The following is a 56,365-nucleotide window of genomic DNA, read 5'->3' as shown; positions in this document are numbered from 1 at the left end:
CGCGTGGAGACAGGCAATCGAAGACCAGAAAGCGGAATATGCGTCCCGGATTGCCGTTCAGGAGACCTGAGAAAGCAGCAGCAACCAGTTAAACGAGCGGGATGCGGGTGTTTGTAAGAATCTCACCCGCATCTTGCGCGAAATGCGATTTCCGCGCGTATGAAGCGTCATTTTCTTCTGCTACCATTTCATTGAGGCCCTTTAGCTCCTGTATAATTATTTTTATTTCGGCAACTTTCTCTCTTGCGTTGATGATGTAGCGAGTGTCATCAGGCGTTCTTAGTTTCATAAGAGCAGCCTCATCGTGGCAAAGGGCCGCTAGCCGCTGCTCCAGCCGGGCCATCACACGAAGCTCACTGCCTTCGTTGAGGAATAGTTGCTGAGGGTCAAGATGATAAACCAGAGCGGCTATATCGTAGCTGCTTAACAAGCGTATATCACCTTTAGCATCTGAATCTGCCCGCAAGTTTTTTAGAAGACGAATTGACGATTTAATGCCCCCATTTGATTGGTCATCAACGGATTTTACTTCGCGCATATATCGAAATGGATAATTCGTCACGGTCTTGTGCTCATTTAGAACGTAAATGCTGACCCCTTTATCGCTTTCATCTTTGGACCTCTGGTACTCTACGCCATGGTACCAGTGAGCCGGGACGACATCTACTTTAACCGAAAAGCTAGGACCTGATAAGCCAATCGACTTATTTGATTTTGTATTTACGCTACTTTCTCCGTAGCATTCAACGAGGTGACGCTCGGCATCAGCCCGAAGCTCTAAAAGCCAGTCCGCAGGTTCGACGCCTTCGAGTTCAGCTGGCCAACTTCCATACTTTCCGGCTTTTGCGCTCTCACCTTTTGGTGAGTATGTTCGATAATCGGTTCGCAAGCACAATAGGTCTACGTCGCTGATGCCTTCTATATGTAGGTTCATTGGCACCGACCCTTGAAGCTCGAATTCTGCTTTTAACCGACTCCTGAGCTTCCCTTGGAGATATCGCTTTACTCGGTCGGCCTCGGCCAGCGCAGCATCTGTAAATCGTTTTTCAACCTCCTGCATTGCCCCCAATGCAAAGCTGGTCGCAGATTTGTTTCCAGCTCTTACTTGATAACTTTCGGTAGCAAGGCTGTCACGAGTTGACACCGAATCTGCGTAAACCCTGCTATCCATTGCCATGTGTTTGGAAAGCAATCTGGCGCCACCTGTGCCACCGGTTCGACGCGCTTGGAGGCTGTGTAGTTTATTGGCATAGTTGGTACTCATTGGAATAACCTCTTCACTACCATCCCCCCCGAACTCGCGCGTTCTTTTGTGAAGTAATGTCCGCTTGCATTCAGAATATCTTTGTCGAAAAGCAATTCACAACAGCCAATATGATAATATATTTCGCCACTTCCGGGCTTAGGTGTATTTTCGTAAATATACTGTAAGCGCAATTGTCCGGACGGGAGCAGGAACATCGATGCGGCGCTACTAAACGAATTGCTGTTACCTGCCTCCAGTGCGATGGATATTTTTTCGTAATCCTGAGTTATTGTAATAATTCCAGACCAATCCTCATTTTTTTCGCTTAAGGCAGAGCCTTTTACTTCCCATCGTCCATTGAGATTTGCCATCTTTAGGATTCCCGGAACCCTTTTCCACTTCCAGGCAAAATTTCTGAAAATCCAGCTAACTATTGAGTAAATAAGAGCAGCTGTAATTAATGTTGCGGCGCGCTGGATATTTTGGCTAATCTTCGGGAAAATCGGGTCGAGAAAAAGCTCCAAGAGACCGAGTACTGTAAATATCGTCACGGTCAACGCGGTCACTGGTATACCAAGCCGGTAGCCCACATCCGTGCGGCTAGTATTTATTATCGCGTATTCATGTGCTTGCATGAGTGCTCCTGTATGCCGTGAGCTACCTGTAACAGAAAAACATAGAAAGGGAGAGACCTTGGTTCCCTCTAAGTCTCCCAGCCACATAGGTATGGACCAAATGTGGATAACTCATAGAACCAATCAATTTGCAAGATTCAATAATAAAATTCATGAATGTCAAAATAAATATCAGTACTAATTTGATGTAATCGTACCAATTTCTATAGAATTTGGTATAATGATATCAAGTCAGAGGGAAATTGTCGTCTGGCGTATCGTTTTCTGTACCGTAACTTCAGGGGGCAATATGGCTATTTACGGATACGTTCGCGGCATGGCGGGCGCAGGCGCATGGAAACTTCATCAGGAGATGAGCCGCGAGGGTTGTGACATCATCACCTTTGTTTCGGACGACGACGTACCCACCGACATTGAGAGCGAGCCGCATCTGGCAAACATGGTCAGCCAGATGGAACCGGGGGATATCCTTGTCATCCCGGACATCCATCACGTCGCGTGTGATTTCGATGAATGCGCCGGTGATGAAGCCCGGCAGGCCGTTGGCTTGCGTGGCGCTTCCCTTCGCGTTCTCCAGGAGGTCGCCTGATGACCGTTTACGGATACGCCCGCGTTTCGACGCCCCGGCAAAATATTGCGCCGCAGGTGAAAGCCCTGCGTGCAGCAGGAATCCCGAAAGACAGGATTTTTCAGGATAAATCGACCGGTCGCATTGTGGACCGGCCCGGCCTGAATGCGCTCCTGTCCGCAATCCAGCCGGGCGACACGGTGACGTGCTGGAAAGTCGACCGTCTGGGTCGGTCGTTCCTTGAATGTGCCCAGATTGCCGCGAGGCTTCGGGCTGACTACGACGCGCACATCACGACGATAACCGGCGGCGTGGACACTCGGACAACCGAAGGCCGGTTCCTGTTCTCGGCACTTCTCGCCGTGGCGGAACTGGAAACTGAACTCAGGGCCGAGCGGCAGGCGGCAGGGCTGGAAGACGCACGCGAGAAGCGCAAGCAGACCGGGCGTCAGGGCGTCGGTGGTGGTCGCCGACCAACACTGACCAGCCGCCAGCGTGAGCACGCGCGCCAGATGAAAGTCGAGGGCAAATCCATCACGGAAATCCAGCGGCTTTTTAACGTCAGCCGGGGTGTTGCTCAGAGAGCAGCGGCGGGCCGGGAGGCAGTGCTGGATGATTTCGATTTCAAAAAGCCGGAAGACCGGGAGCGCCTGCGGAGGGCGAATGAAATGATGGCGGCGCTGGAATCCCGGCAGGCAGCCTGACGCAATCACACGGAACAAATCATAAACACAGGAGGCCACCAATGGCTACGGTCTACGGAACATGCAAACTCGACAACGGAAACATCATTCAAGTTGTATCAACATCGTCATCCGGTGGCGGCCGGTGGAGAAGGCCGCAAACCATCCGGGTTGTCGAAACGACAGACGGAAAATTCGTCACGGCAAGGGGGAGGAACATCATTGAGATTCACGAGGAGTATTACGAAGACCTGAACTCAAGGGGCGAGGAAACAAGGAGGTTCAAGCGGGCTGTCAGGGACGCGGTCGAACTGATGAAAAAAATAGTGGAGGCCCGCAGAGGAGAAAAGCCAGTAGAAAAGGTGGTTGAACAGAAAAGGCAGGTGAAGCCAAACCTTGATGCACGTATCGGGCGCGTCCGGCTTATTAAAGGAGAGGTTCCGGCGGATTGGTTCGCAAGGGATGTTTTGGCCGCAAGGCACTATGTCGTGTGGTCAGAACGTGTTTACTTTGCGCCGGTTGTCCGTAAGTACGCGGCCGATGAGGGGCGGGTCCGGGTGATTGTGAATCTAATTAGAGCGCACGACGAACTGATGAAAAAACTTGGCCTTGACGATGCCGAGTTCCTTGCGGCCCTGAATCATGCCATTCGCCCTATCGGCTTGGACGAACTTATGTCCTTGAGCGCGGACCCAGAGCCGACACCAGAGCAGGTGGAAATCCGGCGCTATCTGGATAGTCAGGAGCGCGCCTTGGACGATATTGCCCTGTTTTATTACCAGTGCAGCCAGACAGCCGGAAAAGAGCAGACAGTTTTTTAGGTAGAAAAAGTTTGAATAATTAATTCATAGATGCGGGGCGAAGGCTGGCTTTTGTACTAGGCCTTCGCCCGGCAGCTATACTACCCATTTAGAGGTCAGAATATCACGGTTTACGCCATTTGTCGGGCGAGCCGTTCTCAGTATGCCGCACGCGCTCTACGTGGACAGTGCCACCATTCGAATGACCTTGTGCCCATTCGATTGCTTCTCCTTGTGAGGACGTGACCACACTAGCTCTCTCGGAATTGGGGCGGCGTACAGCAAAATCGCCCTCAGGGCGGCGTTCAACAAACAAGTCATCTTTGTTCGACATAACCATCACCTATAAATCAATATGTTGTGCCTGAACACGCAGGCAGGCCCAACATATTGATGTAAATCCGAGTCCTGCAACAAAAATATTAACATGGCATTAACTGGTGATTCTAAGATGCCCGCCGACGGCGTTACCCCCGCATCCAGCGTCCGCAGCACATCTGCCAGCATTTCCGCCCCTCCCGCCGGGGGACGGCAGAAAATGAAAGCAGTAACTGAAGCAAGTGTTTGCTCCCCTGAGATAATCCCATATCGTTCTAGTGCATCATTACGATTGGACAATCGAGACCATGGGTGAAGCCAAACGCACGCAGATGGGCAAGAAGGCGTTTCTTGCTCTGCCCGAAAACCAGCGCTGCGTTTATTGTGGCAGTGCGGAGTCTTTGACAGTAGACCACTTCCCGCCACGGGATTTTTTCCTAAAACGACAGTTCCCAGAAGGCTATATGTATCCTGCTTGCTCTGCATGTAATGCGGGCAAGAGCTCTGATGAGCAGGCCCTTGGCTTTCTGGTTAGTATGCTCGATTGGGAAGTTGATGGCGAAAATTCAGAATTCCGAAGACATTTACGGGCGGCACGAAACAATCATCCGCAGCTTCTTCATGAACTGGAGGCGCTTTCTCCCACCCGCTCAAAACGCTTTCTGAGGCAGGCGCTAGGCGGCTCAGATGCAGTCTGGGCCAATGGTATGAATGGGTGGCAGGCTGTCGAATTCGGTCCAGAAGCCATGAGGCTGCTTAACAAAATGTGCGTCTGGTTCGGACAGACGCTCTACTTTAAGCACAATCACCAAGTGTTCAGCGGTGAGGTGTTCGCGAATAGGCTCCCTCATGCTGCCATTAGAGAAGAAAAATTTCATGGAATAATTTCTAGGTTGAGCGGTATACCTGAAATAAAGCAGACAGGCCATAATATTTCTAATCAGTTTTTTTATAGATACTATGCCGTAGATGGCGGGTTTTATGGAATTCTACAGTTCAATAAGCCGCAGATATTTTTCGTCATATGTGCAATGACGAATGAGCACATTCCAAAAAATCTATCTTTAGATAATGGCTGGTTTCGGTCTGGCCCTGTTGGCCCGCAGTGAAACTGCAAAGATTGACCGCGTTACCCCCGCATACGCACATATCCCCAGCGGCTTCCTTGGCTCGACCCTGAAGCCGCCCTTCCGCCGCTGGGGATATGCTCCGCTTCGCTACGGCCCTTGCGGGCTGGAATGCAGGGATAACGCTACCGCCTGAGCCTACGACAGCAGGTCAGCCAGTTCGTCCAGTTCCACAGGAAAATCACCATCTTCCGGCGGCAGGTCTTCCCCAGCTTCTTCCCGCGCTACTGCATCCAGAGCCCGCAGCACGTCCGCAATCAGGTCGCGGGCTGTCCGCTCGACCGCTGTCCTGACGGACTTGGGTGTCTTCATTTCGACCTGACCGCCGCCTGATATCGTGAGCAGAGCGGGGAGGACTTCAGGGTCATCACCCGGCCAGCCTTTGCCGACGCTGACAGCGCAATCACCGGAATCGCGGTGGAACAGAACACCGATGGCGTGCGGCCTGCACATCACATCGTCAGCCCAGATTTCGAGATATAGCACTCCGGACCCGGCAGGAATCCGCCATTCATGCCGGGTCCGCCCCGTCCCCCGCACCCTGCCCACGGCCTCACGGTCGAATGTGCGGGATGCAGATGCCATCCGGGCTGCCTTCTGGACGGCCTCGACCATCCCCGGCATGGCGCACGGATACAGCAGCGGCAGCGGGCCATTTTTCAGTGAATCAAGCATACGATTTCCCCCCAGCCGCCGGGATGCTCAACAATCATGAATTGTGACGGGTCCGCCATGGCTCGCAGAAGTTGGCGCGCCCTCGCCACCATGCTCGGCCTGTCTAATGCTCCCGCCCGCCATGTGGCTTCCGTGCTTGCAGCCGACAGTCCGCCGCCCGGCTTGATGGCAATCTGGTCAGCAACAAGGCCGATGTCACCCGCCCCGGTGTCGTGAAACAGGCGCGGCGCAATCCAGCTTTCGCCGGTTGAAGCGCGGCACTGGACGAGCAGGAGCGCGGCCTTCTCAGAGGAAAACTCAAACCACACGTCTCCCGGCTGCTCTGCATAGAAATCACCGGGAGCGACAGACTCAATCCGAGCCAGAGCGTCCGACCCGACCAGAATGCGCCGGGCGGTCAGGGGCACATAGGGCGCGAGGACGTAACTTCCAGTCGCCGCATCGAACAGATTTCGCGGTCTCCGAATACGTGATGAAAGAGGCCGCCCGCGTGCAGGCTTCATTTCGTATTTTTGGGTCATGACGCCCCCTTTTTCCTTGGTTTTCCCAAGGGAATTGTACCCTCGCAGGCCGGTCATCCGTATGGGAAATCATCATTTTATCGGGGAGTGATACCGTCATCATCACGGTATCAAGCCGGTATCGGCTCGCCCTGTCGCCTTGGTCTAAATCGACCAGGACGCAGGTCTCGCGAGGGCACCATCAGGACGGCAAACCGCCCCGCGTGGCACAGGTCAGGACGCGGGCTTTTCGGTTGTCGGCGCGATATCCCCGCCAGCCTGCCCGGACATGCTGCCCCCGGCGTCAGGGGGCTTCGCCTCTTTCCCGGCTTTCTGGCTTGCCTTGGCAGCGGACTGGCCGACGCCGCCGGTAGTTTTGGATACGACCCCGCCGACGAAATGGGACGGGCCATCAGTCCGCAGACTGTCCAACGTCCAGCCGAGCATTTTAGCCGCCAGTTCGGGTGTCGTCGTCATCAAGCGCAGGCTTGCAGTCGTGATTTTCCACACCATCCACGCTTCAATGACCAGCATCACGACCGCACCAATCGGCCCGGCTCCACTATCCGCAGTTCCCGATAGAGCAGCGACAGAAAACGTCCGGGACACCAGCCAGACACCGGCGTTCATGACAGACAGCGACAGGACGAGACCGAAAATAGTGAGCGGAATCCGCAAAAACAGGGACAGTAGCAGCAGATAACCGGAGCGCTGTTCCTGATTCACGAACTCGCCGCCGTCCATCCTGATGTGTTGAAAGCCCCAAACCGGCAGCACCACAAACGCTTCCGCGACGGTAATCAGAATCCCGATTGCGGCGAACGTGAACTCAATGAATGGCATCATCGGAATCAGATAAGCGTGCTCAATGCCGACCAGAAGCAGCATTCCGACGATAATCCCGAGCCATGACAGCGGCCCCGATGCGACCGCAGACGCCAGAGCCGCAGCACCAGCAGGGCCACCCAGCATCGTGCCCGCAGCCGCGCCCCCAAGGACAACGAGGGAAATCAGGTTCAGCAAATCGTTCCCGAAATTCGTGAGTTGCTGGATGGGCGACCCGTTCGCCGGGTTGATGCCGACGAGATATTTGTCACCAAGACTGAAAACTTTGGAAAACAGCCATTTCTGGACACCGTGCAGGCTTGCCGTGCTGCCCTGAGTGCTGCCAGCCAGAGCGGCATTCCTCAGGTCCGCAGTGTCGTCCGTGGCGTTCCACTGGACCGTCAACGGCTGAAGAACGGCTTCACCGGCCCTGACGTAATCCCCGGCGTATCCCCAAGTTTTCAGGTCAATGTGACCGCTTTTGTCAGTGTCGGCCATCGGCGGGAGGCTGACTTGCGGGATATCAGACGCCAGCATGGACGCCGCAGACTGAAGCCGGGCCGAGGCCATATAAAACATGCCTGCCGTAAGCCATCCGTATTTGTTCGTATCATTCAGGAATGAGGCGACAGCACTGTCAGACCCACCCTGAACGTCCACGAGAACCTGAGCCGCCGCCGTGAACTCCGTATCCAGAGCGGACTTCGCGTCACTGATTGATTTCGTGAACGCTGCCCCGGAAACCTGTGGAATCCCTGCTTTGATGTCGCCCTGATGATTTACCGGGTTCGTCCGGTAATCAAGGAAATCCGCCACGCCCGTGCTGATGGCGTCGCGGGCTTCTTCAATTGCCGCAAGCCGCGCCTTGTCGAACTGCGTTGCTTTGTCGTCACCGCCGGAGCCAATGGCAAACGTCCCGGAAATCTGCCCACAGACACCGTAATTCCATGTGACAATATGGCGATTTGTTTGAGACGATGAGGTCAGGTTTCCGCCAGTAAAGCGGGCGCTGATTGCGTTATACAGATTGCCAAGGCTGACGGAGATATTCTCACCAGTCGTGCCGCCGACCGTCGCACTCGGCATCGACGCAGGCAGGTTGAACAGTGGCCCCGCCAGACTGTTGTTTGCAAGCAGTGACTGACGGCACAACTCCGCTTCCGTGAAATCACGCACCAGAGCGCCAGTCGCAGGCAGGGGCGGCGCGTTCAGGGTAGGTGTTACAAGCCCGGTTGCGTATGAAGTCCAGACGAGATTTCCCAGACTTCCGCCATACAGGGCGACATACACAACAAGGATTTGCGCCAGACACACGCCTTTTGCAGTCGGGGCGAGCATGCCGAAACCGAAGCACAGGCGCAGGGGTGCCCAGACCGTATGCCATTTCTGTCCCAGAATAACGCCTTCATGAGCGGTCGCCACGGTCCCGGAAATCGCGTGCCATGAAAGCGCGCCGACAGCCACGGCAGCGAGTACGGCAAGGAAAGACCCCGAGGCAGCAAACAGACCCTGAGCGGCTTGCGACGTGCCGGACGACGAGAGAGGACCGACGCCCGGAAACAGGAGTTCCAGACTTTGCCGCCACCAGTCCGATGCGCAGGGCACGGCAAGGGTTTGCGTAATTACAGAACCCGACGCGCTGCATGTCGCCTCGTCTGCCGTTATTGTGGTTGCATGAGCAAGCGCCGGGAAGACGAGCAGGAGCGCAGCAAGGAAGAGGATTTTCTTCATGACCTGTCACTCCTGAATCTCGGCAGCAAATCGGTGCGCCAGTAGTCCCGGAATGACGACAGGGTGCGGGTCCGGAACTGGTAGTTTGCAAGCCCACATTTCAGAGCCTGCGACGTGCATGCGAGCGCACAGGACGCACACAGCAGAGCGGCACTATAAATATGCTCCGTAAGCGCAAAAGTGAGAGTGCCGACCGCGAGCGGCAAAGACGGCAAAAAAGCCAGCCAGAAGCACGCCGCTGTCACACGCACCCGGCGGTCAATTTCCACACCGCTGACACGGTAGAAATCAGCGACAGCCCGGAACCGTTCCGCTGGGTCCGTGATGGTGCTGGAAATGGGCGCTTTCTTGCCGTCGCCACGCCAGAGCGTCCGCAGCCGGAAAACAGGACCTGTCACTTGCCTTTTTAGTGCACCCAGTGACGCTGAAATATCGTCCGCGCCGGTAAGAAATCCGAGATTGAATCGCATGTCGTCACTCCCTTTCAGCCCACAACTTCAACAGGTGGGAAGGCAGGCTCAGGCGCACGGAAGGCCGCAGAAATCCGCTTGCCTTCGAGCGTGGAAATAATGGCGTCTTGGTCACTGGCGCGGGTCACATACGAGAGCAGGAAATCCACCAGAGCGGTCCGCGCGTCCGGGCTGCCGTTTTCTTCACAAAACGCGACAACGCCCCGGCCCAGAGCACACAGGGCCTGAGCCTCGATTTTCCGTTTTTCGGCAGTCTCCCTGCGGGCCATCGCACGCTTGATTTTCTGGACCGCCAGCCGCTCCCGCCTGATGCGTTCCTGCGCTCTTTTGAGTTCGTTTTCGAGTGAATTTGTGTCAGTCATTTTGACCCCCTGAAATGTTGCATTTTCAGGGTCAATGGTAGGCTAACTACCTGAAAGAAATCACGATTTTCGGAAGAAATCTTTCACAGTATGTGACCGCATGTGCTATAAGAAGGTCATCTATTCCATGCCCTGACGGCATGGATATGCTCGTATATACACTCACTGCGTGAGCGTTACTCGTAAGAGGTCTGCAATGTCCCAATATCGCCTTCGCAATCCCGCCATCGTCGCTGAATTCCGTGAGCCCATGCGCGTTAAAGTGCTGAAAGTGCTCTCATGGCTCCCGGCGGCGTTCGTTCTGATGGGGCTTTGCGCTGGCGTTGCATCAGGCACGGCGCTCATTGGTGCTCTGGCCCTTCCGATGGGCGTTTATGGCGGCACTGCCATTCTGAGCTATCAAGTCCGGCGCGGGCACATTGTGCAGGGCTAATGGTGATGACCCATGGAAGCCGTTTTTGCATCAGCAACGCAGGAGGTTGACGACAGGCGGATTGCTCTGAATTTCGGTATCGCGTCGGTCGGTGCGGTGTTGAAATGCGCGGCATATAATCTATGCGGGCGGATACCCGACCGGCTGACAGACCAGACGTTTGATTTCACGCGCAAACGGGCCGAGCATTATGACCATTTTTCTCTATTTCCTGAGCACGTCACACCCACCGAAAACCTGACCGACCCGGCGCAATTTTGGCGTGAAGCCGAGGCCATGGAGCGGCAGGCAAATGGGCAGGTTGCAAGGCAGGTTCTCTTTGGCATTCCACGCGGTCTGCCGGTTCAATATCACCGCAAATATATTGCCCACGTTTTCAAGCCGCTGATTGATACCGGAATGGCGGTTCACTTCGACTGTCACAACGCCATTTCACGAGATGGCGGCGAGAACAGGCATGTCCACGCTTTGCTGACTATGCGCCGGATGAATCCGGACGGTACGTTTGACCGGAAAAAGGCGCGGGACTGGAACGCCCTTTTCATGGCTGGCAAGGGCAGGGTTATGCGTGCCCAATTTGAAGACCGGGGCAACAAATGGCTTGAAGAAAACGGGTACAATATCCGCTTGCGCATCAGGTCAAATGAAGAACTTGACGGACCCGACGCGCTGCCACCGGAGCCGACCGTCAGCCGGGCGGATATCGAGCACACCAGACGCCATCCCGAGGCACCCGCGCCCGGCATAATTTCTCTCGATAATCACCGTGCCTTGCATCGTCAGGCACGAGAATCACAGAGAGCCGTTGACGGGCTGTCTGCCGAGATTGTGCGCCTTGAAGCGCTCATTGCAGAGGAGGCCCGCCAGCGGCTCCCAGAGAGAGGAGCGCACACGATGGCGAGAAAGAAAACTGGATGGATGGCAGGCGCGGACGGATACGCAGCATTGCCCGACCACCTGAAAGCATCGGCCCGAAGGTCTTACGACCGCTGGAAAGCCCGGCAGGTCGAAGAAGGCAAGAAGGCCGGGGACATTTTCAGCCTTCATGATTACATTGATTACGTCCAAGGCCGCAGACGAGATGACAGGGGATGGAGGTTTGAGCGTCCTGACGACGAGGCAAACGCCATTCGCTGGGCACCGGAGCCGACGCCGGAAATCGCTGACAGTGACGCCCCGCCTGCACCTGATGCACCGCAGGACGACCCGGACGACATGCCGGAAAGTGACGGCTGGGACAGGGAGAGCCGGTTCCGTGCCCGTCTTCTCGCAGGCCACTATAAGATTTCTGAATCGTCACTGACGCCTGAACAGGTCGCGGCCATTTCGAAAATCCGTATCGACCGCAACCGTGGCGTGGCGACGATAGAACTGCATACGGGCGACGTTTTTGAGGATTTCGGGGACCGGATTGTCAGCCCCCGCGACCCATCCCCGGAGACGGCGGCACAGTTGGCGCAGGCCGCTGTCCTTCATGGCTGGTCGAATGTTCAGTTGACCGGAACCCCGGCTTACCGCGATGAAGTGGCTATTGCCCTGAGTCTTCTGGAACCGCCCGTTTCTCATGACTGGAAACTGTCGCGTGAGGCCCAGAAGCGGCTTGACGCTGCACTTGCCGAGCGTCTGGCGACATTCGAGAATACGAACGCCATCAGGCCCATTGAAGCCCCGGTGAATGAGATAGTGCCGGAAATCAAGGCCCCGGTCGAGGAAATCACGGAACCAGAAGTCCCGGACAGTCCGTCTAGGGCTGTCGCCCTGGACGAACCGGAAGACCCGAGGCCCGCGGACACAGATGATGGTTATGAGCCGGACGCAGACCCTGATTTCCTGAAGCGCCATGCAGAAGATGTCGCGGCGGATGAAGTGCTCATGAGGCATGAGCAGGCAGAGGAAATCACAACGGAAGACCTATTGAGACTTGCGCCAGATTCACCGCCGCCGACCTTCCGCGTTCCGGCTGTAGTCCTGAAAACGGGCGATGCGGTGTCAGTAGAGTGGTTGCAGGCGAACCGTGATGCGTTTGCAGGGCGGTCCGAGGCTGAAATCATGGCGCGGTTCCCGTCTTTTGTCGGCGAGCAGGTGAACCCAGCGGCCTATGCTGACGACCCGTCCGGCGGTGAGGACTTTGACCACGCCGTGCAGATGGCGAAAGGCGCTTGGGATGCCTGCGGTGCGGCAGTCAGCATCGCGTGGATATCAGAAAACGGGCCGCTCGATAGTCTGCCAGACGTAGCACCCCGCACCGTCTTCATCACGGACCCAGCCGACCCGTCGCAGGACCTCGACGCCGCCGATATGCGGACCCGCCCGGAACTGGCGAGGGTGGCCGACAGGCTGGAAAAACTGACGAATGAACAACTGGAAAAGGCGCTTTCGGGCACGTTCCCGCACTACAATCCTGATGACGGCAATCCCGGAGCGCGGGAAGAGGCCATCGCCGAATGGAAGGCCCGCAGGGCGGCACGAAAGGAAATCAGCAATGCGCAGAATCAGGAAAATCAGAACAGTCATGGGGCTCGTGTTCCCGGTCATGATGAGCCTCTCGGTGGTCCTGCCAGTGGTCCTGCATCCGGCCCAGACGGCGGCAATGCTGGCCGGAACGTGGCAGACGTTCGAGAGGGCACATCTCCCGGAAATGGCCCTGATGATGTTCGGGATAGCCGCCCTGTTCCACTTCGCCCGGCACCGGCTGAACAGTCTGGCGAGCAGGTAATCAGGCAGGCGCTTGCGGAAATCCGGGAACGCTACGCACATGAAGCCGCGCGGCTGGACGTTCCGGGCCTGCCTGCGCTTCTTGAACCCCGGCAGGCCGCTGTAGATGCCGCCATCCGGGCAGCGGAGAAGGTGGCAGCGCGGGCAGCGAAAGAGGCCAAGACCGCCAGAGGCAACGCCTCTTTCCTGTCACCCGGCACCCGGAAGGCCGCAGACGACGCCGAGAAGCGGGCGCAGGCGCTGAAAGCCGAGGCCGACCGCCTGAAAGAAAGCCGTCAGGACGCCATGATGCAGGCTCGCAAAGGTGCCGAAGCCGAGCGCAAGGAACTGGTTGCGGAATCAGAGCGTCAGGCCCGGTCGCCAGATTACCAGAAAGCAGAGCGGGCGCTCAGGGATGCAAACCTGATTGAGCTTGCGCTGGACAGCCGGGACGCGGGCACGCTTGAGGCCCTGAAAACCAGGGATTTCTCGGCAGTCCGTGCAGCAGCTCAGGACTGGCAGCGTGAGCAGCAAGCGCAGGCCGACGCGCTGGAAGTGGCACGTCTCAAGGCAGGTCCGAAGTCCAAGCAGACCCAGAAGACCGGGCTTTCTGTCGTCCCGGAGTGACCTTTTCACCTTACGAGGATTAAATCTGGTTCAGGAAGGGGGCGTTCATAAATGAACGCCCCCTTTTTTGTGTTCATGAATTCATGACCTCATTCATAAATGGACATGAAAATTCATGACGTTGTTCATAAATATAAAATGGAATCCATTCTGGTTTGTAATGTTGTCATTCGAGCTATACTTTTAGATAACTTGCCGTCTTTGCCGTGCAGGCATATCGTATATCTGTATTCAACGAGCGGATAACAGAACAATGATTGATAACGGCTTCACGGCACAGGTAATTCACTGTTACCCCGGTGCGTATGGTATGGTATTTACAGAGTTCAGCCATCCCCGGATGGAGGCTGCACTTGAGGAATGGGCGGCATCTGGCATGACGCCGCAGGCCATCAAGTCGGCGTTGTATCGGGAGATTCTGGGCGCTCGGTCGGCGTCAGGGGTTCACATTGAGGTAGAACCGGAGCCGTCCATGGGCGGACACACCGTGACGGCATTTATCGTCAACGACCACAAGCCGCGCCGTCACATGACGCCGGACGAGAAGAGAGAAATCGCAGAATGGCACCGGGCGGGCTTCAAATGCGGGGAAATCGCGGAAGCGGTCGGTCGGCAGTATAGCACGGTTGATAAATACCTACGGCGTGCTGGACTGACGGGGAGAGCCGGGGCTTAGTGCCCCAGCCCGAAGAAGGCGGCACTAGGCCGCCTTCTCTCGCGCTTTTCTCTCTGCCCGCCGCCGCCTGAGTTCGGCAGCTTGGTCTAGCGGGGTCGGGTTATAGTACGTCTCCGTCAGGACACGGAGCGTCTTGTGTCCTGTCAGTTTGGCAAGCTCCATCGCCCCCGCATGGTCTTTCGCCAGTTCAGTAATCGCGATGTGTCGCAGGTCATGGAACCTGACCGATTTCGTCAGCCCCGCCCCACGCGCACGCTTCACGGCGGCGGCAAACGCATTGCTTAACATGCTCTCAGTGAAGCCGCCGTCTTCACCCCGTTTCTCTGGGTCGCCGAACAGCCAATCATCAGGGCGGTGCGGGAGAACCTTCACGGCGTCAGAAATAACGCCCTCGGCCTCTTCTGTCAGTGGCACGTCACGAGCACGGACCACACCGCCGCGACTGTTCTTTGTCTTCGGGAGGTGAATGTGCGTCTTGTAGATGTGTGACCTTTGTATGCGCCGGATTTCCCCGGCGCGCATTGCTGTCTCAATCGCAATCAGGACGCAATGAATCAGGTAATCCGGCCCCTCACGGCACGCCGCAAGGAGAGCCACTGCATCACTTGCGGGGAGTGTGACGTGTCGCGGCGGAGGCGGTGGCGGCAGAGAGACCAAGAGGCAGGGATTCGGGATATCGAGATGGAGCCGGGACCGGCAGTTTCTGAACGCAGCAGACAGGACAGCAACACAGTTCCGGATGGTCGAGGCACCGGACCCGGCGCGCAGTCGCTCGTCAATAAACGCCTGAATCTGGTCCGGCATGATGGACGACATAGGATATTGCAGCCAGTCCCCTCCCCGGCCCTTTACTCCACCGTGCCATTCACGCCACGTCTTCAGGCGCGACCGCTCTTTGTCGCCCCCCTCTTTGTGCGGGAGGACGTGCTCTTCATAGTAATCAAGTCCCCTTGCGAGCGTGAACGACCTGAGCCGCTGCCCGTCATCCCACGTCCCGGCGTTGATGCGCTGCCTTGCATCTTCACGAGCAGCAACGGCTGCTTCGAGCGTGTCCTTGACGCCATTTGCGTAAACACCACGCGCGCGGACGCGCCACTGATACTGTAGCGGCCCGCGATAAGTGATTCCCTTTGGGAGGCTCTGTGCCATTCCTTGTGCCAGTCTCTCAGTCGATAACTGACCAGCCTTGGCACAAATTGGCACAGAAATTAAGAGGCATTTCCTGCCCCTTATTCTGTGGACCCCCTGAAAGTCGCAGTTTTCTGCGGTTTTCAGATGGTGGAGAGAGTTGGATTCGAACCAACGTAGGCGTACGCCAGCGGATTTACAGTCCGCCCCCTTTAGCCACTCGGGCACCTCTCCGGGTCGGCGGTTGGGATATGGCGGATTGACGGCTATGTCAATCGCCTGTTGTCGATTATATGCTTTTTTATGGCCAGAAGATCTCCCTCCCGTTCCGCCCCCGATCGTATCACGGATCGCTCCGCTCCTCCCGCCGGCACTGCCGATCACAGCTCTTCCCAGTCTGGTGGTCGCACCAGAGAACGGGGTGGCCGTTCCGGTCGTGGCCATGCCGCCAGTTCCGGCCCCGGCTACTGGATTTACGGACATCATGCCGTACAGGCCGCGCTCGCCAATCCCGAGCGCGTCATCCATGACTTTCTGGCCACGCGCGAGGCTGCAGCCTCATTCGAAAAGGCATCCCGCAAACCGCAGATCGTGGATCGTGAGCGCCTCGACCGGCTGTGTGAGCGCGATGCCGTCCATCAGGGTGTCTGCCTGCGGGTCGAACCGCTGGAGACGCTGGCCATTCCTGATATCGTCGAGCGCAAGGGCCCGGTTCTGGTGCTGGATCAGGTGACGGATCCGCGCAATATCGGCGCGATCCTCCGGTCGGCCGCAGCGTTCGGAGCCGCTGCCCTTCTCGTGCAGGACCGCAACGCCCCGCAGGAAAGCGGTGCGATGGCGAAGGCTGCGTCGGGCGCGCTTGATGTCGTACCCATCCTGCGCGAGGTCAATCTTTCCCGCGCGCTTCAGGCGCTTCAGGCCGAGGATTTCTGGGTTGTCGGGCTGGATGCCGGTGGCACGCGTCTGGATGGCAAGAGCTTTGCCGGGCGTCGCGTGGCCCTTGTACTCGGGGCAGAAGGCGCCGGGCTGCGTCGGCTGACGCGCGAGACCTGTGACGAAATCGCCAGCGTCTACATGCCCGGCGACATGGAGAGCCTGAACGTCTCCAATGCGGCGGCCGTGGCGCTTTACGAACTGGTTCGCCCGGTCTGAGAAACACGGCCTGAACAGCTTTCCGGGAGCAGGACATGCTCCCGGAAAGCTGACGGTCAGTCGGGGCCGGATGTGGCGGACGGGTAGTCCGTGTATCCTTCCGGACCCTGACTGTACCAGGTTTTCATATCATCAGGTTGCAGGGCGATGCCGCGGGCGAAGCGCTCCGGCAGGTCGGGGTTCGAGATGAACTTGCGGCCAAAGGCAATCGCATCAGCATGGCCTTCCGCCAGGGCTTTCTGCGCGGCCTCGAACGTATAGTCCTGATTGAGCACCAGCGGGCGCGTGAACACCTTGCGGATCTGCGGGGACAGTTTGGGCTGGTCCGTCTTGCCGAACGTACCATTCGGGCCCGGTTCGCGCAGTTCGAGCCAGGCCACACCCAGATCCTGAAGCAGCTTTGCGGCCGGGACGAAAACCGTCTCCGGCGCACTGTCGATGCAGCCCTGCGTATCGCCGTTGGGGGACAGACGCACGCCTGTGCGTTCGGCTCCGATGGCGGCGATCACGCGCTCAGTGACTTCTTTCAGGAAGCGGATGCGGTTTTCGGGGACGCCGCCGTATTCATCCGTCCTGTGATTCGTGCCGTTTCGCAGGAACTCGTCGATAAGATAACCATTGGCGGCATGGATCTGAACGCCGTCGAAACCGGCGCGGATCGCATTGCGGGCGGCGTTCTCGTAATCGTTCAGAATGCGGCTGATATCCGTGGCATCGATTGCCCGGGCCTGCTCGAACGGCTTCTTGCCTTCATAGGTATGAACCTCGCCGGGGGCCGTGGTCGCGGAGGACGAGACGGGCTGCGTTCCGGTCACGGACGAGTGGACCATGCGGCCCATGTGCCAGAGCTGGCAGACGATCTTTCCGCCCTTTGCATGCACACCGGCCACGATCGGCTTCCAGGCCTCGACCTGTGCATCGGACCAGATTCCCGGTGCGAACGGCCAGCCCAGACCTTCGCGGGAGATACCCGTGGCTTCCGTGATGATCATCCCCGCACTGGCGCGCTGGGCGTAGTATTCCGCCATGATGGGGGTCGGAACGGCCTCCTTGTCGGCACGTCCACGCGTCAGCGGGGACATCACGATCCGGTTTTTCGCGTGAATGGGACCGAAATCAATGGGATCGAACAGGGTTGGCATCACTTGTCTCCTCTGGACAGGCCCTCATATTGTTCGGCAAAATTCGAACAAGGCAAGCATTTTGTTTGATACGAGTCGAACAAAGCAGGTGTTGCGATAAAATCTCAGGAAAGGGATAAGACCCCCATGGCTGCCTACGACCATCCTGCGCCCGCGACGTTCGAACTGACTTTGGTGCTGCGAGCCCTGGCCGATCCCGCACGTCTGGAGATCGTGCGACATCTGGCGCGGGTCGGGGAAGCGAACTGCGCCACGCTGATCGGGACGCGGCCCAAATCCAGCATGTCGCATCACTTTCAGGTTCTGCGGGACAGCGGAATCCTGCGGACACGCATCGAGGGCGTCCAGCATCGCAATTCCCTGCGCCGCGAAGAACTCGACACGCGGTTCCCCGGGCTTCTGACGGCTGTCCTCAACGTCCCCTGAAAGACGACGCAGAGGCCGGATTTCAGTTCCGGCGCCAGATCTGTTCGTGGATGCAGGTTGCGAAAATCAGCCAGACGAAGAAGGGCACCTGCATCGCGGCCGCCTTGCAGTCCACCTTGTGCGCTGTGCGGATCGAGGCACCAGACGTCATGATCAGGCCAATGCAGATGGCAAGCCCCGTCCCGAGCTGGCGCTTGCGGAACACGAAGAACGGAAATCCGGCCACGCCCGCAACGCACAGCGCCCACAGAACAAGCGCCGCTGTCCGGCAACAGGACTTTTCCGCCCGCAGCAATCGATAGCCCGACCAGGCCAGCAGCCCGTCAAGCAGCGTCCAGATCACGGCATAGGCTGGACCGGGCGGATTGAAATGCGGCTTGTTCAGATGCTCATACCAGCGGCGGGTGGACTGATCGTCGGCCGGGCTGATTTCCCGTGCAGCGTACTGAACTCCGAAAACCGTGCCGGCCGCCACGACCGCATCAATCAGACGTCCCATAATCCCTGATCCTTCATAAATCCTGCTGCCTTAACGCGGCAGCAGGGCTCACGGTTCAGCGAGCATCCCGGTCAGGTCACGGCGTGGACGGTGCAGGCGTTCCGAAATCGAGCTCGGCGGCGATCTTCCCGGCTTCCGGATTCCACAGCAGAACCCGGTCACTTCCCGCCCCGCTCAGCGTCACGGCCATCAGACCATCCGGGCGGGACGTGACCGCCGTGATATGCTCGCCCGCACCCAGCGGCAGCGCCAGACGGGAAAAGCCGCCCTCAGCCAGCGGTACGGTCGCCGTGACGCTCGGACGGGGATGCAGAAAACGGTAGGCAATCACGCCGATCAGCCCGAAGACGGCCGCAATGATCAGCACGCCCATCAAAATCACGGCGGCCAGAAGCGCTTTTGGTGTCTGCGACTCGCTGTTCGCCATTTCCTCGGCTACACCCTGTGTCATGTCTGATCCTGTTTCCCCATTCCGTCTTGTTGTCGATGCGTCTACGGCTGGCCAGAGGGCCGACCGGGCGCTGGCGGACGCCATCGGCACGGTTTCCCGCTCCCGGGTCAAGGCCCTGATTGAAAGCGGCAATCTTTCCGTCAATGGAAAGACGGTCTGCGAGCCTGCGGAAACGCTGCGCGACGGCATGGAAATGGTGCTCACCTTCCCCGCCCCCACCCCTGCCCGACCGGTCGCCGAACAGATCCCGCTCAGTATCCTGTACGAAGATGACGACCTGATCGTACTCGACAAGCAGGCCGGGCTCGTCACCCACCCTGCCCCGGGCAACGAGACCGGCACGCTGGTCAACGCCTTGCTCGGGCATTGCGGGGAAGGATTCGAGGGCATTGGCGGCGAGAAACGTCCGGGAATTGTGCATCGTCTGGACAAGGATACGTCCGGCCTGATGGTCGTGGCCAAGACGGCGATGGTGCATAACGCGCTGTCCGAAGCCTTTGCCGCACGCGATATCGACCGCGCCTACCTGGCGCTTGCCTGGGGGCTGCTTCCCACCGAGGGCGAGTTCGACGGCAATATCGGCCGCGACAAGCGGGACCGCAAACGCATGGCCGTTGTTGGAAGTGGCGGCAAGGTCGCGCTGACACGCTTCAAACTGATCGAACCTTTTCAGGCCGCCGTCTCCCTGATCGAATGTCGCCTCGCCACTGGACGGACCCATCAGATCCGTGTTCACCTTTCGAACGCAGGCCACCCCCTGCTCGGAGACCCGGTCTATCTGCGCCGGATTCCCGCAGCAGCGCGCGGTCTGTCGCAGGATGCGAAGGAAGCGGCCCTTGATTTCCCCCGTCAGGCGCTCCATGCGACCCGACTCGGATTCATCCATCCGCGGACCAAAAAGCAGCTTTCCTTCGAAACTGCGCCCCCTGAAGACTTCCAGACCTTGAAAAAGCGACTGATCGGCTAAACCTTCAAAGGCCATTGACTTTTTTGGCTGAGCCTGTCATAAACAGCTCATCCGACGAGCTGACGCGCCGCCGGAATGGATCGTACCACCAGAGGTCGCCCAGTCCGGGGGCTGACGGTCGGGGACGTGAAAGTCCTTCCCAATGCGTCACCTGGGTCAGACGGAACTATCCCGTCGCCGGTCCGTATGAGTCTCCATCTCATCCGGATGCGGGTTAAGCCCCGGGCGAAAGGAGTCGAAGATCATGGCATCCCCAGCCGTCATTTCAGTGGGTCCCGAAAACAACCTGACCCGCTACCTTCAGGAAATCCGCAAGTTCCCGCTGCTGACGCCGCAGGAAGAGCTCGATCTCTCCCGGCGCTGGCGCAAGGATGAGGACACGAGCGCGGCACACCGCCTCGTCACCTCCCATCTGCGTCTCGTGGCAAAGATCGCCATGGGCTACCGTGGCTATGGCCTGCCGGTGAACGAACTCATCAGCGAGGGCAATATCGGCATGATGCAGGCCGTGCGCCGGTTCGATCCGGAGCGTGGCTTCCGCCTTGCCACTTACGCCATGTGGTGGATCCGCGCCGCCATGCAGGAATACATTCTGCACAGCTGGTCGCTGGTGAAGATGGGCACAACCGCCGCACAAAAGAAGCTGTTCTTCAACCTGCGTCGCCTCAAGGGGCAGATGCAGGCCATTGATGACGGCGATCTGAAGCCGGAACAGGTCAATTCCATTGCAACGACGCTCGGCGTGCCGGAGCAGGACGTGGTTTCGATGAACCAGCGTCTGGCCGCGCCCGACCACAGCCTCAATGCGCCGCTGCGCATCGACGGTGAAGGCGAGTGGCAGGACTGGCTCGTGGATGATCACGAGAATCAGGAACAGACCTACGCGGCATCCGAAGAGTTCACGGGTCGCAAGGCTCTGCTGGATCAGGCCATGATGACGCTGAACGAGCGTGAGCGTCATATCCTGAGCGAGCGTCGCCTGAAGGAAGAGCCTTCCACGCTGGAAGAGCTGTCCCATCATTACAACGTCTCGCGGGAGCGTATCCGCCAGATCGAGGCCCGTGCGATGGAGAAGCTTCAGAAGGCCATGGCCGCCGAAGTCGAGCATCGCCGCCGCGAAAACGGGCTTCAGGCCTGAGGAAACATCTTTTTACGAAAAACCCCGCCGGAGCCGTGCTCCAGCGGGGTTTTTTAGTGTTGGAAAACCAGTCACGCTCCACTTCAGGCCGCGGAACCCGGGGGGGGCAGAAGCCGTGGTTCTGGCTCCCGTCAGCATTGAACCGGTCGGAATAAGCGGATTGCGATTCAGTTTTGGAGGGAGACAGCAGCATCCCCTCCGGCCGACCGCTCAGGACAGGCTCTCCTGTCGATGGCGGAGCGGGTGGTCATAGGCCTGACAGACGGCAAGACCACAGCGCATAAAAAAGCCGGGGAAGTCACCTTCCCCGGCTTTTGTTTTATTCGAGCCCCAGATCATGGCCCGCGGAGCGAAGCACCTCAATCCCCGGCAGGATCTTGCCTTCCAACCATTCGAGGAAAGCCCCGCCTGCCGTTGAGACATAGGTCATCTCGCTCGCGACGCCTGCATGACGCAGGGCCGAAACCGTGTCACCGCCCCCGGCGATCGTCTTGAGCTTGCCTTCTTCCGTAAGCTGCGCGGCATACTGCGCAACTTCAACCGTCGCCTTGTCGAACGGTGCGATCTCGAACGCACCGAGCGGGCCGTTCCAGACCAGCGTCTTGAGCGTATCCAGACGGTCGCGGATCAGCTCGACCGTACGCGGACCGGCATCCAGAATCATGGCATCGTCCGGGACTTCACCGATCAGGCAGGTCTCAGTCGGGACATTGGCCTTGAACTCGCGCGCCACAACCGCATCGACCGGCAGGATGATCTCGCAGCCCTTTTCCTGTGCGAGATGGGCGATCTTGCGCGCCGTCTCGTGCATGTCGGCTTCCTGCAGGGACTTGCCCACATTCATGCCTTCAGCCGCCAGGAAGGTGTTGGCCATCGCGCCTGTGATGAACAGCGTGTCCACCTTCTCGATAACATTCCCGATCAGGTCGAGCTTCGTCGAGATCTTGGAGCCACCGATGATCGCACCGACGGGACGCTCCGGATTTTCCAGAGCGGCGGACAGGGCGCTCAGTTCGGCCTGCATCAGACGTCCGGCGAAGGACGGCAGATCGTGGGCCACGCCTTCGGTCGAGGCATGGGCGCGATGCGCGGCCGAGAATGCGTCATTGACGAAGATGTCGCCGTTCTGCGCCAGAGCCTTGGCGAACTCCGGGTCATTGGCCTCTTCACCCGCATGAAAGCGCGTGTTTTCGAGGACGATGATATCGCCGTCGGCCATGGCGCCCACAGCGGCTTCCACGGTCGGGCCGACACATTCGGCCACGAAGCCGACCGGCTGACCGAGGATCTGACCGAGCTTCAGCGCGATCGGACGCAGGGACATGGCCGGGACGACCTGACCCTTGGGGCGGTCGAAATGGCTGAACACCACGACGCGCGCGCCCTTGTCGGCCAGTTCGCGGATGGTGGGGGCAACCCGCTGCAGACGGGTGTCATCGGTGATGATGCCGTCATGCATCGGAACATTAAGGTCGGCGCGGACCAGCACGCGCTTGCCGCGTGCGTCCACACCATCAAGGGTGCGGAAGGCCATCACTCAGAGGCTCCCGAACAGGGCGGCCGTGTCGGCCATGCGGTTGGAGAAGCCCCACTCGTTGTCGTACCAGGAGCAGACCCGCACCATCTTGCCACCATCGACGAGGACCGTCTGCGTCGCGTCAAAAATCGAGGATGCCTTGTCATGATTGAAGTCGGAGCTGACAAGCGGCGCCGTGTTGTATTCGAGGATACCCTTCAGGGAGCCTTCGAGCGAAGCGGCACGGATGGCTTCGTTAACGGCTTCGGCTGAGGCCGGGGTGCGCGTCGGCACGAAGTCCAGCGAGACGACCGAAACATTCGGCGTCGGAACGCGGATGGAGGTTCCGTCCAGCTTGCCCTTCAGGTGCGGCAGGACCAGACCGACGGCCTTGGCAGCGCCCGTGGAGGTCGGGATCATGTTCAGGGCGGCGGCGCGGGCGCGGCGCGGATCCTTGTGCAGGGTATCCACCGTGCGCTGGTCGCCCGTGTAGGAATGGATCGTGACCATATAGCCACATTCGATTCCGAAGGCCTTGTCCAGAACCGACGCCACGGGAGCGAGGCAGTTCGTGGTGCAGGACGCGTTGGAGATGATCTTCATGTCCGGCGTCAGGACGTCGTTGTTCACGCCGTAAACGATCGTCGCATCGACATCCGTGGCCGGAGCGGAGATGACGACGCGCTTGGCACCGGCTTCCAGCAGGGCAGACGCCTTCTCGCGGGACGTGAACAGGCCCGTGCACTCCATCGCCACATCGACGCCCTGGAATGGGACCTGTGCCGGGTTGCGCTCGGCGGACACCTTGATCGGACCATAAGTGCGGCCATTGGCTTCGATGATCAGGCTGCTGCCTTCGGCGCGGACAGTTCCCGGAAGGCGGCCATGCGTGCTGTCATAGGCCAGCAGGTGTGCGTTGGCCTCGACCGAACCCAGATCGTTGATGGCGACAACTTCGACATCCGTACGTCCGCTTTCGATGATGCCACGCAGCACCAGCCGTCCGATCCGTCCGAAACCGTTGATCGCGATTTTTACAGCCATGACCTGCCCTACTCCGTTCCTTGAAAACTCGGGCATCTTCCATAGCACCGCCACAGCGGAGCAACAGGGGGCATCAACAGTTTTTCATGAAGTTGACTCTATAATCTTGCTCAAAGCCTCCGTTCCTGCGACGGTTCCGCGCGATATGGCATCTTTTGTCCGACATTTCCGTTCGCCGCGGGGTCCTGTGCCCCGGTCCGCCCTCCTGATGGGAGGGCTGCTGCTGGCCGCGCCCCTGCTCTCGGGGTGCAAGCTGCTGGACCAGCGCACGTTCAACCCGAATGCGGGCAAGCCCCCTCATCCCTATATTCCGCCCGCGCCGCCTGCGCCGCCGCCGCATGCCCCGTTCCTGGCGATCGCAGGCGGGACGCCGGAATCCGAATACGGTCCCGTCGTGGAACGCGCCGCAAAGGCCGCCCTGTCGCGCAAGGCGAACGTGCTCTTCGTCGTGCAGGCCTTTGCCCCGCCGCAACCCACGCCCGACGCCCAGGCACAGGCCCTGACGGACGTGACCAATCATCTGGCGGCGGTCGTGGCGTCCCATCTTGAGAAGGCTGGTGCGCAGCCCATCCAGATCGAAATGCACGCCATCACCGATCCGTCGACCACCAAACCGTCCGTCCGCGTCGACGTGCGCTGATCCCCGACGAGGTGTGCAGCAGTCCTTTTCGGACTGCTGCCACCGGATCAGGACCATTTCGGTTTCAAATTGACGTATTCCTGTTCTAGGCGTTACGGTTTTCCGGATCACGATGAAACGGAGCCCGAAGCTATGTCCAGAACAGAGGCTCTGTTTGCCCTGACCGGAGTTGCAGGCGTCATCAGCGGCGCTGCGGGATACAGGACCGGGGCCGAACTGACGCTGGGTATCCTGTGTGCCGGTTTCGTGCTGCCACAGGGTCACAGGGATGGTCGCCTCGGTCTGTGCATGTTTCTTGGCGCCATGACCGTCGCCGCTCTGCGGATGACCGGAACACTCCGGGAAACATCTGTTCCTTAAAGCAGGCGGGTCAGAAGCAGCCCCAGCACCACGCCAATCGCGAGCAGGATCAGCCCGTTGCGCAGACGTATTCCGATCGGCGTCCGTTCAGGCACGACAGTCTGCGTCACGCTGTCCCGGAGGGCCGCCATTTCTTCCTGCTGGGCCCGGGCTTCTTCCTGTTCCTGCCAGACCTTGCCACTCATGCGCCTGATGTAATGCCCGGCATCGGCGGGCGTTGTTGCGGCATGGTCCACGACGCGCTCGGCCAGGGTCCGGTTTGCCGTATGGCCCAGCCCCAGAACGCGATGCGCGGGACAGACGGCCAGAGCCTCCAGCACCAGTGGGTTTTCGAACACCACGAAATCGGACACGTCCCCGCCCCCGCGGATCAGGACGATGATGTCTTCCCGGCAGGTGCGGATCGCCTCCGCCAGACGGCCGGGATCGCTCATGGCCGTCGGCAGGCTTCGTACACGTTCCGGGCGGCAGGCGCCGCCGAGGGCCTGAAGAAAATCCTCCGCCACCAATGCGCTGGACGCTGCAGAATGGATCAGAAGAAGCCGCGCGTCAGGCCGTGTGGGATAGGGATGAAACGCGCAGGGCAGTCCGCGCAGGACATCCAGAACGGAACGCTCCACACGCTCGACCTTCTGTCGGCCGGGATCGTGGAGTTCCACGGCCACGACCTCGAAGCGCAGGACGACCTGCCCGCGATACTGCCGGGCGCGCAGCATGCCGGTGACATGGACATGATCGCCGGGGCCGACTTCCGCCCGCGCCAGAATGGATTTCTGCACTTCGAGAGCGAGGGTGGTTCCGAACTGCGGATCGGTCAGGGGAAGCTGGTAATATTTGGGATAGGCATTGGGCGCGGCATCGCCGAGCTGTCCCGCCACGACCAGCGGAAAGCCCCATTCATCGAAAGCGGCGCAGATCTCGTCCAGCCGGGCAGAAAACAGATCCTGCACCTGAATCGGAGAGAGTACTGTCAGTGTTGTTATATCTCCCGCCGCGGAAGATGAGCGGGAGCGTCTCGGAAAAGCGTCCATCCGTTACCATATGGAGAAAGAACAAATGTTCTTACAGAGGGCTGACGCCCTCTCACGCGATTTTTTGCCTGTTTTTCAGAAGGTTGTGGGCTGGTGAGCCGATTTGATCCCGAAGAGCTGTTTGAACGCCTTGCCCGCTCCCGGTTCCGAACCCGCTTTCATCTGGACGATCAGGCACGACTCTATCTCGAAAGCCGGGGCCTTGATGCCGTCATGGAGCATGGTGCGGCCTTCATCGCCGAACGTCTGGCTCCGGCTCATCCGCCCCGCGATGGCAAGCAGACGCCCATGCGTGGCCATCCGGTCTTTATCGCGCAGCACGCCACCGGAGCGTGCTGCCGGAGTTGCCTATCCAAATGGTACGGCATGGCACCCGGAAAAGCGCTGACGGCGGAGCAGCAGGCGCAGATCCTGCTTGTGCTGCGAAGCTGGATCGAGCGGGATTTCGGACGCCGCGTACCCGAAAGCCCCGCGCAGGGGGCTCTTTTCTAAAGCCTCAGTCTGGCTGACGGCGCGGCACAAACCGCTCCGCCACAAAGATCAGCAGGAGTGCAAACGCACCGAGAATGATCTGCGAGCGCGTTTCGGGCTGGATCAGCATGGCGATCAGCGTGCATCCGATCAGCACCAAAGCCGCATAAGCCTTCCAGGGAGATTCCGGCACGAGTTTCAGGCGGCCCGCCACGATCATGGTGTTGTTGAACACCATGAATCCACCCGTCAGACTGACCAGCAGGCCGAAAATCAGCGTCGGCGAGAGCACGGCCACGGCGGCGACCAGAATGGACGCCAGCGCACTGACCAGAATGGCGCGGCGGGGAAGTTTCGTGGATGCATCCACCGTCAGGAACAGGCCCGGCGCGGAGCCGGATTCCGCTAGTTCGTACAGGATGCGGGACGTCACATAGATCCCGGAATTGAGGCTGGAGAGCGCCGCCGTCATCACCACGATCGCCAGCGCCACATCCGCGAACGGCACATGCAGGCGATGCAACACCAGCAGGAACGGGGAATAGCCCGACACGACATCGCTCCACGGCACCAGACACAGCACGAGCGCGATGGAGACGAGATAGAACCCGCCGATCCGCAGCGCGATGGAGCGCGTGGCGCGGACGATGTTCTGCTCGGTATTGTCCGATTCAACGGCCGCGACGGTGGAAATCTCGCTACCGCCCATCGAGAACAGGATGGTCGGGATCACGGCCAGAAGCGCCAGCCAGCCATGCGGGAGCAGGCCCCCGTGCGCAAACAGGTTGTCATGAACGGGAATGGGACGGCTCAGCAGCGCCCAGACGCCAATCCCGATGAAGGAGACGATTGCCAGAACCTTGATGGCGGAGAACCAGTATTCGAACTCGCCATAACCTTTGACAGACATGAGGTTCACGCCGGTCATCAGCGCCATGATGAGGATTTCAAGCACGGCATAAGGCAGCGGGATATAGGGCGCGAGCATCGTCGCCACGGCAATGACTTCCACCGCAATCGCGATGATCCAGGTCAGCCAGTACGCCCAGCCAGCCACGAAAGCGGCCCGATTGCCGAGCGCATACTGGATCTGCCGCAGGAACGACGCGCGTCCCGGTACCTTAAGCGCCAGATCGCGCATCATCAGATTGACCAGGAACACCAGCGTTCCGGCAAGCGCATAGGACAGCAGCACCGCAGGACCGCCCAGCGAGAGTGCCGCGGACGCCCCAATGAAATATCCCGCCCCGATCACCCCTCCCAGAGCGATCATGACGACATGGCGCGTACGCAGACTGTGGGCAAGCTGGTCGGGCTGGCTCATGGACAAGGGGCTTCCTGCTGTGGACGGGAGAGGCTTCAGAAGAAGGACGCTTCAGACCGGAAGGTCCCTGTTGTCCGCCAGGGTTTCCATGGTCATGTACGAGGTGATGGCATCAAGCTCCACCTTGCTGATGATCTGCTGATAGACACGATCGAAATCGTTCATGTCGCAGGCCACCACCTTCAGAAGATAATCGTATTCACCCGCGATCCGATAAAAATCAACTATGTTCGGTATCGAACCGACCACCTGGCGGAATGTCTCGAACCATTCGCGCGAATGATGGCGTGTGCGCATCAGTACGAAGACCGTCAGGGTCAGGCCCAGTGCGGCTGCGTTGAGCCGCACTGTGTCGTGGGCGATCACCCCATCCTCGCGCAGGGCGTTCAGCCGCCGCCAGCAGGCATTCTGCGACAGGCCCACCTTCTCGGCGAGTTCACGCTGGGAGGGGGTGCCCTGCTTTTGCAGGATTCTCAGGATCGCCCTGTCCGTCTGATCGAGTTTTCTGGCCATATCGCTTTATATGACCACAAAAAGGATTTTTCATACTCAAAAAAGGAGCGGTTTTTACTCTTTCCATCGGTCTATCGTCCTTTCAGCACGCAGGACTATTACGGACGGGGAAAACATCGCGCCATGGAAACGATCGGCAATCTCGACAACAGCACTGCCATTCTCGAACAGTTCGAACAGACGCTGCGCAATAACGGGCTTGCCGCGCTTGCCAGGGGTGTGATCGGAGATGGCGCGAAGTTCTCGACGCCGTTCGGCACGCAGTCCCTGCTCTATGCCGATTATGTCGCCTCAGGCCGCGCACTGAAGCAGATCGAGACGTTCATCATGGACGAAATCCTGCCGTTCTACGCCAACAGCCATACCGAAGCATCTTTCTGCGGCGCCTACATGACGCGCCTGCGCAACAGCGCCCGCGCCATGATCGCACAGTTCTGCCATGCCCCCTCCCCCGATTTCACGACCATTTTCATGGGCAATGGCGCCACGGCCGGGCTGAACCGTCTGGTTCACCTGCTGGAGATCCCGGCCCTGTGCGAAGCCGGAAAGCGTCCGACCGTTTTCATCGGCCCTTACGAGCATCACTCCAACATCCTGCCCTGGCGTGAGAGCGGTGCGGAAATCGTCGAAATCCCCGAGGCTGCGGAAGGTGGGCCGGCTCTGGGTGTTCTGGAACAGGCGCTGAAAGCCTGCCCGGCGGATCGGCTGAAGATCGGTTCCTTCTCGGCTGCCTCCAACGTGACGGGCATTCTGACGGATGTGAATGCGGTCACAGCCCTGCTGAAGAAACACGATGCGCTGTCCATCTGGGATTATGCCGGGGCTGGCCCGTACTGCCCGATCGACATGCAGCCGGGCACGCCGTTTGAAAAGGATGCGGTTGTCGTGTCCTGCCACAAGTTCATTGGTGGCCCGGCGGCATCGGGCGTGCTGATCGTGCGCAATGAGGCGATGCCCCGCACAACGCCTGTTCTTCCGGGCGGTGGCACGGTGCGTTTCGTCTCGCCCTGGAACCACGATTACACCGCGAACCTCGCCGCACGCGAGGAGAGCGGGACGCCGAACGTGATCGGAGATATCCGCGCGGCTCTGGCCTTCATCGTCAAGGACGTCATCGGGGCGACCTATATGGCGCAGCGCAATGCCGAACTGCGCGCGCGCGCCGTGAAGGCCTGGAGCGCCAATCCGGCCATTGAAATCCTCGGCCATCCGACAGCCGAGGCTCTTCCGATTTTCTCGTTCCGCATCCGCGATGTGAAGAATGGCGGCTTCATTCACCAGCAGCTTTTCACGCGCATGCTGTCGGACCGTTACGGCATTCAGGTCCGCGGCGGCTGTGCCTGCGCGGGGCCGTATGCGCATCGGCTTCTGGGGATTGATGAAGGTGAATCCGGCCTGATCCGCAGCGCCATTCTCTCGGGTCAGGAAATCGAAAAGCCCGGCTGGACGCGCCTGAATTTCAGTGTGCTGATGGATGACAGCAAGGTCGAGCGCATTCTGAGCGCCGTCAATGAACTCGCCAGCAATCCCTGCGAAACGGCAGCGCAGTATGACTGCGACATCACCACGGCTCGCTTTCGTCCGAAGGCTGCGGCCTGAAACAGGCCGCGGACACGGTCTCAGAACAGATAGGCGATCTTCATGTAATAGGCGTTCGTTTCCGCCACGTTGCGACCTTCGACGGAATGGGAATAACGCGGCGTGATCGACAGGCGCTTGGTGACGTAGATCATTGCACCGACGCCCAGCGCCGTCTCGCGACTGCTTGAATTGGCGACCCAGAGGTTGGAGGTGTTGTCATGCATGCCGCCGCTGTTCTGCCAGTCGAGCGAGAAGAACGGCTCAAAACGTGACGAGGCTTTCCAGCTGAAACGCAGGTTCGTGTAGAACACGTTGCCGGCTGAATAGCTGTGTTCGCCATTACGGTGTTTGGTCGAACTTACGACGCTGCCCAGATCGCCGTCGAAGCTGAAATGCTTCCATTCGTAGTCGAAAATGATGCTCGACAGGTTGGCCCAGTAATGCATCGCCATGGAATCCCGCGTGCCTGACGGGGTTTCCATGAAGGTCTGGATGCCGAGCGTACTGTGCTTGTTGGGCTTGAACCATCCGGCCGGTCCGACAATCGTCGTGCCCAGACCGCCCCAGTTCTGCCCGTTGGCCAGAGTGTACGCCTCGGACTGAATCAGCTCGAAGGCGAAGCTGACATGCGGGATCGCGTCGAAACTGCGGAAATGCACGTATTTCGTCATGCCGCTCCAGGTATGACTGCCCCCCCGCGCCCGGCGCTGGCCGCCACTGTCATAGACGGAACCGGCCGCGTTCCCGTCACCGTACTGCACGACCACGTTGAACGGCTTGAAATCCACCGGAAGGTCGTATTCATGCGGTCCGATAATGGCCAGTGGAATATCTGCGGCATGCGCGGCAAAGCCCGGAACGAGAGCAACAGCAGGCATGCAGACTGCCAGGGCACCAAGGCGCACTCCGAGCGTGAATTTGCAACGCATGACGTGAATTTCCATAGATATTAATGGGAGTGTGGAGCGTGCCCGCCAGGGACACGCTCCATTCATGACCGGACGATCAGTGCGCGGCTGCGCCCTGTTCCCCGTTCAGGGTATAGGCGATGATATAATCACCGCTGCGGGTGCCAAGGCCCCCATGACCGCCTGCGGCGATCACAACATACTGCTTCCCATCGATTTGATAGGACATCGGCGTGGCCTGTCCACCTGCGGGCAGACGGTCCTGCCAGATGACCTTGCCGTTCGACATGTCGAAACCGCGCAGGTAATCGTCGGCCGTAGCCCCCATGAAGGACACGCCACCCTTGGTCAGGACGCTGCCGCCGATGTTGTACATACCGGTCGGAAGCGGAAGGTTGTTATGCGTCCGGAAAGGACCCGTGTCGCGCGTGGTGCCGACGGGGTGCTGCCAGACGATCTTCTTGGTCACCAGATCGATGGCCGTGATCTTGCCCCAGACCGGTCCCTTGCAGGGGATCTCGAGCGGGTTCAGCCACGGACTGGTGTAGGCGATGTACGGCGTACCGTAATCGGGGGACACGCTCAGAGCGTCGCCCTTGGCTTCCGGCTTGTCGCCCTGACCGTTCCACTTCGGCAGGATGCCAGCGTTTTCAGCCTTCTGACGGTGCTCCAGACGGATCCGGAACGGCAGGTAGCTCGCATTGGCGATCAGCAGTTTGCGCTGCGGATCGATGGAGGCGCCCTGCCAGTCAACCACACCATAGAATGCTGGATAGACGATCGTCGTCTTGCCAACATGCGGCGGCGTGAACTGACCTTCGTAAGCGGACTGGCGGAACTGGATGCGGCAGATCATCTGATCCAGCAGCGTCGCGCCCCACATGTCGCTTTCCTTGAGGTCCGGCGGCGTCAGGGACGGCAGGCCGACAGCGTAAGGCTGCGTCGGGGAGACATGGTCATCCGCTGCAACACCCGCGGTCGGAACCGGACGTTCCTCAACCGGATAACCCGGAACCGGCTTGCCGGTACGACGGTCCAGAACAAAGAACTCACCGCGCTTGGTGGTCTGGATCAGAGCAGGAATGTTCTCGCCATTCGGGCCCGGCAGATCGACCATGGACGGTCCGATCGCCAGATCCATGTCCCACAGATCGTGATGCACGGTCTGGAAGGTCCAGCGGCGCTCACCCGTCTCAATGTCAAGGGCGATCGTGGCGCTGGAGGTTGCGTCGTCGAACGGACGGCGCGAGCCACCCCAGTTGTCTGGCGGGGAGTTACCCATCGGCAGATAGAGCAGACCCAGATCCGGATCGGCCGTGTAGACGCCCCAGGCGTTCGGCGTGTCACGCGTCAGCTCGTCGTTCGGGCCGGGCTTCCAGTTTTCCGGGTTGTGACCGGCATCCCAGGCCCATTCGATTTCGCCCGTGATCGGGTTGAACGCACGGATTGCACCGGACGGTTCGAAATTCGCCTGGTTGTCGAAGATCCAGCCGCCCAGAACCACGCGATCCTTCACCACCAGCGGCGGCGACGTCACGAAGTGGAAGCCATGCGGAACATGACCGAGATACTGGCGCAGGGAGATGAAGCCGTGCTCGCCGAAGTCTTCGCAGGGCTTGCCGGTTTCAGCATCGACAGCCAGCAGGCGCACGTCGCCGACCGGGGAGAAAATGCGCTTCTGGCAGGCCTTGGACCCGTCCGGAGCCTGATAGTCATCCGGCGCCTTGTAATAGGACACGCCACGGCAGGCCAGATAGACGTTCGCGGCCAGATCCTCGGCAGCAGGCTTGGGATCGAACTTCCACTTCACCTTGCCGGTCTTGGCATCGAGCGCCATGACCCAGTTATGCGGCGTGCACAGATAGAGCGTGTCATCGATCTTGATCGGGGTAACTTCAAGATTGAACTCGTGTCCCTGATCCGGGCCGGCAACCACACCTTCATCGGCCTTCTGGACGTCACCCGTGCGGGTCACCCAGGCGCGCTTGAGGTTGCTGATGTTCGCCGGCGTGATCTGGCCCAGCGGGCTGTAGCGGTCACCACCCACCGTGCGGCCATAGGCCGGCCAGTCAGCTTCCGGAGTGTCCTTGGCCGTCAGATCGGACTGCCCCGTCGCCGCCATGCGGTCTGCGGGAAGCGTGCCGTTGATGGAGTAGGACGTGAAGCAGCTTGCGATGATCGCAACCATCGCGATGGCGGCAGAACCGAGCAGTTCGCGCTTGTCCGACACCCAGTTATGACCGGTGCGCCACACCCACGGCAGCAGCATCCAGGCTGCAATGCCGACGAGCGTGAACAGGCGGACTTCCAGGCCCCAGATGTCGAACCCGACCTCAAGAACGGACCAGACGGTCGCCACCAGCAGAAGCGCTGCGTACAGACGCGCGCCCAGCAGCGGGTTACGGAAGCTGATACCAGCAGCCGCGAGCATCACGAGGCCCGCAAGGGCATAGAACCACGAACCGCCGAGAATGAGGAGATATCCTCCCCCTCCCAGCAGGAAAAGCCCGACAAGCGCGAGCAGGATAGAGGTTAATGGAGACATTACCCTCTGGAGTGAAGCAGACATGACACCTCGTTCTTGCGAAAAACGAAAACCATTCTCTCTGAAATGATTTGTCTTTCCTGATCATCGGCGGAACGCGATACCGTTTGCGCTCCGTCATGGCTGTGGCGGACGGGTCAGCCCTGTTCGTACGTCAGGAAGGACAGTGACCAGCGCTTGCAAAAGCTCCGGCTTCATGCCTGCTTCCCTTCCGATCCACAGCACTGAACCGGAAAAGACAAGGAGCGCTGCGTTACCGATGGCTTGCGAAGAAACCCACCTGACACACAACGTTTTACCTTTTCCGGGACCCGTCATTCCTGATTCCGTTCGGCGGGGGCTATCCCACATCGTTGAACACTCACCCGATTGTGACCGTCCGCGTCGCACCTGTCGCAGAACTGCGACAGGTTTTCGACACCCGGTGTCTTATGTCGCCGCCCGAGGGGCGCGATGACCACAACCATGTCCCGCACCTGCCTGTCCGATTCATGGGCAAGGTGCTCCACGAACTACAATCTGGATCCGTCCGAGCGCTGGGAAACACAGGTCCTCAGCCAGCCGGAACTGCGCTTCGTCAGCGGCCGCACGCAGCGTCTGATCCAGAGTGCACTGCCCGAAATGCAGCATCTGCACCGGCTGGTGGACCCGCTGGACTTCATGGTGATGCTGGCCGATCCCAGCGGCATCGTCCTCTCCCGCCACACACAGCGCAGCCAGCTCAGCGGCTGCCGACGCTGGCGTTTTCAGGCAGGAGCGGTGTGGGACGAGCAGAACGCCGGGACCAATGCCATCGGCACCTGCCTGCGTGAGGAACGGCCCGTCATGGTCGTGCACGACCAGCACTGGCGGCTGTGTTTCCGCAAGCTCACGGGCATGGCCGTACCAGTATATAATTCCATCGGGGAACTCGCAGGCACGATGGATATCAGTTCATTTACGGCCGAGAACGTCGTGCCCGCCGCGCCCCTGCTCATGGACGCGCTCCTGACGACGGCCCGGCGCGTGGAGGAAAAACTGTTTCATGACCGCTTCGGGCAGGACATGATCGTGACCCTGGGACCGTCCACGTCATCCTCGTCGATGCTGGTCGCTCTCGACCGTGACGGTCATGTCCGGGGTGCGACACATGCCAGCCGCCGGCACATGAACTGGCCAGAAGGCGAACTGTCCAGCCTCCCGGCCCTGCTGCCCCTGCTCGATGCGCAGGAAGAGCCCAGTTTCCGTCGGGCTGAAGCGCAGGTCATTTACTCCGCGCTGGCGACGGTCCACGGCAATGTCAGCGCCGCCGCCCGCCTTCTGGGGGTGAGCCGCGCCACGTTGCACCGCAAGATCAGGGCGCTTGGTCTTGAGCGCTGAAGTCTGACAGGCTCGCCGCATAATCGTCCGGGCGGAACCCGACCAGTAACAGGCCCGGACCTTCCAGAACCGGACGGCGGATCATGGCCGGATGTTCCAGCATGAGCGCAATGGCCCGCTCCGCATCTAGGCCCTCCCGAAGCTCTGGCGACAGCTTCCGGAACGTCGTTCCCGACCGGTTCAGCAGTTTCTCCCATCCCAGCCGGGCCACCCAACCTTCAAGACGTGAGCGATCCACACCGTCCCTGCGATAGTCGTGGAAGATGAACGCGACCCCGTGCTCGCCCAGCCATGCGCGCGCCCTGCGCATCGTGTCGCAGTTGGAAATGCCATAAATCGTGACAGATGCGCCCATGAATCCTGTTCCTCTTTTCCCGCCGCAAAGGGGGCGATCGCTGTCATGAAACCATGCGCCGGGCGTTCCCACAAACGCGTCGAAAGATGTTCCCGGCAGTCACGTTTTGTTGGAAAAGCCAAAAACCGGTTGTTAATTTTTTTGTGGAGTGCATAGTTAACAAACTATTAACCACCTTCGTGGCGGGCATTCCATGAGCGAACAGACAGTTACATCTGGCAAGTCAGTCAGCGGTTCCACCGTTTCCAGTGGCGACATCCTGATCGTGTCCTCCGGTGGAAGCACGGTTTCGACCACCGTTCTCGACGGCGGTTCGGTTGACGTTCTCGATGGTGGCGTGATTTCCGCCACCTCCATTTCCGGCGCGGCCGGAACCGAGGAGCAGAACCAGTCCGTCATCGTCCGCAGCGGCGGTTCCGCGGTGGATACGACCGTTTTCCATGACCAGTTCATCGTCCTGAATGGCGCGAGCGCCTCGGGCGTTGTCCTCAACGACGGCGGCATGACGGTCCAGGGCAACGGCTCCGCGACAGATGTCACTGTGAACTCGCAGGGCAACTATGCGGTCTATGTCGATGGCGGCACGATGACCAACACCGTCATCAACAATGGCGGCGGCATGGTCGAGTACAGCGACTCCGGCGACCACACCGGCAAGGGCGGCTCGTCCTACAACACGGTCGTCAACAGCGGCGGCTTCGACGTTGTCCTGAGCGGCAGGTCCGTCAACGAGACCGTCAATGCCGGTGCCTACGAGCAGGTTTATGCCCATGGCGTTGCCAGCGGCACGACCCTTTCCGGCGGCAATCTGTATGATGCTGGTTCGGCGCTCGGCACCACGCTCAGCGGTGGCACCCTGACCGTCGAGGCCGGTGGCGTCGCGGTCGGTACGCAGAACACCAGCGGCTGGTCGGTTGTCGAATCCGGCGGCGTCACGAGCGGGGCCGTCATCAGTGGTCGCGCCGCGTTCCAGAGCGTCGCTTCGGGCGCCGTGGACTCCGCATCCACGATCGCCAACGGCGCCAAGGAATGGCTGTCCGGCACGGCCGTCAATGACGTCGTCTCCGGCGTCGGCGAACTGCATATCGCGTCCGGCGCAACGGCTGCCAGCACGACCGTCAGCACCCATGGCCATGAATATGTCAGCGCAGGCGCGGTCGCTTCCGGCACGACCCTGTCCTATCAGGGCATGGATTATGTGGACGGAACGTCGCAGGACGCCACGCTGTCGACCAACAGCCTCCAGATCGTCAACGCTGACGGTCTGGCCGACCATGCAACGCTGTCCACGGGTGCCGTCCAGTACGACAACGGGATCTCGCAGAACACCGTCGTGAACGCAGACGGCACGGAAGTCGTCGGCCAGTATGGCATGTCCTTCGACACCACCATCAACAGTGGCGGCGTCGAGAAGATCAATGCCAGCGGCACGGGCGCCAGCGAGACCGTCAACACCGGCGGCGTGCTCGATGTCCTGTCCGATGGCAAGAGCTACAATGCCAGCGTGACCGGCGGGACGGAAACAGTCGAGGCTGGTGGCCGCAGCGTCAGCACGAACCTGGTCAACGGCAGCGAAGTCGTCAGCGCGACCGGACAGGCCATCAACACGGCTGTCAGCGGCGGTATGCTCCTCGATTCCGGCATTGCGGAAGGCACCACCATCACGGGTGGCTCCATGACGGTTGCCAGCGGCGGATTTGCCAGCGGCACGACCGAAACCAAGGGCAACATCACCGTCCAGTCCGGCGGCTCGACGGTCGGCACGCTGCTCAGCGGCGGTCAGGCTTTCGAGACGGTTCAGGCCGGCGGCGTCGAGAACGGCGCGACCATCATCCGCGGTCAGGACACGGTTGCAGGCTCGGCCTTCGGCGATAGCGCCACCACGCTTGGCAAGATCAACGTCCTGTCCGGCGGTTACACCAGCGGCAGCACCATCACACGTCATGCCCATGAGACGGTCAGCGCAGGCGGCACCGCCGTTGGCACCGTCCTCGACCAACAGGGCATGGACTACGTGTATGGTGCCTCCGTCAGCGCCACGGTGAAGGGTGGAAGCCAGCAGTTCATCAGCGCAGGCGGCACGGCAAGCGAGACGACGGTCGGCAGCGGGTCCACCCAGTATGATGCTGGCCGCACCGATCACACCACGCTGCAGCAGGGCGCTTTCGAGACGGTTCTCTCCGGCGGCGTGGCTGACGAAACCACCGTTGCTTCCGGCTCCTGGCTGACGGTGGATGCCGGTGGCGAGATTGACGAGACGGTCCTCGCCGTCGGCGGCCATATCGACATCGACAGCCTGCAGTATGCCGGCGTGGCCAAGGCCGCCATCAACGGTGACACGCTCGTCATCACGGAAGGTGATGCGAGCTACACCATCGATCTCGAAGGTGATTATTCCGACTATCATGCCGAGCTGACCGAAGACCGCGACGGCAGCACGGTTGTCACGCTCGCCAAGGGCAGCGAAGTCTGCTTCCTGCCCGGCACGATGATCACGACGCCTTCCGGCACCGTGGCCGTCGAAGACCTGCGCATCGGCGACGAGGTTACGGCCTGGGTCGATGGCCGCCCCGTCAGCCGCAAGGTTACCTGGGTCGGCAGCAGGCGCGTCCGTGCACAGGGTGGCGCCTCGGCTGACCTCTCCGGTCATCCGGTGCGTATCCTCAAGGATGCGATTGCCGCGAACGTGCCGAACAGGGACCTGCTGGTCACGCCGGAACACTGCCTCTTCATCGATGGCCGTTTCGTCCCGACCCGCATGCTCGTCAACGGCCGCTCGGTGTTCTACGACCGCTCCATCAGCGTCTATGACTACTTCCACATCGAGACGGAAAACCACTCCGTCATCATGGCGGACGGCATGCTGACCGAGAGCTATCTCGACACCGGCAACCGTCGCAGCTTCACCCAGCACGGTGAAGTCGCAAGCCTCGGTGGCCGTCAGAAGAGTTGGGAGCAGGACGCCGCCGCAGCCCTGACCGTGGACCGCGCAACGGTGGAGCCGATGTTCCGCCAGATTGCGGATCGCGCCATCGCTGCCGGTCTGGAAAGCCATGAAGCTGCTGCCGAACTGACGCAGGATGCGGATCTGCATCTCGTGGCCGATAACGGCATGGTCATCCGCCAGAGCCGCGAGGCCGCCGGCCGGGCAATCTTCATGATTCCTGCCGGGGTGAGTGCAGTTCGCGTCGTCTCCCGCACGGCCCGTCCGTCCGAGACGGTTGGACCGTTCGTTGATGACCGTCGTGAGCTGGGCGTTCTGGTCGGCGATGTCGTCCTGTACGACTCCCGTGCCACGCGCTCCATCACGTCGCATCTGACACAGGCCGATCTGGATGGCTGGCAGGCTGCCGACAATGCCGACTGCCGCTGGACGGCCGGTAATGGCCTGCTGACATTCGGCGAGCGCGATCAGGACAGCCTTGCCCTGCTCTCCATCGAGATCCGTGCCGCCGGCCCGTATCTTGCAGACCGCGCAGTCGAAACGGCCGCAAAGTTCGCCTGATCCTTCAGGCCCCGCGACGTTCCTTCCCGGAATGCCGCGGAACAGAACAGAAAACCCGGGAGAGGCCTCGCCTTTCCCGGGTTTTTTCATGTCGGCTGTTGCCGGATTCAGTTGTTCCAGTGAATACCCGGAAGCGGCTTCTCCAGCTTTGAAATTGGCTTGATGGTCCGGCAGTTCCCGCGCGGCTTCACACCTTTGAGCAGACTAAGGGCAAAGGGCACGGAATCATCGGCCGAGACATTGACCGCGCCGTTATGGGTCAGCCCCGGATACTGCTTCCAGGTCACAGACGTTCCGGCATCGCACATCGCGGCGACCGCGTTATACTGCTGGGCGACACCGGCCTCGTCATCCGCAAGCCCCGTTCCCACGAAGACCGGCATCTTCAGATGCGCGTCCGGGATGGTGAAGGCGGTATCGAAACCCTGTTCCAGCGGTGAACGATCGCCGGTGAAGACGTTCTCTTCCGTCATGTCATGGGCGTTGGTGTATTTGAACAGATCACCGAGGCAAGACTGACGGGCCTGATGGGAGAGCTCTTTTCCCTTCTCCGTCATGAACTGCCGCACGTCCGCTTCCGGGTGCAGGCTGGTCATGGAGCCCTCAACCGTCAGGATGCCGTAGGACGCCGACATGTGCGGGGATTCCGGGTTGTCACGCACAAGCTGCGGGTGAGCCGTTTTTGCCGGGACATGGAACGCAATCACGACGCCCGTCGCCACCGTACCCAGAACATGCAGATCCGGCGCATATTGCGGGGCGAGCCAGCCGGTTCCAAGTGCCGCACCACCGCCCTGCGACTGACCAACCAGAACGATCTGGTTGCGCAGCGTGCCCTTGTACTGCTGAAGGGAGGCCCGCAGGCCGTTCAGCACGCTGTAGCCTTCGGGACGATACATCAGATACGGATGCGGCCCCGGTGTGCCGAGGCCCTGATAGTCACTGGCGACCACAGCAAAGCCTGCGGCCAGCCAGCGATCCAGATACGCCCGGTCCCGCGAGAAATAGCCCCGCCATGACGGCGCGCAGATATCGGCGATGCCGGTCGTGCCATGCTCCCATGCCACGATCGGCCAACCCCCCTTGGGCGGTGTGCCTTTGGGGAAGATGATCTGCCCCGACACCGCCACGGGAGCGGGCTCGCCGACACCGCTGATAGACGTATAAAGCGTGCGGACGGCCTGTCCGGCGTTATCGGGCAGGTGCTTGCCCTGAATGTCCTCGGTCCGGATCATGACGCCCGGTCCTGCGGGAAGCTGCGCAGGCGGCTGGTAGAAAACGCTGACGCCACCGTCTCCATGCGGACGGTCCGGCTCGGCCACGGCGACCTGCTGTTTTGGTGCGGGCTGCGGCGTGGCACAGGCGGCGAGCGTTCCCAGTGCGCTGGCACACAGGAAAAGACGGGCAGAAAACTTCATGAGGCTCTCCAGCGGATGGGAAGGATGGCGTTGAAGGTCAAAGACTTACTGGCCCAGGGCAACGCCGTCGCGATGCGGATCGCCCCAGCCTGTGAGCCCGTCCGGACCAATGGTGATGGCCTGCACGGCCGCGTTCATGACGGCAGCATGCGGGTGATGGCCCATGCTCTCAAGCGCGGATTTCAGTTCGGCGGCCGATGTGCCGTGTTCCAGCTCTTCCGCGCGGTTCTGCGCGCCGATACGCGGCTGTTCAATGGCCGTGCGGATGTTCTGTCCCCAGGCGAGATGGCCGACCAGTGTCTGCACCACGGAATCAATGATCCGCGCGCCACCACCAGCGCCCACGATCACTTCAGGCTGCCCGTCCGCGCCAAATACGATGGTCGGCGCCATCGTCGTAATCGGCCGCTTGCCGGGAGCCGCGATATTGGCGACCTGCAGTCCGTCCACGACAGGATGCGTCGCGAAATTGGTGATCGCGTTGTTGAGGACGACGCCGTCCACGACGATATCCGCCCCGAAGTTAAGGTTGATGGTCGTGGTGAAGGAAAGAGCGTCTCCGGCAGCATCGCGGATGGCCAGATGCGTCGTGGCGGGCACCGTCATCGCGTCAGAAACCGGAAGACTGACCAGACGGCTCTTCAGCACGCCCGGACGGACCTGACCTGCCGCTTCCCCTTTGGAAACCAGAGTCGCACGCGCGTCCAGATAGGCCGGGCTCAGCAGTTCATCTGTCGCAACGGGCGTATAGTCGGGATCGGCGGCATATTTGCGACGGTCGGCCTCTGCCAGACGCGAGGCTTCCAGCAGAAGATGCGCAGCCTCGATACTGCCGGGTCGATACTGGCCGATTTTCAGACGATCAAGGATCGCAAGCTGCTGAAGCACGGACAGCCCCCCTGCGACCGGCGGGGCGGCGGAGCAGATGCGGCGGCCAAACGCCTCGACACAGAGCGGCGCGCGTTCGCGGACCTTGTAGGAGGCGAGATCCTTCGGCGTGATGTGCCCCGGATACGGCCCAGTCGCCACGGCAGCGGAAATCTTGCGGGCGAAAACGGGGCCGTAGAAGTAGTCCGCGCCCTTGGTCGCCACCTGCGTCAGCGTCTCGGCCAGTGCCGGATTGTGCAGGATCGTGCCTTTGGGCAACGGATGACCGTCCGCATCGAAATAGGACTTGAAGCTGGCTTTCTGCGCCAGTTCCGGGCGTTCCGTCAGGACAAGATGCAAATAGCCGGGCATCGCATAGCCATTACGGGCCGTAGCAATGGCGGCCTGAAACAGATCTGCCCAGGGGAGCTTGCCGTAACGTTTGTGCAGAAGTTCCAGCGTCCGCAGCGTGCCCGGAACGGCCACAACACGCCCGCTGCGCTCCAGCAGGGCGTGAGGGATGGCGTGCCCGTCCGCATCATGCGCATAGTCCTGCGGCACGATGGCAGGCGCGGCCGCCAGTCCATCGTAAAACGAGAGTTTTCCGGCGCTTTTGTCCCAGTACAGGATCGTGGAGCCGCCCCCCAGACCCGAGGCCTGCGGTTCGACAACGGCCAGCACCATCTGCGCCGCAATCGCCGCATCAACGGCGCTGCCGCCGCGGCGGATCACATCCATCGCGGCCTGCGAGGCCAGCGGATTGGCGGTGGCGGCCATGGATGTCGTGGCCGTGCTGGGCTGGGCAACCGGAACCGTGCTGACAGCCGGGTGATCCGTCTGCGCACATCCGCCCAGTGCCAGAGTCTGCATCAGCCCCATCATGCCGAACACTCCGCACAGGCTGGCCCGGCGCCGGCTGAAAAGACGGTTGCGGGCCAGTGGACGGGATGCAGGAAATGCTCTGGAATGCATGATGCAGCACATACTTTCATGGTCGGAACGGAAAACATCGTAACAGGATCGTTACGGCCTTCAATCGCCCCGATAAATGCTGCTATGATGGAAACATTATCAACCAGCGGTTTGCAATGAACGTTTTTCAGGCCATGACCACCTTCATGGCGGTCGTCGAGACCGGCAGCATGACCGCTGCCGGAGAACGCTGCGGCATTTCCCCCACGATGGTGGGCAATTACGTGCGCCTTCTGGAAGAACGACTGGGCACGAGCCTGCTGCGCCGCACCACGCGGCGCCAGAGCCTGACAGCGTTCGGGGCCGTCTATTTCGAGAAATGCCAGTCCATTCTCAAGCTGCTGGATGAAACCGAACATCTGGCACAGGCCGCGCAGACCCTGCCTTCCGGCACCCTGCGCGTCACGGCACCGGTCACTTACGGCACCCAGAGCGTCACGCCCTGTCTGGCGCGGTATCTGGCCGAAAATCCGTCCGTGGATGTCGATCTGGTCCTGACGGAACGCAGTGTGGACCTGACGCATGAGAAGTTCGACATCGCCATCCGCCTTGGCGTGCCTGAACCGTCCTCGCTCATGTGCCGCCGGCTGACGGATTACCGCATGACGCTGTGCGCGTCCCCGGACTATCTCGACCGTCGGGAAGAGCTTCTGGTGCCGCAGCAGCTTGCGACGCATGATGCACTGGCCTTTGCCTACACATCGTCATCGCCCTGGCACTGGGCCCGGCATGAGTGGCATTTTGAAAGTCCCAAGGGCCGCGTGACGGTCGAAATGCGCAGGCGGGGGCTGTTCAACAGCACGCAGGCCATGCGACGCGCGGCTCTGGGCGGCCTGGGCATCGCAATGCTGCCGACCGATCTGGTGCAGGACGATCTGAAAGCGGGGACCCTTCAGGCGCTCCTGCCCGATTACACGCTGCCCTCACGGCCGATCTATCTGCTCTATCACAAGGAACGCTACAGCGCGCCGACGCTCCATTCCTTCATCCGGTTCATCATGCGCAATCTCGGGGACCGCCCGAGTGGATCAGGACAGGGCGGAGCGGGCTCTGGTGGAGCCGGAGCATCATGAACGCGGATGGCAGGCCTTCCACGCGTTTCAGGATGACGCTGCCTGTCATTGCTTCCATTCTCGGCAACATCATAGAATATTACGATTTCGTTATTTACGCATCGTTCTCAAGCGCCATCGGGCAGACCTTCTTTCCTGCCGGGCTGGCCTTCTCCCAGATCGCGCTGACCCTTGCGACCTTCGGCTTCACCCTGCTCGCACGCCCCGTCGGCGCCGTCGTGCTCGGGATCTGTACGGACCGCAGGGGCCGGACCTTCACCATGATCCTGTGCATTGCGCTCATGGCGACCGGCAGCCTGCTGATTACTTTCACGCCCGGTTATCAGAGCATCGGCATGGCTGCTCCGCTCCTGATCGTCACGGCGCGCCTGCTGCACGGGTTTTCGCTAGGGGGAGAGTTTGGAAGTGCCACGTCCTTCCTGATCGAACAGGCGCCGGGACATGAGGCGCGGGCTGCAAGCTGGCAGGCCATCGGGCAGATCGTCGCCTCCCTTGCCGCCGCGATCGTCACACTGAGCCTGACTCTGCTGCTGCCCGCGCAGGGATTCGACAGCTATGGGTTCCGGATCGCAGCCGGTCTGGGCGCCCTGGCGGGGCTGCTGGCGCTGGTCCTGCGCTTCAGACTGGTCCGGACACGCCCTTCGCCCCCCGTTGCGAAGGTCACGGTCCCGTCCCCGTTCCTCAAACGGGAGAATCTGCTCCGCACGCTGGCCGTCATGGGCTCCGTCGCGCTGGGAAGCGGCATCACCTATCTGGGCATCTACATGCCCCATTATGCCCGGCTGCATTTCCATGTCGCGGCCCGGCTGGCCTATGCGTCCGCGCTGCTGACCTATGGGGGGCAGCTTGTGTTCACGCCCCTGCGCTGGAAGCTGGCGGATTATTTCGACAGAACCCGCAGCATCACGCCGATGCTCCTGTCCTGCGCCCTTCTGTTCTGCCTGCCCTGGCCGATGTTCCGGCTGGTCTCGATATGGCCGGAGAGCATCCTGGTCATGCCGCTTCTGTTCAACGTCAGCGGACTGCTCTATTTCGCGGCTCTTGATGGCTTCATCGGCCTTCTGTTCCCGGATCGCCTGCGCGGACGTGGCCTGACGATCGGCTATTCCTTCGGCGTCGTCCTGTTCGGCGGCCTCGCGCCGCTGACGAACGCTGCCCTGATGTCCTGGAGCGGTACGGAACAGGCCCCAGCATTCTATCTGGGCCTGACCGCCCTGATCTCGGCGAGCGCGATTTTCGGGGCCAGACGCCTGCTCTGAACCAGGAACGTTCCGGGGAACCCATATTTCCAGACCGGAATGGAAACTCCTCCTTCATGACAGACTATGAAACTACCAATTTTTCCTTGGGAATGTTCTTATGATCGTCTCCTTTATCTTCAGCCCCAGATTCATAACGGTATCGTAGCGTTAGTTTTTTCAGGATCCCGCCAGACATGTCTTCCAGAATCCCCGCCCCGTCAGACCCCGTGCGTCCCTGCCGACTGCCCGCGCTCTCCTTTCTGATGGGAAGAGGGAAAAAATTTCTGGCGGCTGCCACGATCCTCAGCAGCGCAACCGTTCTTGCAGGCAATACCGCCTGGGCCGAAGACCCCACGAAGACCAGACACGCCCGCAAGGCGGCACATCACGCCGCGCCCACTTCGACGGAAGCGAAGGGAGGGCAGGAATCGATCAGCGTTCTGGGTCAGCGCAGCCAGGCTCCGGGTGGCGGCATGATGCGGGCGGAGACGGCAGCTCGCTCCATCCAGTCCGTCACGCAGGCCTATATCGAGATGCAGAGCCCGACCAGTTCGCCGCTCGACCTGATCAAGAACCTGCCCAGCGTCAATATTTCGACGCCAGATCCTTCCGGAAACGAAGGCGGCTCCATCAGCAGCCGCGGCCTGTATGACAACGACATCGGCTTCCTGCTCAACGGCATGCCGATCGCCAACGGCTCCTCAACGTCTGCGTCGAACTTCATCCAGAACTACATCGACAGCAACAATATTGCCTCTGAATCCATGACGCCGGGCTCGATCTCGGTCGAAGATCCGCTGACCTCCGCCGCGGCTGGTGCGCTGAGCATCACCACCCGTGCGCCCTCACAGAAATTCGGCGGTTTCATCTCCGGCAGCTACGGCTCCTTCAACACGTCGCGCGAGTTCATCCGGTTGGACAGCGGCGAGATCGGCCATTCCGGCATCACAAGCTATGCCTCATTCTCGAACATGCATTCGGACGCCTGGCGCGGCTCGGGCACCAGCGAGCGCAAGCACATGGACTTCCGGATGACGAAGAAGATCGGTGAACGCAGCGCCATCGATCTGTTCGTGGGCTACAACCACTCGTTCTATTACCAGAACCGCTATCCCACGATGGCGAACTTCTATGCGGACAAGAACGGCCTGCCGGTCACGACGCCCATCAGCTACACCGCCACCTTCAGCGCGACATCCCCCAGCAGCTATTACGGCACGCATGGCTCGGACAAGGACCAGTTCTACGCGTCCCTGCCGATGCACTTCGCGCTGAACCATCTTTTCAGCGTCACCATCACGCCCTACTACCAGCGCGCAGCCATCACGCTGAACAGCGCCTCGCGTCTGCAGGAAGGCCATACCTATGCGGGAACGGCACTCCAGAAGGTTGATCTGAACGGTGATGGCAAGATCAGCACGGCCACGCGCGCGGCTGTCTCGACCAATGCCATGTCCCTCAACCAGCAGGGCGGCGTTGTCGCCAGCCTGCACTGGCATGGCGAGAACAATGACGGCCAGATCGGCTACTGGCATGAGGAGAATTCCTATTCCCTCAAAACGCCACTGTCGCGCATGAACCAGGTCACGGGCGCCCAGCCTTCGGACACGGATACGGCCGCCTATTACCGCACCACCAGCGGCAACATCTATTATTCGACCAACTATCTGGGGTCCTACAGCCTCAATTCCGGCTTCATGGAAGACACGCAGTTCTTCCTGAACCACAAGATGTCGCTGACCGGGGGCATCAAGGTCGTTTCCGAAACCCTGCGTGGTCAGGACTTCCTGGCCAGCACGGCAAGCCGTTCGAACCACACCTTCGTCTCCCCGATGCCCCGCATGTCCTGGTCCTGGGACTTCGCGCCGCATCATCAGATCTACATCAACGCGGAAGGCGATTTCCGCGCGCCCTCACCCGTCAATCTGATCACCCGCTACAGCACAAGCACGGGTGCCATGACGACCTCAGGGGCCAATGCGAAGCCGCAGTATTCGATCAAGGAAGAGCTGGGATACCGCTATACGGGTGACGTCTTCCTCGCGGATGTCAGCGTCTACAACTTCAACGTCACCAACCGCCTGCTGTCGCTCAACACCTATAGCAACGACGTACCTGTCAGTCAGACGCTCAATACGGGTGGCGAGACGATCCGCGGCGTGGATCTGATGCTGTCCACCAAACCGCTGTTCCACCGCTTCCGGCCGTATCTGTCGTTCGAATACCTGCACGCCACGATGGACAACAACCTGCCGATTGCCGCCGATAACGGCTCGATCGACTATCTGAAGACGCGCGGCAAGACGCCGATCATGACGCCGAAGTTCATGGGCAGCATTGGCCTGACTTACACGGAAGGCCCGTTCTTCCTGAATGCCAGCATCCGCTACACGGACAAGCAGTATTCGACGTTCATGAACGACCAGACGATGCCATCCTATTTCTCGGACTCACTGTCGTTGGGGTATCACCTGCCGAAATTCTTCATCGCGCAGTCACCGGTCTTCAAGCTGAACTTCACCAACCTGACCGGCCAGTACAAGCTGGGCGGCGTCTATTACTTCGCAGAGAACGCCCGGGCCACAACGGGTGTCTACGGCAACAAGATCTCGGCGGATTCCGCCCCGTCCTATTACATCCAGCCGCCCTTCTCGATGATGGGCTCGCTCTCCACCAGCTTCTGAAGAAACGACGGCTCCCTCGATGTGAGGGAGCCGTTTTCGGTCTCAGGCGACGAGACCGCCATCCACCAGGATGGACGCACCCGTGATGTAGGACGCATCCGGGCTGGCGAGGAACGACACGGTGCGGGCAATGTCGTTGACCTTGCCGTAGGATTCCGTGGCCGTGAACTTGCGGATGACGGCAGCGGCCGCGCCGTCTTCGGGGTTGAGGTCCGTTGCAATCGGACCGGGCTCGACGACATTCGCCGTAATGCCTTGCGGTCCGAGATCCCGCGCCACACCTTTCGTGAAGCCGATCAGACCGGCCTTCGTCGCCGAATAGAGCGAAATACCCGGGAACGGCGCACGCTCGCCAAAGGCAGAGCCGATATAGATCAGGCGGCCACCCGTCTTCATGTATTTCAGCGCTTCAACCGTCTCGACCATGGCGGCGCGCAGGTTGAGGTTCAGAACCTCCTCGATCTGAGTGACGGTCATTTGGGCAATCGGGCCGTAAGGATAGATGCCCGCGTTGCAGACCAGCGCGTCCAGACGCCCGAACGCTTCATGCGTCTTCGTGATGGCCGCGATATTGCCGTCCGTGCTGCCACCATCCGCCTGCACCGCAACAGCCTTGCGGCCCAGCGCCTCAACTTCTGAAACGACTTTCTGCGCGGCTTTTTCATTGCGGGCATAAGTGATGGCGATATCGAAGCCATCCTGCGCCAGCTTCAGCGCGATCGCCGCACCGATACCGCGTGAACCACCGGTAATGAGCGCTACTCTCTGGGTCATGATCCTGTTCCTTCTGACTGTACGGACGAAAGATCCGTTTGAGCGACCAGATCATGAGGCATTTCCGTGCCGGACCCAACCACCTGTTGGACATTGTGAAGACATCCGCCGATCAAAGGCCTAGAACACACATCATGTCGGAACAGCAGAACCCCACCGGACCCCGTCGCGGCTGGACGGATATTATCGCAGGTCTGTCCCTCGCCTCGGTGAATATTCCGCAGGTTCTGGGCTATACGCGCATTGCGGCCATGCCCGCGGTAACGGGTCTTTATACGGTCCTGCTGCCACTTGTGGCCTTTGCCGCGTTCGGTTCGTCCCGGCATCTGGTCGTAGCTGCCGATTCCGCGACGGCGGCCATTTTCTCAAGCGCGGTCGGCAAGATGGCGCGCCCCGAAAGTGCGCATTACATCGCGCTCGTCAGCATGACGGCGCTGCTCTGCGCAGCACTTCTGCTGGTGGCCCGGGTCTTCCGGCTGGGGTTTCTGGCGGATTTCCTGTCCCGCACCGTGCTGACGGGATTTCTGGCCGGGGTGGGCGTGCAGGTGTGCATCGCGATGCTGCACGACATGCTGGGCGTGTCGGTCAGCGCGCATAATCCGCTGGTACAGGCGTACGAGACCCTTCGTCAGATCCCGCATGGGAGCCTCATGGTCGCAGGTCTCTCGGCGGTGACGGTCGGCATCCTCATGACCGGGCAGCGCCTTGCGCCGCATCTTCCAGCCGGGCTCTGCGTCGTGATCGGAAGCATCGCGCTGAGCATGGGGCTGAACCTCTCCCATCACGGGGTTCCGACACTGGGGCATGTCGCAGGTGGGTTGCCGCATTTTGGCCTGCCGGACATTTCCTGGAACGAGCTTCTGGCCCTCCTGCCCGTCGCGGCCTCCTGCGTGTTCGTCATTATCGCGCAGAGTGCGGCGACATCCCGGGTTTTCGGAGAGCGGTTTCATGAAACTGTCGATGAAAACCGCGATCTTCTGGGGCTTTCTGCCGCCAATGTCGCGGCGGGACTGAGCGGAACCTTCACCGTCAATGGCAGCCCGACGCAGACGGCCATGGCCGTGCGGTCCGGTGCCCGCACGCAGGTGGCACAGGTCACGTTTGCCTGCGTGACGCTCATGGTGCTGCTGTTCCTGACGCGCCCGCTGGAGGCGCTGCCGCGCTGCGTTCTGGCGGGGATCGTCTTTACCGTGGCGGTCGGCATGATCGACCTGAAGAGCCTGCGCGCGATCCGGCAGGAAAGCCCCGGTGAGTTCTGGCTGGCCGTTACGACAGCCGCCGTCGTTGTGGGGATCGGCGTCGAGGAAGGCATTTTCCTTGCCATCGCGCTCTCACTGTTCCGCCATGTCCGGCACAGTTACGAGCCTCATACGATGGTGCTGCAACAGTCCCCGACCGCCGGTGTTCTGGAAGCGCTGCCCGCAAAGGACGGGCTGGAAAGCGCTCCCGGGCTGATCGTCTTCCGCTTCTGCGCCGATCTGTTCTACGCCAATTCGACGCGCTTTCGGCAGGATCTTCTGGATCTGGTGGAGCATGCGCCCCATCCCGTCCGCTGTGTCGTGCTGGATGCAAGCCCCGTCACCGACATCGATTATTCCGCTGCCGCCGACCTGCGGGACCTGATTGCGCAACTACATCAGCGGGGCATCGCGCTGATTTTCGGGCGGGTGAGCGTTTACCTGAGGGCCGATATGGACCGGCACCACATCACCCCGGCGCTTGGGGACGGCAATATCTACGCCGAACTGCATACGGCGCTGAAAGCCGCCCACCGGATCCTTGGGGACACGGCTGCGCCCCCACCGTCCGTCAGGCCTTCCTGACGAACTCGGACTTCAGGTTCATCGCGCCGATCCCGGGGATCTTGCAGGCGATGTCATGCCCGTCGCCACCGTCCGAAAGACGGATGTTCTTCACCTTGGTGCCGCCCTTGACGACCATGGACGAGCCCTTGATCTTCAGATCCTTGATGACCGTCACGCTATCACCGTCGGCAAGGACGTTGCCATTGGCATCGCGGATTTCGGCGGAAGCCTCGCCGCTTTCCGCTGCCGTCTCGGCCGGGTTCCACTCATGCGCGCATTCCGGGCACATCCACAGCGCACCATCCGGATAAACGTGTTCGCACCCGCAGACCGGGCATTTCAGATTACTGTCCATGATGACCTTTTTCCGTTTGTGGCCGGACACTACTGCACGCACGCAGTATTTCAAAACGGAGTTCACCCGTTTTCATAATCTGTTCGTTCGACATGGAGCGCGCTATCAACGGGGCAGACATATATTGCCACGCTGATGGAAAGACTGTTCCGATGTCCGACACCACGCCCCAGCCCGTTGCCGCTCCCCTGACCCGGGCTGCGATTTTCCTGGTTCTGAACATCAATCCCGGCACGGATGCGGAAAAGACCGTCCGCAGCCTGTGCGCGGACCTCTCGGGCCTGCGTCGTACGGTGGGTTTCCGGGACCTGAACGGGCAGTTATCCTGCGTTCTGGGCTTTGGCTCTGCCGCCTGGGACCGCCTCTTTCCCGGCCCGCGTCCTAAGGAACTGCATCCGTTTCAGGAAATCAAAGGCGTTCATCACGCCATCTCCACACCGGGCGACATGCTCTTTCACATCCGCGCCACGCGCATGGACATGTGTTTCGAGATGGCTAAGCTGGTCATGGACCGCCTGCGCAGCGTGTGCACGGTCGTCGATGAAGTTCACGGCTTCAAATATTTCGATGACCGGGATCTGATCGGCTTCGTGGACGGCACGGAAAACCCCGAAAATGCCGCAGCGTGCGAGGCTGCCATCATCGGTGACGAAGACGCGGCTTTCAAAGGCGGCAGCTACGTCATTACCCAGAAATACTTCCATGATCTCGCGGCCTGGAACACCCTGCCGATCGAGATGCAGGAAAAGATCATCGGCCGCAAAAAACTTTCCAATGTTGAACTCGATGACGCGACCAAGCCCGCTTACGCCCATAACGCGCTGAATGTCGTGACGCGCAACGGCAAACAGGTCGATATCCTGCGGGACAACATGCCGTTCGGCGAAGCCGGCAAGGGCGAATTCGGGACCTATTTCATCGGCTATGCACGCTCCCCGTCCGTAACCGAGGAAATGCTGCACAACATGTTCATCGGCAAGCCGGAAGGAAATTACGATCGCCTGCTGGATTACAGCCGCCCCGTCACGGGCTCGCTGTTCTTTGTCCCGTCAGCCGATTATCTGGATAACGTCGACGCCTGATTGCGCAGGCAGGTCTGAAGGTCCGTCGCACCCCGCAAAGGCGTGCGCGGATGCTCATAGCGCCCGTCCACGAAAATCCCCGTCATGGTGGCGTAAGACTGCGCGGCTTCGGAGCAGAAGCCGTGACTGCGATAGAACTCCGGCCATTCGGGACGCGAGATTTCGTCCACGGCGACATCCCGCTCCAGCACGGCATTGAGAGCTGTGGCAACGTCTTCTGGCGTATAGGTCTCGGGACCTTCGATACTGTAAATGCCCGTCTCTTCTACGGATGAAACCAGAAGACGGGCCGCCAGTTCGCCCACATCCTGCGGCGCGACCATCGGGGCTTTGAAATCCTTTGGAAGCAGGCTGGAAAATACTCCTGACTGCCGCGCAGTGGACAGGGTGCCGTACCAGTTGCTCATGAAATATGCCGCCCGCACGATACAGAGCGGCACTCCCGTTTCCCGTGCCCCCTGCTCGAAGGCGTACAGGCTCCCGAGGTCCCCGCAATGCGGGTTGTCCTGCGCACCATAGGTCGACTGCACGACAATCTTTTCCAGGGATGCTCCCCGAACGGCCTCAAGAATGGACTGGACCGTGCGGCGTTCTTCCCGATCCACATCCAGCGACGGTCTGGCGGGCGGGTTCAGCAGAAATGCGCGCCGGGCTTCGGAAAAAGCCGTTGTCAGAGCAGGCGTGTCATGGACATCAAGCACGGCCACGCTGGCCCCGCGGGCCGACCATTCAGCAGCCTGTCCGGACGATGCAGAACGACCGTAACCGCCCGCCCCTGCTCCAGCAGGCGTCTGGCGACCGTGCCACCCACATGCCCTGAAGCCCCAAGAACGATATCCATGTCTTTTCTCCCTGCGCGATGTCTAGGGGAAAAGCGGATCAGTGTTCCAGATAGAACTCGATGGGAACCGTCAGGGACAGCGGATCGCCCTGCACGCTATCGGGCGGAATAGGCAGTGGTTCGGCCCGGTGGATCAGCGCCAGCGTCTCCGCATCCAGCAGGTCATGCCCCGCGCTGCGTTTGAGGCTGGCGCTCAGGACATGGCCTTTGCGGTCCATGACGAAATGCAGGAGGGACGTCCCTTCCTGATGCGTGGACTGGGCTTCCTGCGGATAGCGCTTGAACCGTTCCAGACGCGCCAGAAGCTCGCCCTGCCAGGTGACGGGATCATGCGACGCATGGCTGGACGTGGTGGCCGAAGCGGCGCTCGGGCTGGTCGTGGGCGGCGCTTCCACACTCCGCGGGGCCGTGGTCTTTTCCGCAGGAGGTGCTTTTACCGGAACGGGCGGCAGCGGCTTGTGCACACTCGGCTTATGCGGCCTGACCTTCTCCACCTTTGGTACCGGGACCGGCGGGTTGGGAGCGGGGCTTGGCGGGGCTTCAACCTTGGGCGGATCTTCCGGCTGCGGCTCTGCGGCCGCGACCGCCTGCTGCGGACCGGGATCGACATCCTGCTGCGGGGCCGGAACCGGCGCGGGGACAGGCGCAAGATCGATGCTGATCGCAGCCGGAGGCGGTTCCGCCGCCGGAATGGGCTGGGGATGCGCGGACATCACTGCCCAGAACAGGACCACCCCCGTAAGTGCGACCACACCAAGGGCTGACCCGCCCCAGAGCCGTGCACTCCGGCGATCTTCCACACGACAGGTTGCGGCATACCACTCCCGAAACCTTGGCAGCGTCGCTTGCGCGGAGATCAGCCCGTCCGACATCAGGGCGTTGTTCCCGTCGTCTGGCCTTGTGTCGTCTGGCCCTGAAGCGTCACGAGCGCCACCTTGAGATAGCCTGCACTTCGCAGATGATCCATGACGTCCATGAGCGTGCCATAATCCACGGTCTTGTCGGCGCGCAGGAAGATGCGTTCGTCGCGGTTGCCCTTGGTCGCGGCCGCGAGCGCTTCCGTCAACTGCGCGGCAGGCACGTCGTTTTCGCCGAGGGCCAGATTGTGATCCGCCTTGACGGTCAGGAAAACGGGCTCGTCCGGCCGGGGCGCCGTCTGCTGCGTGGAAGACGGAAGATCGACGGGGACATTGACGGTCGTCAGCGGGGCCGTGACCATGAAGATCACGAGCAGCACCAGCATGACGTCGATGAACGGCGTGACGTTGATTTCGTGCGCTTCGAGCACGGTTTCGTCCGCGTGACGGATCCGGATGGCCATGGAAACTTACTCTGCCGCAGCCAGCGTATCGCGGCCGAAGCGGAGCACCTTGCCACCATTGATCCCACGCGCCAGATCCCGCGAAACGAGGCGCATCACGAGCGACGTCAGATCCGCGACACAGGCGCGGCAGGCGGCCGTCTGACGGGCGAGATGGTTGTAGATCACCACGGCAGGAATGGCGGCGACGAGGCCGAGTGCCGTGGCAAGGAGCGCTTCGGCAATGCCCGGTGCCACAACCGCAAGGCTGGTGGCATGGGCGGCCGCAATACCCGTGAAGGACGACATGATGCCCCAGACCGTGCCGAACAGGCCGACAAACGGAGACGTCGCGCCGATGGTCGCCAGAACGCCCGTCCCCCGCATCAGACGGCGGCCTTCGGCGGCTTCCAGCCTCTCAAGATGCAGGACGATGCGTTCCTTGATGCCCTCGCGGTCGCCCGGAATGTCCTGCGAGCGCTGACGCTCGACTTCGGCAGCCATGACCATGGCATGGGCGATGCCGGAGCCCGATCCCGTGCGCGTCCATTCCTCGCCGATATCCAGCGTCTCGGCATCTTCGAGCGTGATTTCGGACTTCTTCAGACGAGAGCGAAGGCGCTGGAGTTCGATGGATTTGGCAATGAAGATCGTCCAGGTCACGAGCGAAGCCATCGCAAGGATTGTCATGACGCCCCGCACGACCGGGCCGGCGTCGAGAAACATCTGCCAGGGGGAAAAGCTAAGGGACATCACGGCACCTGTAGGAACGGCGGAAATACTGAAACGACGATAATGAGAGTCATTCTCACTATCAAGGATGATTCGCACCCTCCTGCATGTCGTTTCGTGTCCGGGGCCCGGATTTCAGGCCGATATGAAAAAGCCCCGGTCTGCCCGGGGCTTTTGTATCTCAGTCCTGATGCTGTTCAGGGTGCTGGTGATGGCCTCCATGGCCCGATCCGTCTCCCGGACCACCATGCTCATGCGGGCGCTGAAGGGCTGCGACCACCGTATCATTGACGGGATGTCCGGACGCCTTTGCAATATCGTCAAGCGTCTGATCCGCCGAACTGACCGTATAGCCCTGCGCCTGAAGCCGGTGCATGAGAGCGTCCGCATCCATATGAACCAGCGGCGCCAGCAGCGTGAGCGGCGCGTGTTCCAGAACAGGAAGCGCCATGAATGCCGTCTGCCGGTTGCCCGCATGTCCGCTGGGCGCCTGGAAGAAGAACGGGATACAGGCCGCAAACGCGATGATCAGCGGCACATACAGCGTCTTGCGTCGCGCGTAGTTGACCAGCGACGTCCAGTTCTTCACCAGATGAAGGATGAAGGGGGCGAGAAGCACCATGCTCAGCCACTCATGGACGGGATGAAACGCCGTTGGCCCCCAGTGGAAGAACAGCGCCACGCCCGTTACGCCGGAGACAACGAAGAACCCGGTCGTCAGTGGGGTTCCGTATCGGTTCATGAATGTCTTGAACATGTTGCTTTCTTGTGCCGGCACAGCGCCGGACGCAGGTTGAGGTGAGAAAAACAGGGATTTAAGCGGGGAGATACCGGCTGACTTCAAGCCCTGTCCCCACGGACAGCGGCACGCTCAGCATGTCCGGGATCGCGCGGACGGCTTGCTGGTACTTCCGCGCGTCTTCACCGCCGGGAATGCGCATATTGTCCGCAACGATGATGGCGCCCGGAGCAAGCTTCGGCAGGACGGCCTCGAGGCAGGGCACATAGAGGTCCTTCCACAGATCCATCAGGACGAAGTCGATGCCGTCGTCCATCCGGCCGATCAGGTCCAGCGCATCGCCGTGGCGGAAATCGACGTAATCCGCCAGCCCGGCCCGCTCGGCCATGTCGCGGGCAAAGGCGATCTTCTGCGGCTCCAGCTCCATCGTCACGAGCCGTCCGCCCGAAGTCCGCGCCGCCTCCGCCAGCCAGATTGTGGAATAGCCGTAGGACGTTCCCAGTTCGAGAATGGTTGGCTTTTCCAGCACCCGCGCGAGAATGCTGATGAGTTGTCCGGTCCGGCGACCCACAGCCAGAAACCGTTCGGAATTGGGACGATGGATCCCGGCATTGCGCTCTTCACGCTCGGCCTGAAGCCGCTCGTGATAAAGCTCCAGAACCTGTGCGACACGATCATCCATGCAACGCGATCCTTCCCTGAGACCAATATCCTGTCATGGTTTCAAGCGCTGTCACCTCACCATTCTGTATGAAAAGCGCACGGTCTGTAATGCGATGTTTCAGTTCAGGCGGCATGGGAGCCCCCTCTCGCCGCCTGGGCCTCCAGCAGCGCCAGACAGCGGGTCATGAGGGCCTGGAACACCCGCTCCCGGGCATGGGGGCGGATCAGGGCCAGCACGGCGTCGGGCACGCCGACGATCGCGCAATCCAGCGCCTTTTCAAGCCCCTGTGCCGCCTCGGACCAGGCGCCCCGCTCCAGCGCAAGACGCGCCAGATTGAGCCAGGCCCAGCAGTCTCCGCCCTCGGCCGCGGCCTGATAGAACTGATGGGCCGTGTCCGGATCAGGCTCCCCCGGGGGGGCGGAACCGTCCTCGTGCATGATCCCCAGCATGTTCAGGGCCTTGGCGTTTCCGGTCCGGGCGGCATCCACATAGAGCCGGTAAGCCCGCTGCGTATTCTTCGGCACCCCGTCCCCGGCCAGGAACAGATCGGCCAGATTGAACATGGCCCAGCCGTCTCCGCCCTCGGTCGCGGTTTCAAAGCATCGCGCCGCCATGGCCGGATTGCGCTTCACGCCCCAGCCGCGCTCATAGGCACGGCCGAGCATGTTCAGCGCCACGGGATGTCCACTGCGTGCGGCGACCCCGAAACAGGAAAAGGCGTCTTCCCGACGCCCTGCATCCAGATGGGTCTGCGCCAGAATCAGCTGTGCCTTCACCTGCTGCGGAACAGGCAAAGGCGCAGGCCGGGCGGTCCCGTTATCCTGATGCGCTCCTGACACTGATGACATCGCGTTCCTTTCTGGTCCGGTCTTTCACGCAGGGTGAAAGACCGGGGGTTTTACAGGACAGGGGAATGGTCCGGATCAGAAACCGATGCCGAAATTGCCCATGAAGGTCCGGCCGGACTGTGGCACGGCACGGCCCGTACTGAAGGCCGAGGCATAGTTCAGGTGATCGGACAGGTTGTTGGCGTTGAACTGCACATGATACCGGCCGTACTGGTAGGAAATCATGGTGTTCAGCGAGAAGTTGTACGGCATGCGGGCCGTGTTCGCCTCGTTCGCCCAGTAGCCGGAGCTGTACTGCGCGCCACCACCGACACTCAGCTTGCCCTGACCCGGCTTGAGCAGCACCGGCGACAGATCATAGGACGTCCAGACCGAGAAGTTGTTGTGCGGGAGCTGCGGGGCCTGCTTGCCGTCCGTCGTGGTGGAATTCGTTACCTTGCCGCCCATGTAGGAATACGCGGCATAGATTTCCCATTCCTTCGTGATCTTGCCCGTCAGGCTCAGTTCCGCACCGCGGATCTCACGCCCGGTTCCCGCATCCTGGA

At 60.5% G+C, this 56,365-nt stretch carries 56 protein-coding genes and 1 tRNA gene (2 of these 57 only partly in view); 23 read left to right on the top strand and 34 right to left on the bottom strand.

Features of this window, described 5'->3' with window-relative positions; genetic code table 11:
* Positions 1-70, top strand: the end of a protein-coding gene (locus tag KP701_RS08605) for a hypothetical protein (protein WP_215746815.1). Its footprint begins 1,655 nt before the window's first position; 70 of the gene's 1,725 nt are visible here — the last part of the coding sequence; the start codon falls outside the window, past its left edge; its stop codon occupies positions 68-70.
* An 18-nt stretch (positions 71-88) separates the two neighbouring features.
* Here the strand turns inward: KP701_RS08605 and KP701_RS08600 are convergent, their stop codons facing one another.
* Together KP701_RS08600 and KP701_RS08595 are read right to left on the bottom strand one after the other, a co-directional pair.
* Positions 89-1,264 (bottom strand): hypothetical protein, encoded by a 1,176-nt coding sequence (locus KP701_RS08600; RefSeq protein WP_215746814.1) that lies wholly within the window; start codon positions 1,262-1,264, stop codon positions 89-91.
* A complete protein-coding gene (locus KP701_RS08595) occupies positions 1,261-1,881 on the bottom strand; it encodes a hypothetical protein (protein ID WP_215746813.1) in 621 nt (206 codons plus the stop codon). The genes KP701_RS08600 and KP701_RS08595 overlap by 4 nt, the downstream gene beginning before the upstream one ends.
* Positions 1,882-2,197: 316 nt before the next feature.
* On the opposite strand from KP701_RS08595, the gene KP701_RS08590 reads away from it, so the two are divergent.
* The 3 genes from KP701_RS08590 to KP701_RS08580 are packed head-to-tail and all read left to right on the top strand — an operon-like array spanning position 2,198 to position 3,953.
* On the top strand, positions 2,198-2,470 hold the full coding sequence (locus KP701_RS08590; protein ID WP_215746812.1) for a hypothetical protein: 273 nt from the start codon (positions 2,198-2,200) through the stop codon (positions 2,468-2,470).
* Positions 2,470-3,153 (top strand): recombinase family protein, encoded by a 684-nt coding sequence (locus tag KP701_RS08585; RefSeq protein WP_215746811.1) that lies wholly within the window; start codon positions 2,470-2,472, stop codon positions 3,151-3,153. Before KP701_RS08590 ends, KP701_RS08585 begins: the two co-directional genes overlap by 1 nt.
* 41 nt (positions 3,154-3,194) lie before the next feature.
* Positions 3,195-3,953, top strand: coding sequence for a hypothetical protein (locus tag KP701_RS08580; protein ID WP_215746810.1), 759 nt, complete (start codon positions 3,195-3,197; stop codon positions 3,951-3,953).
* A 103-nt stretch (positions 3,954-4,056) separates the two neighbouring features.
* Here the strand turns inward: KP701_RS08580 and KP701_RS16560 are convergent, their stop codons facing one another.
* Positions 4,057-4,266, bottom strand: coding sequence for a DUF2188 domain-containing protein (locus KP701_RS16560; RefSeq protein WP_215746809.1), 210 nt, complete (start codon positions 4,264-4,266; stop codon positions 4,057-4,059).
* Positions 4,267-4,558: 292 nt separating this feature from the next.
* Here KP701_RS16560 and KP701_RS08570 point away from each other — a divergent pair, with 292 nt between their 5' ends.
* Positions 4,559-5,359 carry a hypothetical protein gene (locus tag KP701_RS08570; protein WP_215746808.1) on the top strand — a complete coding sequence of 267 codons (801 nt, stop codon included), beginning with the start codon at positions 4,559-4,561 and terminating at the stop codon, positions 5,357-5,359.
* Between the two features lie 156 nt (positions 5,360-5,515).
* On the opposite strand, the gene KP701_RS08565 is transcribed toward KP701_RS08570, so the two are convergent.
* The 5 genes from KP701_RS08565 to KP701_RS08545 all read right to left on the bottom strand — a co-directional run bounded on the left by KP701_RS08565 (position 5,516) and on the right by KP701_RS08545 (position 9,940).
* Positions 5,516-6,052 carry a hypothetical protein gene (locus tag KP701_RS08565; RefSeq protein ID WP_215746807.1) on the bottom strand — a complete coding sequence of 179 codons (537 nt, stop codon included), beginning with the start codon at positions 6,050-6,052 and terminating at the stop codon, positions 5,516-5,518.
* Positions 6,037-6,573, bottom strand: coding sequence for a hypothetical protein (locus KP701_RS08560; RefSeq protein WP_215746806.1), 537 nt, complete (start codon positions 6,571-6,573; stop codon positions 6,037-6,039). Before KP701_RS08560 ends, KP701_RS08565 begins: the two co-directional genes overlap by 16 nt.
* A 213-nt stretch (positions 6,574-6,786) precedes the next feature.
* Complete coding sequence (locus KP701_RS08555) at positions 6,787-9,108, bottom strand: DotA/TraY family protein (protein ID WP_215746805.1); 2,322 nt, start codon at positions 9,106-9,108, stop codon at positions 6,787-6,789.
* Positions 9,105-9,506 carry a hypothetical protein gene (locus KP701_RS08550; protein WP_215746804.1) on the bottom strand — a complete coding sequence of 134 codons (402 nt, stop codon included), beginning with the start codon at positions 9,504-9,506 and terminating at the stop codon, positions 9,105-9,107. Before KP701_RS08550 ends, KP701_RS08555 begins: the two co-directional genes overlap by 4 nt.
* Positions 9,507-9,592: 86 nt before the next feature.
* Positions 9,593-9,940, bottom strand: a complete 348-nt coding sequence (locus tag KP701_RS08545) for a hypothetical protein (RefSeq protein WP_215746803.1) — start codon at positions 9,938-9,940, stop codon at positions 9,593-9,595.
* Between the two features lie 196 nt (positions 9,941-10,136).
* Here KP701_RS08545 and KP701_RS08540 point away from each other — a divergent pair, with 196 nt between their 5' ends.
* The 3 genes from KP701_RS08540 (at position 10,137) to KP701_RS08530 (ending at position 14,370) form a co-directional block, all read left to right on the top strand.
* The gene (locus KP701_RS08540) at positions 10,137-10,373 is read left to right on the top strand and encodes a hypothetical protein (RefSeq protein ID WP_215746802.1); all 237 of its coding nucleotides are present in this window, start codon (positions 10,137-10,139) and stop codon (positions 10,371-10,373) included.
* Positions 10,374-10,385: 12 nt separating this feature from the next.
* On the top strand, positions 10,386-13,694 hold the full coding sequence (locus KP701_RS08535) for a MobA/MobL family protein (protein WP_215746801.1): 3,309 nt from the start codon (positions 10,386-10,388) through the stop codon (positions 13,692-13,694).
* 253 nt (positions 13,695-13,947) lie between these two features.
* Positions 13,948-14,370, top strand: a complete 423-nt coding sequence (locus KP701_RS08530; protein WP_215746800.1) for a helix-turn-helix domain-containing protein — start codon at positions 13,948-13,950, stop codon at positions 14,368-14,370.
* A 24-nt stretch (positions 14,371-14,394) separates the two neighbouring features.
* Here KP701_RS08530 and KP701_RS08525 read toward each other — a convergent pair whose 3' ends face one another.
* Positions 14,395-15,519 carry a site-specific integrase gene (locus tag KP701_RS08525; protein WP_215746799.1) on the bottom strand — a complete coding sequence of 375 codons (1,125 nt, stop codon included), beginning with the start codon at positions 15,517-15,519 and terminating at the stop codon, positions 14,395-14,397.
* A gap of 127 nt (positions 15,520-15,646) precedes the next feature.
* Positions 15,647-15,732, bottom strand: a tRNA-Tyr gene (locus tag KP701_RS08520).
* 69 nt (positions 15,733-15,801) lie between these two features.
* Here KP701_RS08520 and rlmB point away from each other — a divergent pair.
* Positions 15,802-16,650, top strand: a complete 849-nt coding sequence (gene rlmB, locus KP701_RS08515) for a 23S rRNA (guanosine(2251)-2'-O)-methyltransferase RlmB (RefSeq protein WP_215746798.1) — start codon at positions 15,802-15,804, stop codon at positions 16,648-16,650.
* Between the two features lie 56 nt (positions 16,651-16,706).
* Here the strand turns inward: rlmB and KP701_RS08510 are convergent, their stop codons facing one another.
* Entirely contained in the window at positions 16,707-17,792 is a 1,086-nt protein-coding gene (locus tag KP701_RS08510; protein ID WP_215746797.1) for an alkene reductase, read from the bottom strand.
* Positions 17,793-17,918: 126 nt separating this feature from the next.
* On the opposite strand from KP701_RS08510, the gene KP701_RS08505 reads away from it, so the two are divergent.
* On the top strand, positions 17,919-18,218 hold the full coding sequence (locus tag KP701_RS08505; RefSeq protein WP_215746796.1) for a helix-turn-helix transcriptional regulator: 300 nt from the start codon (positions 17,919-17,921) through the stop codon (positions 18,216-18,218).
* A 22-nt stretch (positions 18,219-18,240) separates the two neighbouring features.
* On the opposite strand, the gene KP701_RS08500 is transcribed toward KP701_RS08505, so the two are convergent.
* Together KP701_RS08500 and KP701_RS08495 are read right to left on the bottom strand one after the other, a co-directional pair.
* Positions 18,241-18,717 carry a TspO/MBR family protein gene (locus KP701_RS08500; RefSeq protein ID WP_215746795.1) on the bottom strand — a complete coding sequence of 159 codons (477 nt, stop codon included), beginning with the start codon at positions 18,715-18,717 and terminating at the stop codon, positions 18,241-18,243.
* A 76-nt stretch (positions 18,718-18,793) separates the two neighbouring features.
* Positions 18,794-19,168 (bottom strand): hypothetical protein, encoded by a 375-nt coding sequence (locus KP701_RS08495; protein ID WP_052327438.1) that lies wholly within the window; start codon positions 19,166-19,168, stop codon positions 18,794-18,796.
* On the opposite strand from KP701_RS08495, the gene KP701_RS08490 reads away from it, so the two are divergent.
* Complete coding sequence (locus KP701_RS08490) at positions 19,167-20,135, top strand: RluA family pseudouridine synthase (protein WP_215746794.1); 969 nt, start codon at positions 19,167-19,169, stop codon at positions 20,133-20,135. The genes KP701_RS08495 and KP701_RS08490 overlap by 2 nt on opposite strands.
* A 244-nt stretch (positions 20,136-20,379) precedes the next feature.
* Complete coding sequence (gene rpoH, locus KP701_RS08485) at positions 20,380-21,273, top strand: RNA polymerase sigma factor RpoH (protein ID WP_215746793.1); 894 nt, start codon at positions 20,380-20,382, stop codon at positions 21,271-21,273.
* Between the two features lie 319 nt (positions 21,274-21,592).
* On the opposite strand, the gene KP701_RS08480 is transcribed toward rpoH, so the two are convergent.
* Both KP701_RS08480 and gap read right to left on the bottom strand, forming a co-directional pair.
* Positions 21,593-22,807, bottom strand: coding sequence for a phosphoglycerate kinase (locus tag KP701_RS08480; RefSeq protein WP_215746792.1), 1,215 nt, complete (start codon positions 22,805-22,807; stop codon positions 21,593-21,595).
* A 3-nt stretch (positions 22,808-22,810) separates the two neighbouring features.
* Complete coding sequence (gene gap / locus KP701_RS08475) at positions 22,811-23,833, bottom strand: type I glyceraldehyde-3-phosphate dehydrogenase (RefSeq protein WP_215746791.1); 1,023 nt, start codon at positions 23,831-23,833, stop codon at positions 22,811-22,813.
* Positions 23,834-24,020: 187 nt separating this feature from the next.
* Here gap and KP701_RS08470 point away from each other — a divergent pair, with 187 nt between their 5' ends.
* Entirely contained in the window at positions 24,021-24,473 is a 453-nt protein-coding gene (locus tag KP701_RS08470) for a hypothetical protein (protein ID WP_371818928.1), read from the top strand.
* Positions 24,474-24,605: 132 nt separating this feature from the next.
* Positions 24,606-24,833, top strand: a complete 228-nt coding sequence (locus KP701_RS08465) for a hypothetical protein (protein WP_215746789.1) — start codon at positions 24,606-24,608, stop codon at positions 24,831-24,833.
* On the opposite strand, the gene KP701_RS08460 is transcribed toward KP701_RS08465, so the two are convergent.
* Positions 24,830-25,783, bottom strand: coding sequence for an exodeoxyribonuclease VII large subunit (locus KP701_RS08460; protein WP_371818927.1), 954 nt, complete (start codon positions 25,781-25,783; stop codon positions 24,830-24,832). The genes KP701_RS08465 and KP701_RS08460 overlap by 4 nt on opposite strands.
* A 174-nt stretch (positions 25,784-25,957) precedes the next feature.
* Here KP701_RS08460 and KP701_RS08455 point away from each other — a divergent pair, with 174 nt between their 5' ends.
* On the top strand, positions 25,958-26,356 hold the full coding sequence (locus tag KP701_RS08455) for a DUF4186 domain-containing protein (RefSeq protein ID WP_215746787.1): 399 nt from the start codon (positions 25,958-25,960) through the stop codon (positions 26,354-26,356).
* Positions 26,357-26,360: 4 nt separating this feature from the next.
* On the opposite strand, the gene KP701_RS08450 is transcribed toward KP701_RS08455, so the two are convergent.
* Positions 26,361-27,659: an amino acid permease gene (locus KP701_RS08450; protein ID WP_215746786.1), complete on the bottom strand. Its 1,299-nt coding sequence runs from the start codon at positions 27,657-27,659 to the stop codon at positions 26,361-26,363.
* Between the two features lie 51 nt (positions 27,660-27,710).
* Positions 27,711-28,172 (bottom strand): Lrp/AsnC family transcriptional regulator, encoded by a 462-nt coding sequence (locus KP701_RS08445; RefSeq protein WP_215746785.1) that lies wholly within the window; start codon positions 28,170-28,172, stop codon positions 27,711-27,713.
* A 123-nt stretch (positions 28,173-28,295) separates the two neighbouring features.
* Between KP701_RS08445 and KP701_RS08440 the strand changes: the two genes are divergently transcribed.
* Entirely contained in the window at positions 28,296-29,771 is a 1,476-nt protein-coding gene (locus KP701_RS08440) for an aminotransferase class V-fold PLP-dependent enzyme (protein ID WP_215746784.1), read from the top strand.
* Positions 29,772-29,791: 20 nt separating this feature from the next.
* On the opposite strand, the gene KP701_RS08435 is transcribed toward KP701_RS08440, so the two are convergent.
* The gene (locus tag KP701_RS08435) at positions 29,792-30,631 is read right to left on the bottom strand and encodes a transporter (RefSeq protein ID WP_252345502.1); all 840 of its coding nucleotides are present in this window, start codon (positions 30,629-30,631) and stop codon (positions 29,792-29,794) included.
* 127 nt (positions 30,632-30,758) lie between these two features.
* Positions 30,759-33,230 carry a membrane-bound PQQ-dependent dehydrogenase, glucose/quinate/shikimate family gene (locus KP701_RS08430; protein ID WP_215746782.1) on the bottom strand — a complete coding sequence of 824 codons (2,472 nt, stop codon included), beginning with the start codon at positions 33,228-33,230 and terminating at the stop codon, positions 30,759-30,761.
* Between the two features lie 429 nt (positions 33,231-33,659).
* On the opposite strand from KP701_RS08430, the gene KP701_RS08425 reads away from it, so the two are divergent.
* Positions 33,660-34,565, top strand: a complete 906-nt coding sequence (locus KP701_RS08425) for a helix-turn-helix domain-containing protein (RefSeq protein WP_252345498.1) — start codon at positions 33,660-33,662, stop codon at positions 34,563-34,565.
* Here KP701_RS08425 and KP701_RS08420 read toward each other — a convergent pair.
* Entirely contained in the window at positions 34,540-34,920 is a 381-nt protein-coding gene (locus KP701_RS08420) for an ArsC family reductase (protein WP_215746781.1), read from the bottom strand. The two genes, KP701_RS08425 and KP701_RS08420, sit on opposite strands and share 26 nt — an antisense overlap.
* Positions 34,921-35,113: 193 nt before the next feature.
* Here KP701_RS08420 and KP701_RS08415 point away from each other — a divergent pair, with 193 nt between their 5' ends.
* Complete coding sequence (locus KP701_RS08415; RefSeq protein WP_215746780.1) at positions 35,114-38,425, top strand: Hint domain-containing protein; 3,312 nt, start codon at positions 35,114-35,116, stop codon at positions 38,423-38,425.
* Between the two features lie 107 nt (positions 38,426-38,532).
* On the opposite strand, the gene KP701_RS08410 is transcribed toward KP701_RS08415, so the two are convergent.
* Both KP701_RS08410 and ggt read right to left on the bottom strand, forming a co-directional pair.
* Entirely contained in the window at positions 38,533-39,843 is a 1,311-nt protein-coding gene (locus KP701_RS08410; RefSeq protein ID WP_215746779.1) for a lipase family protein, read from the bottom strand.
* A gap of 45 nt (positions 39,844-39,888) precedes the next feature.
* Positions 39,889-41,682, bottom strand: coding sequence for a gamma-glutamyltransferase (gene ggt, locus KP701_RS08405; protein ID WP_252345497.1), 1,794 nt, complete (start codon positions 41,680-41,682; stop codon positions 39,889-39,891).
* Between the two features lie 116 nt (positions 41,683-41,798).
* Here ggt and KP701_RS08400 point away from each other — a divergent pair, with 116 nt between their 5' ends.
* From KP701_RS08400 to KP701_RS08390, 3 genes are all read left to right on the top strand, one after another.
* Positions 41,799-42,755: a LysR family transcriptional regulator gene (locus tag KP701_RS08400; RefSeq protein WP_215746778.1), complete on the top strand. Its 957-nt coding sequence runs from the start codon at positions 41,799-41,801 to the stop codon at positions 42,753-42,755.
* Positions 42,752-44,014 carry an MFS transporter gene (locus tag KP701_RS08395; protein ID WP_252345496.1) on the top strand — a complete coding sequence of 421 codons (1,263 nt, stop codon included), beginning with the start codon at positions 42,752-42,754 and terminating at the stop codon, positions 44,012-44,014. Before KP701_RS08400 ends, KP701_RS08395 begins: the two co-directional genes overlap by 4 nt.
* Positions 44,015-44,190: 176 nt before the next feature.
* Positions 44,191-46,680 carry a TonB-dependent receptor gene (locus KP701_RS08390; protein ID WP_215746777.1) on the top strand — a complete coding sequence of 830 codons (2,490 nt, stop codon included), beginning with the start codon at positions 44,191-44,193 and terminating at the stop codon, positions 46,678-46,680.
* 42 nt (positions 46,681-46,722) lie between these two features.
* On the opposite strand, the gene KP701_RS08385 is transcribed toward KP701_RS08390, so the two are convergent.
* Complete coding sequence (locus tag KP701_RS08385; protein WP_215746776.1) at positions 46,723-47,454, bottom strand: SDR family NAD(P)-dependent oxidoreductase; 732 nt, start codon at positions 47,452-47,454, stop codon at positions 46,723-46,725.
* A 134-nt stretch (positions 47,455-47,588) separates the two neighbouring features.
* On the opposite strand from KP701_RS08385, the gene KP701_RS08380 reads away from it, so the two are divergent.
* On the top strand, positions 47,589-49,277 hold the full coding sequence (locus tag KP701_RS08380) for a SulP family inorganic anion transporter (RefSeq protein WP_215746775.1): 1,689 nt from the start codon (positions 47,589-47,591) through the stop codon (positions 49,275-49,277).
* Here the strand turns inward: KP701_RS08380 and KP701_RS08375 are convergent.
* Complete coding sequence (locus tag KP701_RS08375) at positions 49,264-49,614, bottom strand: zinc ribbon domain-containing protein YjdM (protein WP_011252105.1); 351 nt, start codon at positions 49,612-49,614, stop codon at positions 49,264-49,266. The two genes, KP701_RS08380 and KP701_RS08375, sit on opposite strands and share 14 nt — an antisense overlap.
* Before the next feature lie 152 nt (positions 49,615-49,766).
* Between KP701_RS08375 and KP701_RS08370 the strand changes: the two genes are divergently transcribed.
* On the top strand, positions 49,767-50,696 hold the full coding sequence (locus KP701_RS08370) for a Dyp-type peroxidase (RefSeq protein WP_215746774.1): 930 nt from the start codon (positions 49,767-49,769) through the stop codon (positions 50,694-50,696).
* Here KP701_RS08370 and KP701_RS08365 read toward each other — a convergent pair.
* The 9 genes from KP701_RS08365 to KP701_RS08330 form a co-directional block, all read right to left on the bottom strand.
* Positions 50,672-51,403: an NmrA family NAD(P)-binding protein gene (locus KP701_RS08365; protein WP_371818926.1), complete on the bottom strand. Its 732-nt coding sequence runs from the start codon at positions 51,401-51,403 to the stop codon at positions 50,672-50,674. The genes KP701_RS08370 and KP701_RS08365 overlap by 25 nt on opposite strands.
* Complete coding sequence (locus tag KP701_RS16260) at positions 51,367-51,537, bottom strand: hypothetical protein (RefSeq protein WP_252345495.1); 171 nt, start codon at positions 51,535-51,537, stop codon at positions 51,367-51,369. The genes KP701_RS08365 and KP701_RS16260 overlap by 37 nt, the downstream gene beginning before the upstream one ends.
* A 38-nt stretch (positions 51,538-51,575) precedes the next feature.
* Positions 51,576-52,409, bottom strand: coding sequence for an energy transducer TonB (locus KP701_RS08360; protein WP_215746773.1), 834 nt, complete (start codon positions 52,407-52,409; stop codon positions 51,576-51,578).
* Positions 52,409-52,858: a TonB system transport protein ExbD gene (exbD, locus tag KP701_RS08355; RefSeq protein ID WP_011252109.1), complete on the bottom strand. Its 450-nt coding sequence runs from the start codon at positions 52,856-52,858 to the stop codon at positions 52,409-52,411. The genes KP701_RS08360 and exbD overlap by 1 nt, the downstream gene beginning before the upstream one ends.
* Positions 52,859-52,864: 6 nt before the next feature.
* On the bottom strand, positions 52,865-53,590 hold the full coding sequence (gene exbB / locus KP701_RS08350) for a tonB-system energizer ExbB (RefSeq protein ID WP_211560364.1): 726 nt from the start codon (positions 53,588-53,590) through the stop codon (positions 52,865-52,867).
* Between the two features lie 160 nt (positions 53,591-53,750).
* Positions 53,751-54,326: a hypothetical protein gene (locus KP701_RS08345; protein ID WP_215746772.1), complete on the bottom strand. Its 576-nt coding sequence runs from the start codon at positions 54,324-54,326 to the stop codon at positions 53,751-53,753.
* Positions 54,327-54,384: 58 nt separating this feature from the next.
* A complete protein-coding gene (locus KP701_RS08340) occupies positions 54,385-54,990 on the bottom strand; it encodes an O-methyltransferase (protein WP_215746771.1) in 606 nt (201 codons plus the stop codon).
* A 104-nt stretch (positions 54,991-55,094) separates the two neighbouring features.
* Positions 55,095-55,820: a tetratricopeptide repeat protein gene (locus KP701_RS08335; RefSeq protein ID WP_215746770.1), complete on the bottom strand. Its 726-nt coding sequence runs from the start codon at positions 55,818-55,820 to the stop codon at positions 55,095-55,097.
* 75 nt (positions 55,821-55,895) lie between these two features.
* Positions 55,896-56,365: the 3' end of a TonB-dependent siderophore receptor gene (locus KP701_RS08330; protein ID WP_215746769.1), read on the bottom strand. 1,852 nt of this gene lie beyond the right edge of the window; only the last 470 of its 2,322 coding nucleotides appear in the window; its start codon lies off the right edge, out of view; it ends in the stop codon at positions 55,896-55,898.

The organism is Gluconobacter sp. P1C6_b, assembly GCF_018811945.1.
Classification (GTDB): domain Bacteria; phylum Pseudomonadota; class Alphaproteobacteria; order Acetobacterales; family Acetobacteraceae; genus Gluconobacter.
Note: the sequence above shows the minus strand (reverse complement) of the source record. Positions and strands in the feature narration are given on the sequence as shown.

Bases quoted from the DNA above. Each gene is read 5' to 3' on its own strand.
- KP701_RS08600 (WP_215746814.1), bottom strand. From the start codon at position 1,264: ATGAGTACCAACTATGCCAATAAACTACACAGCCTCCAAGCGCGTCGA.
- KP701_RS08595 (WP_215746813.1), bottom strand. From the start codon at position 1,881: ATGCAAGCACATGAATACGCGATAATAAATACTAGCCGCACGGATGTG.
- KP701_RS08590 (WP_215746812.1), top strand. From the start codon at position 2,198: ATGGCGGGCGCAGGCGCATGGAAACTTCATCAGGAGATGAGCCGCGAG.
- KP701_RS08585 (WP_215746811.1), top strand. From the start codon at position 2,470: ATGACCGTTTACGGATACGCCCGCGTTTCGACGCCCCGGCAAAATATT.
- KP701_RS08580 (WP_215746810.1), top strand. From the start codon at position 3,195: ATGGCTACGGTCTACGGAACATGCAAACTCGACAACGGAAACATCATT.
- KP701_RS16560 (WP_215746809.1), bottom strand. From the start codon at position 4,266: ATGTCGAACAAAGATGACTTGTTTGTTGAACGCCGCCCTGAGGGCGAT.
- KP701_RS08570 (WP_215746808.1), top strand. From the start codon at position 4,559: ATGGGTGAAGCCAAACGCACGCAGATGGGCAAGAAGGCGTTTCTTGCT.
- KP701_RS08565 (WP_215746807.1), bottom strand. From the start codon at position 6,052: ATGCTTGATTCACTGAAAAATGGCCCGCTGCCGCTGCTGTATCCGTGC.
- KP701_RS08560 (WP_215746806.1), bottom strand. From the start codon at position 6,573: ATGACCCAAAAATACGAAATGAAGCCTGCACGCGGGCGGCCTCTTTCA.
- KP701_RS08555 (WP_215746805.1), bottom strand. From the start codon at position 9,108: ATGAAGAAAATCCTCTTCCTTGCTGCGCTCCTGCTCGTCTTCCCGGCG.
- KP701_RS08545 (WP_215746803.1), bottom strand. From the start codon at position 9,940: ATGACTGACACAAATTCACTCGAAAACGAACTCAAAAGAGCGCAGGAA.
- KP701_RS08540 (WP_215746802.1), top strand. From the start codon at position 10,137: ATGTCCCAATATCGCCTTCGCAATCCCGCCATCGTCGCTGAATTCCGT.
- KP701_RS08535 (WP_215746801.1), top strand. From the start codon at position 10,386: ATGGAAGCCGTTTTTGCATCAGCAACGCAGGAGGTTGACGACAGGCGG.
- KP701_RS08530 (WP_215746800.1), top strand. From the start codon at position 13,948: ATGATTGATAACGGCTTCACGGCACAGGTAATTCACTGTTACCCCGGT.
- KP701_RS08525 (WP_215746799.1), bottom strand. From the start codon at position 15,519: ATGGCACAGAGCCTCCCAAAGGGAATCACTTATCGCGGGCCGCTACAG.
- rlmB (WP_215746798.1), top strand. From the start codon at position 15,802: ATGGCCAGAAGATCTCCCTCCCGTTCCGCCCCCGATCGTATCACGGAT.
- KP701_RS08510 (WP_215746797.1), bottom strand. From the start codon at position 17,792: ATGCCAACCCTGTTCGATCCCATTGATTTCGGTCCCATTCACGCGAAA.
- KP701_RS08505 (WP_215746796.1), top strand. From the start codon at position 17,919: ATGGCTGCCTACGACCATCCTGCGCCCGCGACGTTCGAACTGACTTTG.
- KP701_RS08500 (WP_215746795.1), bottom strand. From the start codon at position 18,717: ATGGGACGTCTGATTGATGCGGTCGTGGCGGCCGGCACGGTTTTCGGA.
- KP701_RS08490 (WP_215746794.1), top strand. From the start codon at position 19,167: ATGTCTGATCCTGTTTCCCCATTCCGTCTTGTTGTCGATGCGTCTACG.
- KP701_RS08495 (WP_052327438.1), bottom strand. From the start codon at position 19,168: ATGACACAGGGTGTAGCCGAGGAAATGGCGAACAGCGAGTCGCAGACA.
- rpoH (WP_215746793.1), top strand. From the start codon at position 20,380: ATGGCATCCCCAGCCGTCATTTCAGTGGGTCCCGAAAACAACCTGACC.
- KP701_RS08480 (WP_215746792.1), bottom strand. From the start codon at position 22,807: ATGGCCTTCCGCACCCTTGATGGTGTGGACGCACGCGGCAAGCGCGTG.
- gap (WP_215746791.1), bottom strand. From the start codon at position 23,833: ATGGCTGTAAAAATCGCGATCAACGGTTTCGGACGGATCGGACGGCTG.
- KP701_RS08465 (WP_215746789.1), top strand. From the start codon at position 24,606: ATGTCCAGAACAGAGGCTCTGTTTGCCCTGACCGGAGTTGCAGGCGTC.
- KP701_RS08450 (WP_215746786.1), bottom strand. From the start codon at position 27,659: ATGAGCCAGCCCGACCAGCTTGCCCACAGTCTGCGTACGCGCCATGTC.
- KP701_RS08445 (WP_215746785.1), bottom strand. From the start codon at position 28,172: ATGGCCAGAAAACTCGATCAGACGGACAGGGCGATCCTGAGAATCCTG.
- KP701_RS08440 (WP_215746784.1), top strand. From the start codon at position 28,296: ATGGAAACGATCGGCAATCTCGACAACAGCACTGCCATTCTCGAACAG.
- KP701_RS08435 (WP_252345502.1), bottom strand. From the start codon at position 30,631: ATGCCTGCTGTTGCTCTCGTTCCGGGCTTTGCCGCGCATGCCGCAGAT.
- KP701_RS08430 (WP_215746782.1), bottom strand. From the start codon at position 33,230: ATGTCTGCTTCACTCCAGAGGGTAATGTCTCCATTAACCTCTATCCTG.
- KP701_RS08425 (WP_252345498.1), top strand. From the start codon at position 33,660: ATGACCACAACCATGTCCCGCACCTGCCTGTCCGATTCATGGGCAAGG.
- KP701_RS08420 (WP_215746781.1), bottom strand. From the start codon at position 34,920: ATGGGCGCATCTGTCACGATTTATGGCATTTCCAACTGCGACACGATG.
- KP701_RS08415 (WP_215746780.1), top strand. From the start codon at position 35,114: ATGAGCGAACAGACAGTTACATCTGGCAAGTCAGTCAGCGGTTCCACC.
- KP701_RS08410 (WP_215746779.1), bottom strand. From the start codon at position 39,843: ATGAAGTTTTCTGCCCGTCTTTTCCTGTGTGCCAGCGCACTGGGAACG.
- ggt (WP_252345497.1), bottom strand. From the start codon at position 41,682: ATGCATTCCAGAGCATTTCCTGCATCCCGTCCACTGGCCCGCAACCGT.
- KP701_RS08400 (WP_215746778.1), top strand. From the start codon at position 41,799: ATGAACGTTTTTCAGGCCATGACCACCTTCATGGCGGTCGTCGAGACC.
- KP701_RS08395 (WP_252345496.1), top strand. From the start codon at position 42,752: ATGAACGCGGATGGCAGGCCTTCCACGCGTTTCAGGATGACGCTGCCT.
- KP701_RS08390 (WP_215746777.1), top strand. From the start codon at position 44,191: ATGTCTTCCAGAATCCCCGCCCCGTCAGACCCCGTGCGTCCCTGCCGA.
- KP701_RS08385 (WP_215746776.1), bottom strand. From the start codon at position 47,454: ATGACCCAGAGAGTAGCGCTCATTACCGGTGGTTCACGCGGTATCGGT.
- KP701_RS08380 (WP_215746775.1), top strand. From the start codon at position 47,589: ATGTCGGAACAGCAGAACCCCACCGGACCCCGTCGCGGCTGGACGGAT.
- KP701_RS08375 (WP_011252105.1), bottom strand. From the start codon at position 49,614: ATGGACAGTAATCTGAAATGCCCGGTCTGCGGGTGCGAACACGTTTAT.
- KP701_RS08370 (WP_215746774.1), top strand. From the start codon at position 49,767: ATGTCCGACACCACGCCCCAGCCCGTTGCCGCTCCCCTGACCCGGGCT.
- KP701_RS16260 (WP_252345495.1), bottom strand. From the start codon at position 51,537: ATGGATATCGTTCTTGGGGCTTCAGGGCATGTGGGTGGCACGGTCGCC.
- KP701_RS08360 (WP_215746773.1), bottom strand. From the start codon at position 52,409: ATGTCGGACGGGCTGATCTCCGCGCAAGCGACGCTGCCAAGGTTTCGG.
- exbD (WP_011252109.1), bottom strand. From the start codon at position 52,858: ATGGCCATCCGGATCCGTCACGCGGACGAAACCGTGCTCGAAGCGCAC.
- exbB (WP_211560364.1), bottom strand. From the start codon at position 53,590: ATGTCCCTTAGCTTTTCCCCCTGGCAGATGTTTCTCGACGCCGGCCCG.
- KP701_RS08345 (WP_215746772.1), bottom strand. From the start codon at position 54,326: ATGTTCAAGACATTCATGAACCGATACGGAACCCCACTGACGACCGGG.
- KP701_RS08340 (WP_215746771.1), bottom strand. From the start codon at position 54,990: ATGGATGATCGTGTCGCACAGGTTCTGGAGCTTTATCACGAGCGGCTT.
- KP701_RS08335 (WP_215746770.1), bottom strand. From the start codon at position 55,820: ATGTCATCAGTGTCAGGAGCGCATCAGGATAACGGGACCGCCCGGCCT.